We start from the raw sequence: 56397 nt of genomic DNA on the forward strand, positions 1-56397 counted from the left end.
TTGGTCGAATTGGATGAAATCACCTATGTGCGTTTTGCATCGGTTTATCGTTCTTTCAAAGATGTTGGAGAGCTAGAAAATTTGCTTAAGCAGATGATTTCCAAAGGAAGTAAGGTAAAACCGGGAAAAAAAGATGAAACCAAATGATTTATTTGCCTATATAAAAATCAGCCCGTTTACACCTGATATTGTCAGTCTTAGCCAATGCTACCAGCCGATTATCGGTTTTGATGCATTAGCGCTTTATTATTACTTTTATAGTTTTGCCGATCAAGGGCAAGGCCGTTACAAATGGACTGTCATTCTCAATCACATGGATTTTGGGATGAATCGTTTGGAGAAGGCTCTGGATATTCTGACTGCCATGGGGCTCCTAGAACTCTATCGTGCAGAAGAATTAACAGGTTTGGCGCTACAAGCCCCTCTGACCGTAAAAAGTTTTCTAGCGAAACCCTTGTATAAGAACTTGTTGGCAAGGAAGATTGGGGAGTCAAGCATGGAGAATCTGCTTGTTCACCTACCCAATCAGGAACAGAATATCTCAAAAACATTTTCTCAGGTCTTTACCATGGATGGGCAGGCTCCAGTTGTTTTTGAACCGAAACATGATTTTGACTGGTCTGCCTTCAAGGCATTAATGGCTAAAGATAAGCTTCTTTTTCAGGATGAAGCTGAGGATATTATTGCGCTTAGTTACATAGCAGAGCAGGCAGGCTGGACCTGGTTGGAAACCTATCGGCAGGCTAAAGCAACAGCTATTGGACAGACAATCTCGACCAAACGCTTGCAGCAGTCACGTCAGTCATTGCCAACAGAAAGCGCCAACCTCACTGCTCAGGAGCAAGCCATTGTTCGTGAAGCGAAATCAAAATCCAGCCTAACCTTCTTGTCCTTTATCAAGGAGCAACGGAAGGCAGCAGTGACCGCAACAGAACGAAAATGCTTGACGGATTTGGCAAATTTGGGTCTGCTTGATGAAGTTATCAATGTCTTGGTCCTCTATACCTTTAACAAGGTGGACTCAGCCAATCTGAATGAAAAATACGCTATGAAGCTGGGCAATGATTTTTCCTACAAGGGAATTGGCAGTGCAGAGGCAGCTGTTCTTTACCTAAGAGAGTTGAAGACAGGTCAAGCTGTCACCAAGCCGAGCCAGCCACAGAAAAGCAATGTGCCTGACTGGAGTAAGGAAGAGGTTCAACAAGGACAAACGGCGGAAGGTCAAGCTAGATTAGCTGCCCTTTATCGCGAATTAGAAGAAATGGAAAACAAAGGAGGTAGCTGATGAAATCAGTTCAAGACAGGTTGTCGCAGACAACCAATCCAAGTCCAAAATCTTATCAGCAACTCTATCAGGAGATAGTGAGTGATCCTGAAGTCGCTGCTTTTATCAAAAAAGAAGGTTTGACCCAGCAGGAAATCACCCTCTCCATTTCTAAGTTTTTGGAATATATCAGTCAGCGGGACCTCTTTGTCAAACAGGATGAATCCTATATTGCTAAGGGGTATCAACCAGTTTTGGTTATGAATGAGGGCTACGCGGATGTTTCCTATCTTGAGACAGAAGAATTGGTCGAATACCGTCGTTTGGAAGCCATCAAGAACCGTATCCAACTCATTAATATGCCGGCAAGTTTGAAAAATGTAACCGTGGCGGATATTGATAAGAGCGATGAAAATCGTGTGGAAGTCATGTTAGCCATTGCGGATTTTGTTAAACGCTTTGAAGAAAAACCAAAAGGTCTCTATATCTATGGTAACTTCGGTATTGGAAAAAGTTATTTGATGGCTTATTTAGCCAATTTGTTATCCAAAACTCATCTTCAATCAACCACCATGCTCCACTATCCGACCTTTGTTGTCGATATAAAAAATGCTATCAAAGATGGTTCGGTCAAGGAGCGGATTGATGAAATCAAAATGGCTCAGGTCTTGGTGCTAGATGACATTGGAGCGGAGCAACATAGTCCGTGGGTACGTGATGATGTTCTACAGGTCATTCTTCAATACCGTATGCAGGAAAATCTGCCGACCTTCTTTACGTCCAATTTCTCCTTTGATGATTTGGAACGGCATTTTGCATCTGGCAAGTCTGGTGATGAGACCTGGCAGGCCAAACGGGTTATGGAGCGGATTCGCTATCTGGCTCGCGATTTGCATTTGAAAGGAAATAACCGCCGATGAATGAAACCATTGATTTGATGCTGAACCATACTTCCGTCCGTCGTTTTACGGAGGAGCCTATTGAGGCGGAACATCTGCAAGCTATTATTTCAGCTGGGCGAGCTGCGTCTAGCTGGAAGAATTTCCAGTCTTATTCCATCATTGTGGTGCAGTCAGAGGAGAAAAAACAGGCTCTCTATGATTTGGTGCCCCAGCCAGCTATTTTACAAGCTCAGGCCATTCTGGTTTTTGTGGGCGACCATAATCGTGCCAGCAAGGCGGCTCAACTCCATGGTTCAGACTTTGAGGCCAAAGGAACAGAGAATCTCCTGATTTCTTCTGTTGACGCGAGCCTGGCAGGGCAAAATGCCCTTTTAGCAGCTGAAAGCCTGGGTTATGGTGGTGTCTTCATCGGTATGATTCGCCATAAGGCCTTGGCAATAGCAGAGCTGTTCAACTTGCCGGGTTATACCTATCCGATTTTCTGTATTGCACTAGGTCGACCAGCCCAAAACCATCCTGTCAAACCACGTTTGGCAAGTGAAGCTATTGTCTTCCAGGAAGAATATGTGGAGCAAGGCGTGGAAGTCATCCAATCCTACGACCAAGTTCAGACAGACTATGCAGGTGCCCGTCAGACAGAAACCTGGTCGGAGCGTATGGTTGCCCAGTTTGGTCAGCCAGAGCAGCCTGAAACGAGAGCAATTTTAGAAAAAAATAAACTATTGTAAGTTATAGTCTTTTTGTTTGCTTTTAGTACTAGGCAACGAGCTGCAGACAGTACTGGAGTACGGCAAAGCGAGTTAACGACGTAATAAAAGACAAACGAAAACGACTATATTAGAAGAGGAGGAGCCATGGCTCAACCAACTATCGCCATCGTTGGCCGTCCCAACGTTGGAAAATCAACCTTATTTAACCGTATTGCGGGGGAACGTATTTCTATCGTAGAAGACGTTGAAGGTGTGACCCGCGACCGTATTTATGCTACTGGTGAGTGGCTCAATCGTAAGTTTTCCTTGATTGATACAGGCGGTATTGATGATGTGGATGCACCTTTCATGGAGCAAATCAAGCATCAGGCTGAGATTGCTATGGATGAAGCGGACGTTATCGTCTTTGTCGTATCAGGCAAGGAAGGTGTGACCGATGCGGATGAGTATGTATCACGCATTCTTTACAAGACAAACAAACCAGTTATTTTGGTTGTCAATAAAGTCGATAACCCTGAAATGCGTAATGACATCTACGATTTCTATTCACTCGGTCTTGGCGATCCTTATCCAGTATCTTCTGTACATGGTATCGGAACAGGGGATGTCCTGGACGCTATCATTGAAAACCTACCAGCTCAGGAAGTAGAAGAAAATCCAGATATTATCAAGTTCAGCTTGATTGGTCGTCCAAACGTTGGTAAATCAAGTTTGATTAACGCTATTTTGGGTGAAGAGCGCGTGATTGCGTCGCCTGTTGCTGGAACGACTCGTGATGCTATTGATACGCACTTTACAGACCCAGAAGGTCAAGAGTTTACCATGATTGATACCGCAGGGATGCGCAAGTCTGGTAAGGTCTATGAAAATACCGAGAAATACTCTGTTATGCGTGCCATGCGTGCCATTGAACGCTCGGATGTCATATTGATGGTTATCAATGCCGAAGAAGGTATCCGTGAGTATGACAAACGCATCGCTGGTTTTGCCCATGAAGCTGGTAAGGGAATGATTATCGTGGTCAACAAGTGGGACACGCTTGAAAAAGACAACCACACCATGAAGCAGTGGGAAGATGATATTCGTGACCAGTTCCAGTATTTATCATACGCACCGATTATTTTTGTATCGGCTTTGACCAAGCAACGTTTGCACAAGTTGCCTGAGATGATCAAGGCTATTAGTGAAAGCCAGAATACCCGCATTCCGTCGGCTGTGCTCAACGATGTCATCATGGACGCCATTGCCATTAACCCGACACCGACTGATAAAGGGAAACGCCTCAAGATTTTCTACGCGACACAAGTTGCGACCAAGCCACCGACCTTTGTGGTCTTTGTCAACGAAGAAGAGCTCATGCACTTCTCCTATATGCGTTTCTTGGAAAATCAAATCCGCAAGGCCTTTGTATTTGAAGGGACACCAATTCATCTGATTGCACGGAAACGGAAGTGAGAACCTGCATTCACAGTTCAGCACTTCCATCTAAGGCTAGTTTTTCAGCTACTCATCGTTAGTTTTTTTTCAAAATACAGTCAGTATTCCCTCAAAAAACTGCCTTGATTAGCGAAAAACTATCTCTTATATACAAGCACTTCACTTGTGAATACAGGTTCTAAAGAGGGAAACCTCTTTTTTCTTTGCACCTATTCGTAAATATGCTAGAATGGACTTGGAGGTGTTGGTATGGTGGCGTTTCCGATTTGGCGATTATTCTTTCTATTGCTTTCGATTTCGGCCTTCTATTTTATTTTCTATGAAGATAGTCAGTATAAACCTTTCGGCTTTCGGTATTGGCTGGGGGTTGGGGCTTGTATATGGCTCAATTTTGTGACTTTGGCATCCTATTTTATTGCCTTTACAGGTGGTTCGATTATGGTCTATAATCAGTATAAACAGCCATTGGTCGTGATATTTCTTTTTTGTCTATTCGTGGCTAGTATGCTTTCCATACTTTCCTTTAAGGCTATCAAGATGATGATTCGACGAACCAAGTATTATCGACAGGCCAGAAAGGTAGGCTAGTATGGAATTTTTGGGTGAGTTGCTGGTTGAGTTTTTGGCTGGTCTAGCAGACTTCGACGAAAAGAAACACCCTCCCTTTGGAATTCGCTATTGGCTAGGTTGGTTGGGAGTTCTGATTCATGTCTTACTCCTTGCCTTGCTTACTTGTGTGACTGTCTTCTTTTTCAAGTTTTTCTTGGATGGAAAAGGCTTGATTAACGTAGTAGTGGCAGTTGTTTTCCTGCTATTTGCTCTATTTTGGTTTTGGAAAAGCGGAAAAACAATCTTGAAAATGTGGCAAGCAACGATTTATTATTTAGCTATTCATTAGAGACACCAGTTTACCAACTGGTGTTTTTTGATACCTATTTAAACAATTCAAATTGAAAATATGCTATAATGAAAAGATAATATTTTAGATACATTTTACAGAAGAGCTGATGATTGGTTGAAGGATAAAGGAGTTAGAATGGGTCGCATGATGCCAGGGCGGATTCGCCAAGAAGGAATTGATTTGTACGAGGCTGGAAAACTGACTGTTCTTCATAGTGAGAATGGAAAGATGGTGCTGGATATTGCTGGTGAGCGCTTTACTTATGGCGATGCAGATAGCGATTTACAGTGTAGTTGCCAGTTATTTCAAAGTAAGGGCTACTGTCAACACCTAGCTGCCACGGAGTATTTTTTAAAAAATGATGCCTCAGGCAAGGATATGAAGCAGTCTTTGAAAGAAGATGGTGAACAACATAAGGAAACCGTCCGTCGGACTTATTTTGGCGGTCTCTTTTTAGATGAAATTTTGCGGCCAGAACCAGAACTGGGGCTTAAGTATCAGTTATCAGTTGAAGGGAGCTTATTGCCCTATGATCGTCAGATAGATTGGACCTTGAAAATTACCCGCTTGCCAGATACACGTTCGTACATTGTGCGGGACATCGGAGCTTTTTTGCGCATTGTGAAAGCCAACGGTCACTATCAGATAGGTAAAAATTATTATGAGCAAGTTACTTATGAAAATTTTGATGAACCAAGTCAGGCTCTACTGGATTTTCTCTGGGCCTTGGTACCAGAGAAAGTTGGTATAGATTCGGATATTCTTACTCATTTTGGACGACATTTTCGTCTGCCACAAGCCTATTTTGAGGAGGGGTTGGAGCTGTTAAATCAGCTAGAACATTTTAACTTTTCCTATCAACAGCAGTCCTATTCCTCCTTGATGGTTCTTCCGTTGACAGAGGAGGAAGGGCTCTATCATTTTGAGGTGACCGTTCACACGCAGATGATTGAAATGGTTATTCACGAAAAACCAGTCCGACCACTTTTTCATGGGCGCTATCTCTTAGTAAATGGCACGGTTTATAGTGTCAATCGCTATCAAGAACATCTGATTTACCAAATTTCCGAACTTGTTCCAACCGAATCAGGTTTGAGAAAGGTGCAGGTGGATTTCCCTGACCAAAATCGTCTGGCTTTAAGCTTGCTGGATTTGCAGACAATTGGAACTGTTAAGGCACCTAAACGCTTCATCATTCATGATTTCAAGCCAGAATTTCATATTCAGATGGAGACAAATGAAAGTTTATCACTCCAATTGATTTTGGATTTTGATGGACGTAAGGTAAGGAGTGAGGAGGATTTGGCTCTCCTGCCTTTTGCCAGCCATTTCCAACATTTAGAGAGGGTCTATCAGGCTATTCGTTTAGCTGGCTTTAGGGGGACATATCATGCCCAGAGAGCAGCTCTTAGTCAGCAGGAGCTCTATCCATTTTTCCAACAACAATTGCCTATATTACAAAAAATGGGGCAGGTTCATCTAGAAGAAAGGCTCCAGGCTCTATATATTGAAGCCAAACCTCAATTAGAAATTGTGCGTAACGGTTCACTTTTGGATATTTCGTTTGACTTATCAGGTATTGAACAATCTGAAATCGATCAGGCGATTACAGCCTTGCTGAATCAAGAGGACCACTATACTAGCCCGAGTGGTAAGGTATTTGTTTTTGATGAGGAAACCAAGAAAATCAGTCAAACCCTAGTCTATCTGCGGGCCCGTCATGGTAAGGAAGGGCAGCTACAAGTCCATGCTCTTGCCGGTTACCAATTGGCTCAATCCTTGTCACAATTCAACCAAGTCAGTTTCTCCAAGGAATTTGAGGAAATGGCAAGCTATCTAGCTCAGCCAGATTTGTACCCGCTTCCTGATGTGGAAGTAACAACGTCGCTTAGGGATTATCAGCAGACAGGGCTTAAGTGGTTGACTATGCTGGATACGTATGGTTTTGGTGGAATTTTAGCTGACGACATGGGGCTTGGAAAGACCTTGCAAACTATCGCCTTTCTATCCAGTCGGATGACAAAAGATTCCAAAGTTTTAATATTGGCACCGTCCAGCTTGATTTATAACTGGTTAGATGAGTGCAAGCGGTTTGCTCCAAGTTTAGATGTGGCAGTTGTCCATGGAAACAAGGAACAGCGTGAGGAGATCATTGCCAATGGTCACCAAGTCTTAGTTACCTCCTATCCATCCTTCAGACAGGATGTTGCACTCTATAGACAGGAACGCTTTGACTACCTCATTTTGGATGAGGCGCAGGTTATGAAAAATGCCCAATCTAAGATTGCACAGCTACTGCGTGAGTTTGAGGTTGGGAATTGCTTTGCCCTCTCAGGTACGCCGATTGAAAACCATTTGACGGAACTCTGGTCCATTTTCCAAATTGTCTTACCAGGTTTATTGCCAGGCAAACAAGACTTCGGTAAATTAGCAGCCAAGGACATTGCGCGGACCATTCAACCCTTCATTCTCAGACGTCATAAGGAAGACGTTCTTCAGGAATTGCCTGATTTGATAGAAGTCAATGTACTTAATGAACTGACAGATGAACAAAAAGCCATCTACCTAGCCCAGCTTCAACAAATGCGGACTCAAATAGCTGGCGCAGATGATGCTCAAATCAATCGTAGCAAGATAGAAATTCTATCAGGAATTACTCGCTTACGTCAAATCTGCGATACCCCCAGCCTTTTCATGGAAGAGTTTAGTGGTGAAAGTGGCAAACTTAATAGTTTGAAAGAATTACTCTTGCAGTTAAAAGAAGGTGAACACAGGGTCTTGATATTCTCCCAATTCAGAAATATGCTGGAAAAAATAGAAGAACAGCTGAAAGAAATTGGGATGACATCCTATACTCTGACTGGTTCAACCCCTGCTAACCAACGCCAAGACATGACACAGGCCTTCAATGCAGGAAGTCGAGATGCCTTTCTCATTTCCTTGAAAGCAGGTGGCGTTGGCTTGAATTTGACAGGTGCAGACACAGTCATCCTAGTCGATCTTTGGTGGAATCCTGCCGTGGAAGCTCAGGCTATCAGTCGGGCTCATCGCATGGGGCAGACTGAAAAGGTTGAATGCTATCGCCTGATTACTAGAGGGACAATCGAAGAGAAGATTCAAGAATTGCAAGAAAATAAAAAGAACCTTGTCAAAACGGTCCTTGATGGCAATGAAAGCCGAGCGAATTTGACGGTTGAGGACATTCGCGAGATTTTAGGGATTGAGTGATACGGAATCAGTTGACTCAGCGTAGAATTAGGAAATAAGGCCTAAGTATGGTATAATAAGGGTTCGAAAGGATGACTTATGATTAGACATGAAAAAAGATTTCCACTAGTCGCAGATGATGAGGTACTAGTTGGAGAAAATCCAATTATGAGTTTATATGATGAGAGCGACCTGATTAGCAATATCAGGGGACCTTATCAAGAAAAGGAATTTAGCTGGTCTACCGATTCACAGCGAGTTGCGTCGGCAAAACCAGTAGCACAAACGGAAGATGAGCTCCTGCCTCCTCTGTTTGAAGCTAAGCCAAGCCATTATTCTCGCAAGGAACGCCTTCAGCAACTGACTAAAACGAAGCCTTCTCCAGTGAAAACACAGGGGCAGTTGGCTCGTGAACAGGCTAGAGAAGACTTGAAGAAAAAACGATCAGCAACCTATTTAAGAGATGAGAAACCAGCACCAGCTAAAGTTGTGGTGAAACCTCCTGTCGTTGTAACAACTGAATCTAAGGCAGGTCGGTTGACACGTTTGGCGGACAACTTACGTCAGACAGACTATATTCTCGCTGATATGCCCGCTGTCTATTCTTTGAAGAAAGAAGATAGAGAACAGGAGCAGGTTATAAAGAAAAATTCGTATGACTTTTTAAGAAAGAGTCAGGTTTACAATTATCCTGAGCGCAGACAACAACGAGATCGCCAAGTGGCACAAGAATTGAATTTGACACATATAGAAGAGGAATAACATGACAAAAACCTATCATTTTATCGGAATTAAGGGATCAGGTATGAGCGCACTTGCTCTTATGTTGCATCAAATGGGGCATAAGGTTCAAGGTAGTGATGTAGAGAAATACTACTTTACACAACGCGGGCTTGAACAAGCTGGGATTCAGATTTTACCATTTGATGAGAAAAATATTACAGCAGATGTTGAATTGATTGCTGGTAATGCTTTTCGTCCAGATAACAATGTGGAAATCGCTTATGCTGATGCCCAGGGCTATACCTACAAACGTTACCATGAATTTCTAGGTGAGTTTATGAAAGGTTTTACGAGCCTCGGTGTTGCTGGTGCCCATGGTAAGACCTCTACAACGGGATTATTGGCACATGTTATGCGCAATATCACAGATACTTCCTTCCTGATTGGTGATGGTACTGGTCGCGGTTCGGCAAATGCTCAGTATTTTGTGTTCGAATCCGATGAATACGAACGTCACTTTGCCCCATACCATCCTGAGTACAGCATCATTACCAATATTGATTTTGACCATCCAGATTATTTCACTAGTCTAGAGGATGTTTTCAATGCTTTCAATGATTATGCGAAGCAAGTAAAAAAAGCTCTCTTCGTTTTTGGTGAAGATGAGCAACTTCGTCGTATCACGGCAAATGCTCCAATCTACTATTATGGCTTGGAAGACAATAATGATTTTGTTGCCTATGACTTGAAGCCTTCTACTAATGGTTCACAATTCAAAGTTCGCCATGGTGAAGAAGAGTTGGGAGAATTCCAAATTCCAACCTTTGGTAAGCATAATGTGATGAATGCAACAGCTGTTATTGCCAATCTTTATATTGCTGGATTTGATTTGCAACTGGTTGCAGAGCACATGAAGACGTTCGGAGGTGTCAAACGTCGCTTTACGGAGAAAATTGTCAATGATACTGTTATCATTGATGACTTTGCTCACCATCCAACGGAAATCATTGCAACCATTGATGCGGCACGTCAGAAGTATCCTAGCAAGGAGTTGGTAGCCATCTTCCAACCACATACATTCACTCGTACCATTGCGCTTCTTGATGAGTTCGCAGATGCTTTGAATGGAGCAGATGCAGTTTACCTTGCTCAAATTTATGGATCAGCGCGTGAAACAGACAATGGTCAGGTTAAGGTAGAAGATTTGGCGGCTAAAATCAACAAAAAAGGTGGACTTGTTACAGTTGAAAATACTTCACCGCTTTTAGACCATGACAATGCAGTATATGTATTTATGGGAGCTGGTGATATTCAGTCCTATGAATATTCCTTCGAAAGACTCTTGTCAAATCTCACAAATAACGTCCAATAAAAAGAAAGACGGAGGCCTATGGCCCCTGTTTTTCCGCTATATAAGGGAGAAAATTATGGAAATTCGTTTTGCTACTCCTTCGGATTTAGAACAAGTTGTTTTGATTGAAAATGCCAATTTTTCTAAAGAGGAACGGATAGCTGAGTCTGTTCTTGCCATTTATCTGAATGCTTTGAGTAAAACCTGTTTAATAATGGAACACGATGGGGAAATAGCAGGATATTTATTATCCTGTCCTTCTGTTTCGCAGACTGTTACAGACGATATTTTTTACTTGACAGAGAGTGACATGCCGACAGGCAGTCACCTAGCTATTGCCAGTCTATCCGTAGCGGATACCTATAAGGGACAGGGAGTGGGGACTCTTTTGTTGGCAGCCATAAAAGAAGTGGCTTTAGCAGGAGGATTTGAAGGAGTTTCCCTGACCTGTAAGGAGTATTTGATTGGCTACTATGAAATGAACCAGTTTGAAGACTTTGGCCCCTCCTTGTCGCAATTTGGAGGACAAATGTGGAGTGATATGTACTGGAAAGCCTTGTAGAAAGGGAAGTTCTTGCAATTCATAAGCCTTTAAGATATAATGTATAGTAACTGTGTGAAAGGAGTAACAGCGTGACAAAGGATACGAATGAAAAAAACACGCAGTCTTCAAGCTTCCGCGATCAAATTTTACGAGATTTGGAAGAATTGAAGGTGAAACGTTTGGCGGAACAATCAGCGGATGTTCTTGTTGATAAGCGTAATGAAGTTATCAACGAGCTCCAGCCTAGTCTTGCCGAAGAAAAAGCCCCCCATAGAGAGACTGAAATTGTAAAAGTAGAAGGGATTGCCTTTCCTGATTCATACTTGTCAGAAGAACAGCAAGAATCAGAAGTGATGACGGAAAGTATCGAAGAGCCAACATCAGAAACTTTGGCTACTCCAGAGACTTTTGTGATTGAAAAAGAAGTCGTTTCAAGTCCAGTTCCACAAGATACTGTTGAACGAAACTTGGAGAAATTAAGGAATCTTGTGGCTGCTAATACGGCAGGATTTGATGAAGTACCATCAAGCTCGTCAGTTTCTGAGCCAGTAGAGTCTGTCCTTCCGGGAAATTCTCCTTTAGAAGATACATTTTTGGAATTTCCAACGGAAGACGTGTCAGCTGTGACTGGTGATACAGAAATCATCTCACTAGAGGAAACTATTATTGCTCCAAAGACAACGGCTATTGTTCCAGAAGTAGACAAGCAGATGCAGGAAACACAACCCAGAAGAAGAACAACCCACAGAACAAGCAAGCAACGTCGTAAAAAACAAGATAACGCCGCTAAACACATTGTCTCTGTTATCATGTCAATTGTTGTAGTGGCAGTTCTAGTGACAGGTGTTACTGGTTATATGTGGGTAAAATCTAGTCTGGAACCAGTTAATGCAAAAGCTACAGAAACTATTCAGGTAGAGATTCCAGAAGGATCTTCAACTTTAGAAATTGGTAAAATTTTAGTTGACAACAAGTTGATTAAGAATGCTACTATTTTTAATTACTACTCTAAAATTAAGAGTTATAATAATTTCCAAAGTGGTTTTTATAATTTGAAACAAAATATGTCTGTGGATGACATCGCCAAAGCACTTCAAGAAAGCGGAACTCCGACAGCTCAAAAAGAAGCCGCAGGGAAGGTTTTGATTGTTGAAGGGTATACGTTAACACAAATTGCTCAGGCTATTACAGACAATACTAATACAAAAGATAAGAACGATAAAACACCATTTACTGCAGAACAGTTTATGGCTACTGTAACCAACCAAGATTTTATTAATCGAATGGTTGCTACCTATCCAAAATTGTTTGCCAGCCTACCAGCTGTTGATAGTGGAGTTATTTATCAGTTGGAAGGTTACCTATTCCCAGCGGTTTATGAATACAGTGATGAAACAACTATCGAAGAGCTCGTTGAGCAAATGATTGCCGCGATGGATAATCGTTTACAACCATATTATGAAACGATTGCTGCTAAGAATTTGACTGTAAATGAAGTTCTTACCTTGGCATCTTTGGTTGAAAAAGAGGGTTCTACTGATGAAGATCGTCGAAACATTGCAAGTGTCTTCTTTAACCGCCTGAATGCAACAATGCCTCTACAATCCAATATTGCCATCTTGTATGCGCAGGGTAAACTTGGTCAAGAAACAACTCTGGCAGAAGATGCAGCGATTGATACATCAATTGAGTCACCATACAACATTTATTGGACACCAGGATTGATGCCTGGACCAGTGGATAGTCCAAGCCTTTCGGCTATCGAGGCAGTGATTAATGCCAACACGACAGACTATCTTTACTTTGTAGCAGATGTTACAACTGGAAATGTTTACTTTACAAATAATATTGATGAACATAACCAAAACGTTGCTAAGTATGTAAATGCACATCTTAATAATGAGTAAATTTTTACAACAAAATTATGTGGTTTTCCACATAATTTTGTTTTCATGAAAAATAAAAGAAAAGGAAAGACAAATGGCAGAAAAAACATATCCAATGACCTTGGAAGAAAAGGAAAAACTAGAAAAAGAACTAGAGGAACTAAAGCTAGTTCGTCGACCAGAAATTGTTGAACGTATTAAAATTGCTCGTTCTTACGGAGACCTTTCAGAAAACTCTGAGTACGAAGCAGCTAAAGATGAACAGGCATTTGTTGAAGGTCAAATCTCAACCATCGAAACAAAAATTCGCTATGCTGAAATCGTAAACAGTGATGCAGTTGCGGCGGATGAAGTGGCAATTGGTAAGACTGTGACTGTTCAAGAAGTTGGTGAGACCGAAGAAGAAGTCTATCATATCGTTGGTGCTGCAGGTGCAGATGCCTTTGCAAACAAGATTTCAAATGAAAGCCCAATTGGTCATGCTTTGATTGGTAAAAAAACAGGAGATGTTGCAACAATTGAAACACCTGCTGGTAGCTATGATGTAAAAATCTTGAAGGTTGAAAAAACGAAATAAGGTGTGGAGAGAGTCGAAAGATTCTCTCTTTTTGTATAGTCGTTTAGTAGGCTCTTTGATTCCTTCGACGAGCACTGAGGCGAACTCTGTTCGTATCAGTCGTAGAGGTCATATTTGGAGTGTGAAACACGAATTGCTGAGATTGGCTTCGCAAATCTTATCTCCAACCTCCAACTATTTCCCAGATAGTTGGAGCAAGTACAAAAAGTAAACTAAACATACTATATAAGAAAACAACCATCTGAAACAGATGGTTGCGATTTTTTATCTAGAACGTTGTTTACCGGCGTTACGGTTTGATTTCTTAGACGTTTTTTCTTCGATGATAGCGGATGCTTTAGGAGTTACATCCTTGATAGTTGATTTATATGGTTTTGGAGGATTATTTTTAAATTCTTCTTCAACCTTAGCACGGATACGTGGTTTCAAGATGAAGTTTGTAAGAGCTTGTTGAATAAGACCGATAAATCCACCGACTACCCAGTAGAGGGTAACACCAGCAGGTGAGGACCAAGAGAACATAACAATCATCAATGGGTTCATGATTGCCACAGCTCTCATTTGTTTCTTCTGTTCTTCGTCCATACCGACTTGCATCAGAAGTGATTGAGCGTAGTAGAGGATACCGGCAATAGCTGTTAGAATGAGACTTGCAGAACCGAGATCAATGCCAAGGAAGGTTGCTTCTGAGATTCCTTCCGTGTAACGAGCTGCATAGAAGAGTGCCGTAAAGAATGGCATTTGAATCAAGATAGGAAGGCAACCCATTCCACCAAATACGCTGACACCATATTGTTTTTGAGCAGCAAAGTATTCCTGTTGGGCAGCTAATTGCTCTTCTTGGGAACTTGCATTTTTCATGCGTTCTTGGATTGGACCTAAAATTGGTTTGAGGTAATTCATTTTCTCAGACTGATAGGTTGATTTCCAAGATTGGTAAATACCTAGTGGCATGATGAAGAGACGAACAATCAATGTCACGATAATTATAGCAACACCGAAACCGAGTCCTTGGTTTTCCGCGAAGAATTTAATCAGGTTTCCCATTGGGGCAACAAGGAAGTTGTAGACCCAACCTTCACCAGTAGGAACACCGTTCTTTGTCTGCACACATCCTGATAGAAATACTAGCGTAGACAGGGCTAGACCTGTTAATAAAATTCGTTTATTCTTTTTCAAAATGATACATTCCTTTTTTTTTACAAGATACATTCTATTTTACTTTTTTTGTTCAAAATATACAAGTTTTATCTATAAGCCACCTGAAAATCCTTATAGTCTTCGAAGTTGGCTAGGGTGACATCGAGATAGGTGACTTTGGCCATACGAGAAGGCCCTTTCCGAATTTCATGGATAAAATGGCTGAGCTTCTCAGCATTATCTGACTGAGCTAAAATGGTAACAGTTCCATCATCATTATTCCAAACTCTGCCGTAGATGTCGCCTATTTCCACAGCTAAAAATTGAACAGACCAACGAAAGCCGACTCCTTGCACACGACCAGATGCAATCATTTTTACCTTTCGCATAAGTTTCTCCTTTTGACAAGACATTTACTTTATTATATCATGGTTGGGTAAGACTGTTCAAAAATCAAGATAATTGATTTAGCCGTTGGGAAATTGAAGTTGCTGAGCAGTAAAAGAAAAAGGGGCATTCATGGAGATCATTCGCTCAAAGGCCAATCATTTGGTCAAGCAGGTTAAAAAATTACAACAGAAAAAATACCGTACTTCTTCTTATTTGATTGAAGGTTGGCATTTGTTGGAGGAAGCTTTGGCAGCCAAAGTACCTATTGAACATATCTTGGTATCAGAAGAACATGTTCATCGGGTTGCTGGCTTATCCAATGTAACAGTTGTTAGTTCAGATATTATGCAGGATTTAGCAGACTCACGGACACCACAAGGGGTAGTAGCTCAACTGTCCTTACCAAATCAGACCTTACCCGATGTCTTAACAGGAAAATTTTTGGTTCTGGAAGATGTACAAGATCCTGGAAATGTTGGTACCATGATTCGTACAGCTGATGCAGCTGGTTTTGATGGAGTATTTCTATCGGATAAGTCGGCAGATATTTACAATATGAAAGTTCTGCGTTCCATGCAAGGGAGTCATTTCCACTTGCCAGTTTATCGGATGCCGATGACTGCTATTTTTTCTGCTTTAAAAAGCAATCAGATACAAATCTTGGCAACAACCCTCTCTAGTCAGTCGGTTGACTATAAGGAAGTTACGCCAAATCCAAGTTTTGCCTTGGTCATGGGAAATGAAGGTCAAGGAATTTCAACTTTTGTAGCCGATGAGGCGGATCAACTTGTCCATATTACCATGCCAGGGCAGGCGGAAAGCCTCAATGTAGCCATTGCGGCGGGCATTCTATTGTTTAGCTTTATTTAAGCCAAATGTACTATAGTGTGGTATAATATTCCAACGAGGTTAACGAATGGTTGCATATAAACAAGATAAAGAATACATGCATTACGTGGGGCACTTGATTGCCACACCCAAGGTGCAAAAATTGGGGACAATTCCTCATCATTATTACTCCACGCGCTTGGAACATTCCATCAATGTCTCTTATACAAGCTATAAGATTGCGAAAAAATTTGGTTGGGATGCCAAGTCAACAGCCCGTGGTGGTCTATTGCATGATTTATTCTTCTATGATTGGAGAGATACCAAATTCAACAAGAGCCATGCTTGGGTTCATCCACGAATTGCTAAACGCAATGCTCAGAAACTCATTCAACTCAATAAACTAGAAGAAGACATCATTGTGAAGCATATGTTTGGTGCGACAATCGCTCCTCCTCGCTACAAGGAATCCTGGATTGTGACATGTGTGGATAAGTATTGGGCTGTGAGAGAGTGGAGTCTGCCCTTACAACACAAGTGGAAAAATCGTAAGGTCTTTCGGTTTCAATAAAATGATTTAAAGGAGAATAGTATGAATAACGATTCATTTATTATTAATCAGGTGGATAATACCGCCCTCAACCGTTTCTTCGGTAAAATTTATGGTGTGGTTGCCATGGGAATTGGTCTGTCAGCTCTAGTTTCTTTCTTGGCTGTGACCGTCTTTCAATCTTTATTGCTTAGTCTGCTGAGTGCAGGTTCCATCATCATGATGCTGATTATGATTGGTCAGATTGCCTTGGTTGTTTCGGCTTCAACGATGGCAGCTAAAAATAGTCCAATGGCTCTACCAATGTTTCTTGCCTACTCAGTAACAAATGGTATTACCATCAGCATGATTTTGATGTTCTATACTAGCGAAACAGTTGTACTCGCCTTCGTGTCAGCGGCTCTCATGTTTGCTATCATGGCTGTAATTGGGATGACAACGAAGAAGGATCTTTCTGGTATGGCCCAGGCATTGCGTGCAGCTCTATGGGGAATTATTATTGCAAGTGTTATTAATATCTTCCTTCGTAGCTCAGGTCTAAGCTTTATGATGTCTATCATTTCTGTTTTGGTATTCTCAGGTTTGATTGCTTATGACAACCAACGTATCCGCAATGTTTTCGAACAAACTGGTGGTAATGTTGGCCAAGGTTGGGTCGTATCCATGGCGCTTCAGCTCTATCTTGACTTCATCAACCTCTTCCTCAACTTACTCCGTATCTTTGGTGGTTTGAGTAGAGACTAATTATGACATATAAAAAAGAGGGTTGCCCTCTTTTTTATATGTCGTTTGTTATGCTAGAGCTCCCATTGGATCCCATGGGGCAAGGACTTGTGGTTGAGCTTGATAAGCTGCTAGTTCTTCTGGTGTGAGGAATTCTTTTCGGACAACAATCTGATAAGTATACTCGTCCATCCAGCTATCTGATGCGACGAAGTATCCCTTGTCACCAACCTTGTCACCCCAAGAGTTTTCTACTTTCCATTTGAGAGGTTGCTCATTGTCGTCTAAATCAACACCAGTTAAGACCATAGCGTGGGTCATCAAACTTTCGGAGTAGTCTAATCTTCCGGCCTTGTCTTGATGGAAATGGATACCCAGACCTGAAGAGAAGTCGTAGGTGTTGGTTGCCATAATACCAGTTTGACGGTTGCTACTTTGACCGACATCGGAGCCGAACCAAACGGACTCACCAGCTTTGAGTTGGGCAATAGCCAGTTCTTTAAACCGGTTCATTTCTACATTGAGGTAGCGGACAGCAGGGGCGCCAGCAACGTTCCCCAACAATTCGACTGTATAAGATTTATTGTAAGGTTTGTCGGTTGTAGGAGCGTTGATAATGGAGACATAGTCAGATAGTTTCAAACCAACATATTTCTCGTAGAATACCTGAGGTGTTACATTTGTATCACGGTGATAGACATTGTCTTTATCTCTATATGCAAAATCAAAGCTGCGTGGAGGGAGTCCAAGGTTGACGGCTAGGAAGTTAAAGATTTCTTGAAGCAAGTTTTCTTTTTGTACTTGAACTTCTTCCGAGGAAGCTCCTTTGGCAAGGAGGTCTCGCAAGATTTGTGCATCTTGACGGAGCAATTTGTTAAGGTACTGATTGAGCTCACGGCTGGCACTGGATGAGATTGATTCTGGATAGACGGATTTCGGTACCACACCATATTTTTCAAATAAGGCAACAACCATATCCCATTGACCGCCATCTTGTTGAGGGGTATCCAATAAGAATTTTACCTTACGGCTACCAATTTCTTGGTCAGCTGTAGCAATGATTTGTTCGAGGAACCAGTTGGACTTTTCATATTTATCCCAAAAGAAGGTATGGGCCTGTGATAGCTCAAAATTCTCTAGCTTGAAGTCTGAGATGAGCTTGTGGCGGAAGGTATTCAATGCAGCAAACATCCAGCAACGTCCAGAAGCCTTTTGGTTTGAAACAGAGTCCTTGGTCAAGTCGATTGAAAAGACATAGTCATTGTCGATGGCGCTTTGGCGTGTTTCTAAGGATTTCAAAAGTCCGTTGTGGCTCACGGCATTTTCGGTTGCCTGTAGGCTTGGGTTAGCTAGATAGTTGGCATACAAGCGTTCTGTAAAATCAAAATCTAATGTTGACATATATTACTCCTTTTTTAATGATATTCACATTATAGCGCTCATAATTTATTTTGCAAGTATTTGGTGGAGTTGAAAGCTACAGTTCCTCACATATTTGTGATATAATAGGAAAAATATTTGATGAGGTAGCGACATGACCAAGACACCATTTGTTAGTAAAGAAATTTTGGAAACTATTACGGAGCAATTTCCGACTCCTTTTCATTTGTATGATGAAAAAGGCATTCGTGAGAAGGCACGTGCCCTCAATGCAGCTTTTTCATGGAACAAGGGCTTTAAGGAATATTTTGCGGTCAAGGCTACTCCAACTCCAGCTATTTTAAAAATTCTTCAAGAAGAAGGCTGTGGAGTGGACTGTGCAACAGATGTAGAAGTGCTGATGAGTGAAAAATTGGGCTTTAAAGACATCATGTTTACATCCAATGATACCCAAGCGCAAGAATTTGTCTATGCTCGAAAAGTTGGGGCGACCATTAACCTTGATGCCTATGAGCATATTGAGTTTTTGAAAAATGTTGCTGGTATTCCAGAAACGGTCTGCCTCCGTTACAATCCTGGAGGAGTCTTCTCGCTGGGAACGGATATTATGGACCACCCAGAAGAGTCTAAGTTTGGGATGACCAAAGACCAGCTCATGAAGGGCTATAAGGAATTGAAAGAGCTTGGGGTCAAGGAGTTTGGTATTCATGCCTTTCTGGCTTCGAATACAGTAACAAATGACTACTATCCTGTCTTAGCTCGTCAACTCTTTGAATTGGCCTTGGAAATTCGTGAGGAAACAGGTGTGACCTTGGACTTCATCAACCTATCAGGTGGGATTGGAGTCAACTATCGTCCTGAGCAAGAACCGAACGACATTGCTGTCATTGGTGAGGGTGTCCGTAAGGTTTATGAGGAAATTCTCACGCCAGCTGGTATGGGACATGTCAAAATTTTTACGGAATTGGGACGCTTTATGTTGGCGCCGCACGGTCACTTGATTACAAAGGTGCTCCATCGTAAGGAAACCTATCGGACTTATATTGGTGTCGATGCATCGGCAGCCAACCTCATGCGTCCTGCTTTCTATGGCGCCTACCACCATATCACCAATATCACGCGCCCAGATGCCCCAATCGAAGTGGTGGATGTGGCAGGTTCCCTCTGTGAAAACAACGACAAGTTTGCAGTTAATCGTGAATTGCCACGAGCCGAAGTAGGAGACACCTTGGTCATTCATGACAGTGGTGCCCACGGCTTCTCCATGGGCTACAACTACAACGGTCGTCTGCGTTCTTCTGAAATCCTTTTGCAGGAAGATGGCACAGCGCGTATGATTCGTCGTGCTGAAACACCAGAGGATTATTTCGCAACCATTTACGGTTTTGAATTTGACAGGTAAGTCTTGGAAAAGCCTGCTAAATTTGGTATAATAGACTCATTAAGAGATTGTCGCAGGGCAATTCCGAATGAATTATTTTTAGAAGAATCAGGAGATTGACAAATGAACTTAGGTTTAGCAATTTTACTTATTGTATTGGCATTTGCAGGTGGTGTAGCCTTGGGTATTTACTTGTCACGCAAACAAGTTGAAAACTACATTGCTGACAAGCCAGTGTTGGATGAAAATGCTTTGCGTTTGATGATGAGCCAAATGGGGCAAAAACCAAGCGAGGCAAAAGTACAACAAGTACTTCGCCAAATCAAGAGCCAACAAAAAGTGGCAAGCAAGAAAAAATAATCAAACTGGGACTGGGATATTCATTCCCAGATCCCATTTTTTGAGTAGAAAAGAAAGGTTAGTCAGATTTTCTGGCTATTCTCAGTATTATGGATAATCGACCAATAGGTTTTTTAGATTCAGGTGTGGGGGGATTAACGGTTGCGCGTGAGTTAATGCGCCAACTTCCCCATGAAGAAATTGTTTATATAGGGGACTCGGCACGGGCACCTTATGGACCCCGTCCAGCGGAACAAATCAGAGAATATACTTGGCAATTGGTCAATTTCCTTTTGACAAAAAATGTAAAAATGATTGTCTTTGCCTGCAATACGGCAACAGCGGTAGCCTGGGAAGAAGTCAAGGAAAAGTTGGATATTCCTGTTTTGGGTGTTATTTTACCAGGTGCTTCGGCAGCTATTAAGGCAACGCAAACTGGGAAGGTTGGTGTCTTAGGAACGGCTATGACCATTCAATCAGATATTTATCGACAAAAGATTCAGGCCCTTTCTCCAGAAACGCAGGTAGACAGTCTGGCCTGTCCAAAATTTGCCCCTTTGGTTGAGTCCAATAGCCACCAGTCCAGTCTTGCCAAAAAGGTTGTTTATGAGACACTTCGACCACTCGTTGGGAAAGTGGACACTTTGGTCTTGGGATGTACCCATTATCCCCTACTTCGCCCCATCATCCAGAATGCCATGGGCAAGGATGTCAAGTTGATTGACAGTGGGGCAGAGTGCGCGCGAGATATTTCTGTTTTATTAAATTATTTTCAAATCAACCGCAGCCGTACCGAAAAGGATATTCAGCACAGATTTTACACAACAGCTAGTCCGGCAGCTTTTAAAGAAATAGCTGAAAGCTGGATGGGCATTGATATTCATGTGGAGCATGTAGAACTATGACAGACAAGATTTACGAATACAGAGATGAACACAATTGGTTTATCGGAAAAGCCAGTTTTGCCAATCTATTTGGTTCATTTGGTGAAAATGGGAGAGCGCAGGAAATTTACCAAATTGGTCAATTGTTTGACAAACTAATTGCTGTCAATTATGAAGATGAGAACTTCAATCAGTGTGTCAAAATTGAAGTGATCAAACTTCAGTCGGACTTTGCCCTCTTCCAATTTGCCTGTGGTATTTTGAATGAGTTAAACAATCGCCAGTTCAAAGTTCTCCAACATCAAGGGGCTATTCTGGTAACAGAGAATGACAAACTTCTCTTAGTCCATCTGCCCCAAGCAGGAGTTAGCATGGCAGATTTCTTCGGTCAAGACAAGGGATTGGCAAGCGTAGGAGATACCATCTTGATCGCTACAAAAAATGAAGGTAAGACCAAGGAATTCCGTAAGTTTTTTGAGCGTTTTGGCTACCAGGTCGAGAACCTCAACAACTACCCTGACCTGCCAGATGTAGCAGAAACAGGGATGACTTTTGAGGAAAACGCACGGCTTAAGGCTGAAACCATAGCAGAGCTGACAGGCAAGATGGTCTTGGCAGATGATTCTGGTTTGAAGGTTGATGCTTTAGGTGGTTTGCCAGGAGTTTGGTCTGCCCGTTTTTCAGGCCCAGATGCCACAGATGAGCTCAATAATGCCAAGCTCTTGCACGAATTGGCCATGGTATTTGAACTGAAAGACCGTTCGGCACAATTCCATTGTACTCTGGTCATGGCTGCTCCAAATCGTGATAGTTTGGTTGTCGAAGCGGACTGGGAAGGCTTTATCGGTATGGACCTCCGTGGGGAAGATGGGTTTGGATATGATCCACTTTTCCTCGTAGGTGAAACAGGTAAGACCTCGGCAGAATTAACCCTAGAAGAAAAAAATAAGATTTCCCACCGTGCACAAGCACTAGAAAAATTAGTGGAGGCATTTCCAGTATGGCAGGAGCAAGCAAAACAATCCTAGTCATGAGCGACTCTCATGGGGATAGACAGATTGTAGAGGATATTAAACATCATTATATTGGCAAGGTCGATGCCATCTTTCACAATGGTGATTCGGAGCTGGATAGTCAAGATAGTTTGTGGGACGGCATTCAAGTGGTCAATGGGAACTGCGACTATTTTGGTGGTTACCCTGACCAGCTCATTACTCAATTGGATGGTGTGACTATCGCTCAGACTCATGGTCATCTTTATGGCATTAATTACGGCTGGCAGCGGTTGGATTATTGGGCACAGGAAGTTGATGCGGATATTTGTTTGTATGGGCATCTGCATGTGCCTGATGCCGAAGTGCGTGGCAAGACCCTCTTCCTCAATCCTGGCTCCGTTAGTCAACCTCGTGGTTTGGTCAGAGAATGTCTCTATGCTCTTGTGACCATCTATGATGATCACTTCCATGTGGATTACTACAATCGACAGCACCAACTTTACCCAGCATTGACAAAGGATATTTCAAGATGATTGCAAGAGAATTTGAAGCCTTTTTATTGGACCAGGAAGAAACTTTCTTGACACCAGCGGATAAATTGGCAGTAATTATTGATACGCATAATATTGACCATGCAAAACTGTTACTCAGTCACATGACCTATTCACGCGTACCTGTGGTAACAGAAGATGGCCGCTTTTTTGGAACCATCGGCTTGACGGAAATCATTAAATATCAAGCTGAAAATGAACTATCGGATGATGAGTTAAACAGAGATATTTCTGTGATTGTAAAGACAGATGAAGAGACGGTTGGTCTGGATTATGATTTGACAGAAGTGATGCGCAAGCTAGTAGATCAATCTTTCTTACCCGTCCTTGGGGAAAATAGAGAATTTATGGGAATCATTACACGAAAATCCATCTTAAAGGCAATCAATGCTCTCTTGCATAATTTCCCCCTAGCGTCAAAAGAAGGCAAGAAATGAAGCAGGCGATTGAATCTTTTATCCAGAGCAAAAAGGTCAGTGTCAACAGCCAAAAGTCCTATACCTATGACCTGCAGCAGTTTGTGACAGTAACAAGGGGGGAGATTTGCCAACAGTCTCTTTTGGTCTATCAGCAGTCTCTTCTCGACTTGAAACCTGCTGCTCAGAAAAGAAAAATGTCAGCGGTCAATCAATTTCTCTACTTTCTTTATGAAAATAATCTCCTGGATCGTTTTTATAAATTGCAAACGATGTCAGGTCCAGCAAGCGTCAAAAAGAAACTGGAGCGTGAGGATTTAACTCTCCTCTTTCAAGAAAGTCCTTGGCTAGAAGGTCAGCTCATCGCACTTTTGATAGCATATTTAGGTTTGACGCCAAGTGAAATAGCAGAGCTGACTAGTCAGCAGGTCAATCTGGATTTTCAAGTCCTGACAGTTGAGAAGGGAGGAGCCAAGCGGGTGCTCACTCTGCCCAAGGAATTGATACCCTATATGGAGTCTCATCTGTTTGGACGCTATGTCTTCGATAAGAAGGGACAGACCTATTCTCGTCAATGGTTTTTTAATCGTCTGACAGAATTTGTCCAGTCCATCGGCAAGCCTGATTGGACAGCCCAAAAATTGCGAGAGCAGTATATTCTAAAACAGATAGACGAAGGAAAATCCTTGGACCAAATCGCCAAGCAGTTGGGACTGAAAACAAGCATGAGTTTGGAAAAATTTAGATAATGGATATAAAATTAAAAGATTTTGAAGGGCCACTTGATCTCCTGCTACACCTGGTGTCCAAGTATCAAGTAGATATTTACGAGGTTCCGATTACAGAGGTTATCGAGCAATATTTGGCCTACATTGCTACCTTGCAAGCCATGCGTTTAGAGGTAGCGGGAGAATATATGCTCATGGCTAGTCAATTGATGGTCATCAAAAGTCGTCGGTTATTGCCGAAGGTTGTTGAGCAAATTGCTCCCGAAGATGATCCTGAAATGGACCTCTTGGACCAGTTGGAAGAATACCGCAAGTTCAAACTTCTCAGTGAGAAATTAGGAGAGCAACATGATGAACGGGCGAACTATTTTTCAAAACCCAAATTAGATTTGATTTATGATGATGTACAATTAGCCAAGGATAAGACCGTCATTGACATTTTCCTAGCTTTTTCTAAAGTAATGGCTGAAAAACAGGCAAGCCTCCGTCAGTCTCATGCGACCATTGCCCGTGATGAATATAAAATCGAAGACATGATGGACTTTGTTCGCAGTCGTTTCGAGACTGGTCCACGCCTTGAACTCCGTCAGCTTTTTCAAGAAAGTCAAGATGTCAATGAAATGATTACGATCTTCCTTGCGACTTTGGAATTGGTCAAGGTTCATGAAATCGTCTTGGAACAGACAGAGACTTTTGGAGATATTTATCTAGTAAGGAGTGAAGATGAATCGCTTAGCTGAAATCGAAGTCCTGCTCTTTGTGGCAGGTGAGGATGGCTTGACGTTACGAAATTTGGCAGAGATGTTGGAAATGCAGCCGACAGCTGTCAGCCAGCAGTTAGAGAAACTTAGTGAGAAATATATGGCAGACAAAGCCTCAGGCTTAGCCATCTTAGAGTCTTCCAATCGCTACAAATTGGTTACTAAAAAAGAATATGCAAACCTTTTGCGAATCTATGCCAAAACACCAATCAATCAGACTATGTCACGGGCTCTTTTGGAAACCTTATCAATCGTAGCCTATAAGCAACCCGTTACTCGGATTGAAGTTGATGATATTCGCGGAGTCAATTCCAGTGGTGCAATCAGTAAATTACAGGCCTTTGACCTCATTCGTGAGAACGGTAAGAAAGAGGTTCTTGGTAGACCAAATCTCTATGTGACAACGGATTATTTCCTGGATTACATGGGAATTAATAGTCTAGAAGAATTGCCTGATGTGTCTGAAATAGATTTGATTCAAGAAGAAACAGAGCTATTCGTAGAAAGAAATGAGTTAGAAAATGAGAATTAATAAATACATTGCCCATGCTGGAGTTGCCAGTCGTCGTAAGGCAGAAGAACTAATCAAACAAGGACTAGTTACTGTAAATGGTCAGGTTGTTCATGAGCTAGGGACAGTTATCAAATCGGGTGATAAGGTAGAGGTTGAGGGACAACCAATTTATAACGAAGAGAAGGTCTACTATCTCCTCAATAAACCACGAGGTGTTATTTCTAGTGTGTCAGACGACAAGGGAAGAAAGACGGTTGTGGACTTGTTGCCAACAGTTAAGGAGCGGATTTATCCTGTTGGTCGTTTGGACTGGGATACATCTGGGGTCTTGATTTTGACCAATGACGGTGATTTTACAGACGAAATGATTCACCCTCGAAATGAGATTGACAAGGTTTATTTGGCGCGTGTCAAAGGGGTTGCCAACAAGGAAGTCTTGCGTCCCTTGACCCGTGGTGTTGTCATTGATGGTAAAAAGACCAAGCCTGCGGTGTACGAGATTATCAAGGTGGATCCTGTTAAGAACCGCTCAGTTGTAGAATTAACAATCCATGAAGGTCGAAACCACCAGGTTAAGAAGATGTTTGAGGCTGTCGGCTTGCAGGTAGATAAGCTGTCTCGTACTCGCTTTGGTAATCTTGACTTGACCGGCCTACGTCCAGGAGAATACCGCAAGCTCAACAAGAAAGACATCAGTAAACTACATACCCTGGCTGTTACTAAGCCAGTAAAAAAATAATGATTAGACTTTTGATCGGCTTGGTCCGATTCTATCAGAAATTTATTTCCCCCCTTTTTCCGCCCTCTTGTCGCTACCGTCCAACTTGTTCGGCTTATATGATCGAGGCCTTACAAAAACATGGACTCAAGGGCTTTTTGATGGGGTTGGCTCGAATTGGTCGCTGTCATCCCTTTGTGGAAGGTGGGGAAGATCCTGTGCCGGACAGGTTTAGTCTGAAAAGAAATAGGCAGAAGTAGGGCAACCTACTTTTTTGTTATTTATAGTTGTTTATACTCTTCGAAAATCAAAATTATCCGTTGTCAAGAGCCTTGATGAGTGAAAAGCTCCAGTGGAAGTTTTCAGCCTGTTACCTTGAAATAAGAAAGTAACAGAGTTCTATCTTCGACTTCGTTTTCTAGGCTACTTTTGATTTTCATTGAGTATTAGTTTGTTTTTAGTACTCGCTTCAAAGGTTCGGGAACTTTTGAAGGCTGGAGATAGGCCGAAACAAGTTCACCTCAATATTAAGAGTCCACTGGACTGTTAAAGCCAATCAACCACTGCGCTGAGATGTTGACACGAACTCTGAGAAGCAAGGTTGGTCTTTTTGCCCAGCCTCTATGATTTTCTATGAAAATTTGAAAAAAATGGGGCAAAACTCTTGATTTTCAGCCTTCTTTAAGCTACAATAGTATCACGATTTCATTGATTTAACTCAAACCTGTTGTGAGTTAAGTGAATGAATCATCATTCACCATGCTGTTTGCTGAGCTTGACTCCGGGCAGTGTGGCTATTTTTTTGTCTTTCTTACCATGGGAGACAGTCGAGTCTTTTTACTCAATGAAAATCAAAAAAAGAAACTAGAAAACAAGCATGGTATACGGCAAAATGAAGCTGACATGGTTTGGATTTGATTTTCGAAGGGTATTCGTATTTAGTGAAATGTCACCAGAGAGGTCCTTATGAATATTGAAACATTAGAGTATATAGAAGAAACAGCCAAAAACCACATTGTCTTATTTGAACCACAGATTCCACAGAATACAGGTAATATTGCTCGAACTTGTGCTGCAACCAATAGTCCTCTCCATATCATTAAGCCTATGGGATTTCCAATTGATGATCGTAAGATGAAACGTGCAGGACTAGATTATTGGGATAAGTTAGATGTTCGCTTCTATGACAATTTAGCAGAATTTATGGATTATGCCAGCAAACAAGGACGTGTTCACTTAGTATCTAAATTTGCTGATAAAACCTATTCGGATGAAGACTATAATGATGGGAACATTCATTATTTCTTATTTGGCCGTGAAGATAAGGGCTTGCCAGAAGATTTTATGCGTGAACATCCAGAGAAAGCTATCCGTATTCCAATGAATGATGAACATGTGCGTAGTCTTAATGTCTCTAATACAGCATGTATGATTGTATATGAGGCTCTTCGGCAGCAACAGTTCGCTGGTCTAGATTTGGTTCACACCTATGATGGGGACAAGTTAAAATAGTGAAAACTTACCAAGCTCTTGCAAATGCAAGGCTTTTTTGGTATGATGAAATAGTCTTCAGGGCAGGGTGAAATTCCCGACCGGCAGTGTAAAACGTGGCTATCTTGTTTTAAGACTAGGCAGCGAATCGAAGACCATACTGAATGTATGTCGAGATGAGCTAACGCAGTATTAGAACAAAATAGTCCGTTGGTAGTCTGCGAGCGAAAGCTGATGTGGTGCAATTCCACAACCGACAGTAAAGTCTGGATGGGAGAAGACGAAGTGGAGGCTTTTTGCCTGCTCTTCCACGCTTCTTCAATTTTCAAAAATTGGAGGAACCTTATGACAAACACACGCAAAATGACGATTATCGCCATTCTCTCAGCAGTATCCTTTCTGCTCATGTACTTGAAATTTCCGCTGATTCTAACAGCCAGTTTCCTGGAAGTGGATTTTTCTCTCGTACCGATTTTATTTGGTCTGCTTATTCTAGATATGAAGTCTAGTTTTGCTATCCTTTTGGTACGAACTTTTCTCAAACTGATTTTAAATAATCAGGGACCATCGACAATTATTGGCTTACCGATGAATATTGCAGCTATGTCAGTTTTCATTTTAGCAGTAGCTTATTTCTGGAAAAATGACCAAGCGATAAAAAATTATTTAAAAGCAGCCTCTGTTGCGACAATTGGTTCGACAGCAGTGATGCTGGTATTAAATTACGTTTATGCGGTGCCTGTCTATGCAGCCTTTGCAAATTTTGATATTAAAGAAATCTTGGGTCTGACTAACTATCTTTTGATGATGGTACTTCCTTTTAATCTTTTACAAGGGATTGTGCTTTCAGCAATATTTTATATCTGTTACAAAGCAGCCCAACCTATTTTAAAGAAAGTTTAACCTTTATAAGGTAAACTATATTGTATGAAGAATAGACAAATCCATTTACGAAACGCATCTTTTTTTGCTCTGGCCTTTGTGATATTGGGCTATGTAGTAAAATTTTATCCTACTACCCTAGCAGGTTTTGACTCGACTGTCCAGTCTGCCATTCGTGGAAATTTACCAAGTGGAGCCAGTCAATTTTGGACCTCTATTACTGTTTTAGGAAATACGGTTATTATTTTAGCTATTACCTTGATTCTAGCTGCTATCTTTTACTACTATAAAAAATGGAAGATAGAAGCTTATTTCCTACTTGCTAGTTTTGCGGCGATGGGTGTGGCATCCACAGCCCTGAAATATGTCTACCAACGTCCGCGTCCAAGTATTGAATGGTTGATTGATACCATCGGTTATTCATTTCCTAGCTGGCATACTGCATCAACTATGATGATTGCAGGAGCAGTTGTTATTATTGTTCACCAGAGGATGAAGAAAGGCATAGCTAGACTTGTGCTACAAGCCGTGTTGATTCTACTTGCTGTCCTGGTAGCTGTATCCCGTATCTATATTGGGGTTCACTATCCGACAGATATTATCGGCGGTTGGCTACTTGCCGTCACTCTTTTACAAATGATGTATCCATTTTATGATCAGAAACGCTTTGAATGGCGTTTCCAAAGTAAGCAAAAATAGTCAATTTGACACCAACTCCTACTGTAAAAGGTAGGAGTTTTAATTTGTCATCCTTTGTAGAAGTGGCTTATTTCACAAGATTTATTGAGACTGAGCTTAGGCACAGCGCCATTTCTTAGAGTTCGCACTGGACTTATCGGAAAATAGTGCAAAAATCCTCCGAGAAATTCTCAGAGGATGATGATGTATAAATCTAGTTTTTGATTGGGCCATCAGCAACGGCTTCGATAGCATTTTTTATCGTTTGGGCGAAGACTTCGCCTCCATTACTTTCAAGATTGAAATGAACAAGGTCGGTATTGTACCAAATTGGTGGATTATCCTTTGCAACTTGATACCAGTCTGCAATGGAAATGTAATCATATTTTTCAGCCAATTCTTTTTCGTATTGACCGGTTTGATAGGAAATGGATTCGCTCGGAGTGAAGTTTCCATCGTAAGGAGTGACAAAAATAAGGCGCCGTCCTTTAGGAAAATCTTTGACTAGTTGGTCTAGTAGTTCCTGATAATTATCCGTAGTATTTGTACCTAGGGCTACAACTACAGTCTCTTTCAAACTATTATTTTGCTGATAAAGACTTATCAATTTAGCAATTTCAGAGAGATTTCGACTGACAGTTCCATCGATCTGTGCATCCGGTAGCGCGGTCTGTATGGCAGCACTTGCGCGAACAGTAACAGAATCGCCAAAGATGATAACTCCTTTTTGAATTTCAAAACTAGTAGCTTTAGCATTTTCAGCAGCAGATCGTGTTGTATTTAGTTGGGTCTGAGCTTGATAAAGATTGCTAACCATGCTCTCTTGTTCAAAACTTCCTAATTTTGGTCCAAATAGACAGATACCTAAGCCAACTATGGTCAAGCAAGCAAAGCTGCTAAGAAGCCATTTTTTATAGGGTTTTAAGTCTATTGCTAATCCAAACAAGCTTCCTACTTTTCCAGCAATATATGGTTCTAGAATATAGAAGGAAATAGTTGATAGGATAGTAGAAAAAACAAAGGATAAACCCGCAGCGATAGTGGCATTTGTCAGTTGTGTAAAGATAATGAGCAAGGGCCAATGGAAGAGGTAGATACCATAAGAAATACTTGCAAAGAAGAGGATAATTGCAGGTTCTTTGACATCTTCGGTTTTCTCATGAAGTACCCGAGCAGCAAAAATCATAGTTGCTGTAGCTAAACTGGATAGAAGAAAACCAATTAGATAGGTCCAGATGGAACTGAATTGAAGAGTAAAGAGAAGAAGAAGTTCTACTCCTAGTCCTCCAAGAAACAGACCTATAGCTTGTTTGATAGTCAATGTATTCACTTGTTGCTGGAAGGCAGTTGTTGTATTTCCGATACCAGCGATGGTTGCGAGAATGCTACCGAGGAAGAATGGGAAGGTATGTGTGAAGCTCGAGTAGTAAATGGTTGAGAAATTATCCACAAAGAAACTTGAGATAGACATTGCTAAAAAACTTAGCGAGAAGAGGCTCATAGATGTTAGAAAAATTGATCCACGTAGTTGCCCCACACTTTTTGAGATGCGAGTCAGATACCAAACTAAACCAGCCCAGACAAGGTAATACTGAACTTCTATGGCTAGTGTCCAAGTATGCACAAATAGATGAGGTGAAAATTGATTCTCGTAACTACCACCTGATAGAATTTCAAAGAAGTTTGTCATGAATCCGAGCGCAGCGGCTATCTGATTGCCGATATTGGCAATGAAATCATTGCGGACAAGCAGAGCAAGTGGAAGAACCAAAAGAATCGTTAAAACCAGAGGGGGGAGAATCCGATAGAACCTTCTTCTGAAAAAGCTGACAATATCTATTTTTTTATGTTTTGCAAACTCATCAATCAAAAGGGCGGTTGTCAAATATCCAGACAGGGTAAAGAAGAGGTCAACCCCCACAAAGCCACCTGGGAAATATTTGATAAAGAAATGATAGAGTAGGACAAAGACTAATCCAATCACACGTATAACGGATAACCATTTAATTTTCATATTGATAAATCCCCTGTTTAAAAGTTCCTTCGTAGGTAGCTTGTCCTTCGGTGGTCAATTTTCCTTTTCCATCGGCGTAGCCGTTTTTAAATTGCCCGGTATAAACCCACCCACTTGCAGATGTGTAGGTTCCTTGACCGTGGAAAATTCCATTTTTAAATTGCCCCTCGTAGACATCTCCATTATCAAAGGTCAATTTTCCTTGACCATTCATTTTATTTGCGACCACATAACCGTTGTACTGCAGGGCGCCATTATTGAAAGTCATGGCTTGCTTGCTGGCAATTCGCCCTGTAAATACAGAGAGGGCACAGATGAGGATGATAATAAGGGAGAGGATTTCAAGTTTTGGACGGGTGAAATAACTTGTGATATCATGCCATTTTATACTAGGTAATTTGAACTCTTTCATCGTTTTACTCTTTCATAGGATTTGACCGACGCTAATCAGTTCTTTCTGGGATACAGTAAGAAATTATCAGTTCAGTCAGAAATAGTTTACCATTTTTTTACAAATATTACAAAAATATTACATAGAAAATCTTATTCTTGATCAAATGACTGTAACCTGTCCAACCAGTCTTGGCAACCTTTCTTTACCATTTCGTAGGTTTCGTCAAAATCTCCAGTATACCAAGGGTCTGGTACGGATTTTTCTGCGAATTGAAAAATCTTATTTTGGGCATGTGCTGGTGCCATTTTCTGTAAATCTCGGACATTATTGCTGTCCATACCGATGATAACATCAAATTCCTCAAAGTCTGCTTGAGAGATTTGTTGAGAGGTTTTGGTCTTGTCATAGGGAATCTTGTGCTTTTGGAAAATTTTCTGTGTTCCAGGGTAGATAGGATTACCATATTCCCAGTTTGAAGTAGCACGGCTTTCAATATGAAATTGACTTGTCATGTCTTTCATGACAAATTCAGCCATAGGGCTACGACAAATATTTCCAAGACAGACAAAAACGATTTTTTTCATAGATTCTCCTTTCGTGGCATAAGAAAAGAGAAGGCAGACTCGACAGGTAAATGTCTGAGTTCCCCTCTCTTGCATATTTTTGTTCGGGCTATAGGTAAAAGACCAAATTAAGCGTAATGTTCATTATCAAACAGTGCGCGACCAATCCTACCTATATTGAACTCTTTGTTTATTTCTCTTCTTTGTCGAAAGCATTTTTGATGCCGTTAATGGCACCTTCAAGCCCGTCTTTTGCATCTTCGACTAGCTCTTTTGCTTTGCCAATTCCTTTCTCAACAAGTCCTTCAACTTCGATTTCCTTGTCGCCGGTCAGCTTACCAATTACCTCTTTTGCAGAGCCAGATAGCTGTTCTAGTTTTGCGTCAAATTTTTCTTCTGACATAAAATCCCTCCTTGATATACACATATAGGGGCGATGAGGCTGGGAAACAAGCCCAGGACTACTTCTCAGAGTTCGTGTCAACATCTCAGCGCAGTGGTTGATTGGCAGATTTGTTCGTGTTTTACACTCCAAATCTAGCCTAATCAACTGTGCGGGGGGTGGGAAGACGAACTCTTTTTGAACTAGTCGAGTTCTTTCCCACTCCCACATACTATTCTTACTTACTAGTCTAACGTATATAAGTTAATATAGCAAGGAATTTGTCTGTCAATAAGCCGGAGGAGGATGAGGGATAATTCTTGCAATTTTTTCTTCTTTTATTTATAATTATTATAAATAAAAGAAAGGGTGATATATGATGAAACAAAAATATTATCAATCTCCAGCAGAAATTGCATCTTTCAGCCCGCGTCCATCACTGGCTGATTCTAAGGCTGTTTTGAATCAAGCGGTGGCCGATTTATCAGTAGCCCATTCAATCCTCCATCAAGTTCACTGGTATATGCGTGGTCGTGGCTTTATGATTTGGCATCCAAAGATGGATGAATATATGGAAGAAATTGATGGCTATTTGGATGAGATGAGTGAGCGTTTAATCACCTTAGGTGGGGCACCATTTTCTACCCTTAAAGAGTTTAGTGAAAATAGTCAGCTCAAGGAAGTTCCAGGTGATTACACTGTGACGATGGAAGAGCAATTGGTACGTGTGGTCGAGGTGTTCCGCTATCTGGCTGCTCTTTTCCAAAAGGGGTTTGATGTCAGTGATGAAGAAGGTGACAGCGTAACCAACGACATTTTCAATGTGGCTAAGGCTAGTATTGAAAAACATATTTGGATGTTGCAGGCAGAACTAGGACAAGCTCCGAAATTGTAAATAGATGAAGGGTCCAGTAGGACTCTTTTTTGCTGCATTATTTAATACTCTTCGAAAATCAACATTATCCGTTGTCAAGAGCCTTGATGAGTGAAAAGCTCCGGTGGAGCTTTTCAGCCTGTTACCTTGAAACAAGATAGTAACAGAGTTCTATCTTCGACTTCGTTTCCTAGGCTACTTTTGATTTTCATTGAGTATAATATGACATTTGTCACATAAGTCCATGACAAAGGCTTCTAGTAGGGGTGTGGGTGATAAGTTATACTGAGTGTGTAAAAGAAATTCAGTCAGTAATTAGTAAGGAGAATGGTATGAAATCATTTGTTCAAACAGGTATATCTTATTTCACTATAGCCTTTGTGTTTCTCTATGCTTCCTGCATTTTGTTTGGTCAAGGATTAGAAGTAATGACCTACTTGGCTTTGTCCTTGCCAGCAAGTATAATTATCGGGATTGTTGGAGCGGTGATATGTCAGAAAGGAGAGCAAGGATGATTCAAGTCAATCAGTTAGAAAAAATCATCAAAGGACGGACCATTTTATCGGATATTTCCTTTGAGATACAGTCTGGGGAATGTGTGGCCTTGATTGGTCCCAACGGGGCTGGGAAAACAACGATCATGTCCTGTTTGTTGGGCGATAGAAAGGCGACGAAAGGGCAGGTCTTGTTGGACGGTAAGGCTCCACAGGCTCGGTCCAATAAAGAAACAGTAGCAGTCTTGCCTCAAGAAAATGCTATTCCAACGGACTTGAAGGTTAAGGAATTGCTCCGCTTTTTCCAAGCTATCTACAAGGACAGTCTGACAGATGTAGAAATCGACAGCCTGCTCCGCTTTTCCCCAGAGCAAAAAAATCAACTGGCAGGTAAGCTATCAGGTGGTCAGAAGCGGCTCTTGGCCTTCGTCATCTGCCTGATTGGTAAGCCCAAGTTGCTCTTTTTGGACGAGCCAACGGGAGGAATGGATACGTCGACCCGTCAGCGTTTTTGGGAGATTGTCCATGACTTGAAGGAAAAGGGCGTGACCATTTTTTATACTAGCCACTACATCGAGGAAGTGGAGCATACGGCGGAGCGGATTTTGGTCTTGCACCAGGGGAGGCTCTTGCGGGATACGACGCCGTTTGCTATGCGGAGTGAGGAGCAGGAAAAAGAAGTAGCACTGCCAATCCGCTTTGCGACGGTGGTGGAGGGCTTGGACGCAATTGATAATATCAGCTATAAACAGGATACGGTCAGCTTCAAGACCCGAGCTATTGAGCAGGTTTGGGCGAATTTGCAGGAAGCAGGCTGTCGGATTTCAGACTTAGAGGTGCAGAACAAAACCCTGCTCAACAGCCTATTTGACAAGACAAGGGAGGGAGAATAATGAAAGCATTGGTGCAAGTAGAAGCGGTCAAATTATCTAGAAGTTTGGGAGTTTTTCTTCTGTCAATCGGGATGCCTGTCATCTTTTTCCTGATTTTCTCATCGACGGTCCAGTTTGATGATGCGACCATGCAAAAGGCCTTTATCCAGTCTTATATGCTGACCATGACAGGTTTTTCCATGTCGGGCTTTGCCCTCTTTACCTTTCCCATGATGTTGGCGGAGGACCGAAAAAACAGCTGGTTGACCTTTATCCAGCATTCTCCCCTTCCAATCTGGCAATATTATCTGTCCAAACTGGTGCGGGTCTTGCTCTGCTTTATGTCTTCCATTGCCATTGTCTTTGCGGTGGGTGGCTTAGTCAAGGGAGTTGAGATGACAGCTCAAGAATGGGGAATTTCGGCTCTCTTACTTTTAGTAACTTCTATCGTATTTCTAGCCATTGGCTTGCTTTTGGTGCAAATCCAGTCGGAACAAACCATGTCGGTGGTGGCCAACTTGCTCTACTTTGTTCTGGCTATCATGGGTGGCTCTTGGATGCCTGTCTCCCTCTTTCCTGACTGGGTACAGCGAATTTGCAAACTTATGCCCAGCTACCATGTCAATCAGCTGGTGACCACCTATGCCCAAGAGGGAGTTTTTCTCTGGAAATCCTTGCTAATTGTCCTAGGATATGCCATAATTTTCTTAGCAATTGCTCTGGCTATTCATAGAAAATCTGAGCAATAGTGAGGTGACCCATGATTTTTGAAAAAAGAAAGATACCACTCATGTTCTTCGTGGGCATGGTCTTTCTCTATTTTCCACTTTATTACGCCCAGTATAGTCCAAATCCGACGGCGGTTGTTCTAGCAACCATTCTCTTTGCCCTGGTCTATTGTTCTCTCTTTTACACCGACCACAAGCTCTATTCCATGCTGGGCTGGTTTTACCTGATTGGCTACATCGCCGTCATGAGTTTTTGGGGCAATCTGCAGTTTTCCCTCTTTATCTTCAACCTGTCCAATATGCTAGGCTGGTACTACAAGGAAACTCGGCCGACCTATCGGACGGTGTCCTATGGGATTTTGTTGCTGGCCATTATCCTCTGGGCTCTTTTTGGACCTGTTCCCTTTGAGATGCGGGCCTTTGCACTCATCATTCACTTTTTCGGCCTGGCCTTGCTGATTTTTAGCTGGATTGAAACCAAGCGGGCAGCTCTTCAACAACGGATTCAGGAGCAGAATGCTTCCATCAATCTCCTGCTGGCTGAGAATGAACGCAACCGTATCGGTCAGGATTTGCACGACACCCTGGGGCATGTCTTTGCCATGCTGTCTGTCAAGGCCGAGCTGGTCCAGACTTTGTTAGATCACGACCAGATTGACCAGGCCAAGAAGGAGGTGGCAGAACTTCAGACCTTAGCCAAGGACTCCATGCAGGACGTCCGCCAGATTGTCCAGTCCCTCAAGCAGCATACCGTGGCAGAGGAACTCCAGATTTTGCAGCAGATGTTGGATTTAGCAGGAGTGGATTTGGTCGTTTTGGGTGGGGAAATAGCAGAGCAGCTCAGCTTACCTGTCCAGAACAAGCTAGCCATGGTGCTGAGAGAGTTGGCCAATAACCTGCTCAAACATAGCCAGGCTAGCAAGTGCCGTTTGATATTTGAAGAAGACCAGCAAGAATTGGTCTTGTACTACGAAGACAACGGTGTGGGCTTTGCCCAGTTAACCGGTCAAGAATTGCATACCATAAAGGATAGACTGGTAACGGTGCAGGGTAGTTTGGAATTTCTTTCTCTGGCACAACCTACCCGCCTGTTCATACGAATTCCGCTTGAGGAGGTGGTAGAATGAGAATCTTAGTCGCAGAAGACCAGGCTATGCTGCGGGACGCCCTCTGTCAGCTCTTGGCCTTTCAAGATGCGGTTGAGGCTGTTTTACAGGCAGAAAACGGCAGTCAGGCCATTGTTCTTTTGGAAAAAGAGCAAGTAGATGTGTTACTCTTAGATATTGAAATGCCTGAGAAGACGGGGCTGGATGTCCTGGAATGGGTGCGTGAGAAATCCCTGCCCGTCAAGGTTGTCATCATGACTACCTTCAAGCGACCAGGCTATTTTGAGCGAGCGGTCAAGGCTGATGTAGATGCCTATGTGCTCAAAGAGCGCTCCATTTCGGACCTTATGCGGACCATTGAAACGGTCTTGGCGGGGCGAAAGGAGTACTCGCCAGAGTTAATGGACATTCTCCTGACCCAACGCAGTCCCTTGACGGAACAAGAATGTCACCTACTTAAATTGGTGGCGAATGGATTGTCCAATAAGGAAATCGCCAGCCAGCTCTATCTGTCTGACGGGACGGTCCGCAACTACATGACCTCTATCTTGGCCAAGCTGGGAGCTGAAAACCGCACGGCTGCTGTTAAGATTGCACAGGAAAAGGGTTGGTTATGAAATTGTAAAGGATTGGTGATTTATCCAATCCTTTTTAAGCATTTCATAAATTCCAACTGATTTTTTATATTGAAAAACACCTAAAATTCTGCTACAATTTTTTTATGAAAAGACTTTATGATGTGCAACAATTACTCAAACGGTTTGGTATAATTGTCTATATGGGCAACCGTCTCTACGATATTGAAATGATGCAGATAGAATTAAATAGAATCTATCAGGCAGGTGTCTTAGATCGGTTGGAATATATGGAAGCAGAGCTTGTTTTGAGGCGTGAACATCGTTTGGAATTAGAGTATCAGAAATCAAGGGAGAATGAGTGATGGAAACATTTTGGGTATTTTTAGTATTTTTGGCAGTATTGGGAGCCTGGATGGGTTTTAATTACTGGAGATTGCGCCGTGCGGCGACGGTGATTGATAATGCAGAATTTGCAGAAAAGATACACGGAGGTCAGTTGATTGACCTGCGAGACCCGAGTGAATTTAGTCGGAAGCATATTTTAGGTGCCAGAAATATTCCTTACCAGCAATTACGCCAGTCTACAGCTGCTTTGCGTAAGGACAGACCTGTCTTAATCTATGAGAATGATCGTGGTCAGTTGGTAACGCCTGCAGCCCTTCATCTGAAGAAACAGGGCTTTAACGAAATCTATATTTTAAGCTATGGTCTAAATGGATGGAATGGTAAGGTAAAAACGACTAGGTAACATTGTCAGTAGGCTAGAGTATTTTCTTATGCAATAAGACGGATAAGGGCAAAAATATGGAAAAGAAATTTGAAAAGTTGTCATTGGCAGAAATTGGCATTATTTCTTTTATGGGACTTATTTTATTGATTAGCTTAGGCGCTAGTTGGTATAAAAATGCTCAAAGCGAAACAAGTGATACAAAGACAGTACAGCAAGTGCCCAATCAGAAAAAAACGGTTGATACAGTATTTCAGGATGCTGAGAATGCTGTCATTGTATTAGAAGGAACACATACTGAAGAGAAACTTGCAGAGGCACAATCTGCAGTAAACAAGGTTACGGATGCGACTAAAAAAGCAGCATTACAGAAACGGATTGACCAAGTAAAAGAGCTAGTGGGACAGCAGACAGATGCTCAAACACAGGCTAAGCTAAAAGCGGAGTTGGTCAGGGCGGAAGCAGCCCAAAAAGTAGCTGATGAGAAAAAAATATCTGAAACAGGGACCAGTCAGTCAACGGACCTTGCTGAAGCTAGTGAGACCTCACAAGAATCTTATGTAGTACCTAATCAAAATATATATGGAAACCAAAGTGTGAGTTCAACAAGCCAGTATACAAGCAGCGTGGCGTCAACTAGTACAAGTACTTCAGTCCCTCCGACTAGTGAAGGAGCACCTGTGGTAGAAACTCCAACAGTTTCTGAAACACCGGCGGAAACGACAGATTCAACAACTAGCCTGGTTGAGTCAGTGGAAACAGTTCCAACAGCTGACGAGAGTTCACCAGATAATCCGTAGACTTTTTAGCTACTGGTTCTTTATGGCGTATTAGCATACTGGGAAAAATAGCTATTTGTATTTCAACACTAATTTTTTCTTGTAACGATCTAGTTTAAATACATACGATAAGAGTGAGGAATTTCGCGTAAAACAGAATTTCCTTGCTTTTTATTTTTATCATTTTGTTGCATAGCGCGAGAATGATTTCCTGCTATAGCGGTTGAGAGCGTATTTGGCAGAAGATTGAAAAAGTTGGTGCAAAAAGGAAAGCAGGAAGTGCACTTGGTTTCAGCAACGAGCTTCATTTTTTGCTATAATATACCTTATGAGAATTGTATCGGGAAGCTATGGTGGAAGACCACTGAAAACGTTAGATGGAAAAACAACCAGACCGACATCGGATAAGGTCCGTGGAGCCATGTTCAATATGATTGGTCCCTATTTTGAGGGTGGTAGAGTTCTTGACTTGTACGCCGGCAGTGGTGGTTTATCTATCGAGGCTATATCTCGTGGCATGGAGTCAGCAGTTCTGGTTGAGCGAGATCGACGAGCACAAGCCATTATCCGTGAAAATATTGCAATGACTAAGGAAGCAGATAAATTTCAGCTTCTAGCAATGGAAGCTAGACAGGCTTTGAACAGTGTGGAAGGTCCTTTCGACCTGGTATTCTTGGACCCTCCTTATGCAGAGCAGGAAATTGAAGATGTGATAACAGAACTCTGTCGCCGTGACTTACTAGCAGATGATGTTATGGTAGTCTGCGAAACGGATAAGGCGGTCTCTCTTCCGGAAGAAATAGCAGAGCTGGGGATATGGAAAGAGAAACTCTACGGAATTAGTAAGGTAACAGTATATGTCAGATAAGATTGGATTATTTACGGGCTCATTTGACCCCATTACCAATGGACACTTGGACTTAATTGAACGAGCGAGTGGACTATTTGATAAATTATATGTGGGAGTTTTTACCAATCCTAAAAAGGCAGGACTCTTGACGGGTTTGGAGAGAAAAGCCATTTTGGAGAAGCTTTTTGTAGGAATGGAGAATATCGAGGTCGTTCTGTCTGAAAATGAATTGGTAGTCGATGTAGCTAAGCGCTATGGAGTAACACATTTGGTCCGAGGATTGCGTAATGCGACCGATTTGGAATACGAGTCAAGTTTTGATTTTTACAATCGTCAGTTGGCACCAGATTTGGAAACTATTTATTTAATCGCCAAGCCAGAGCTTAAGTTCGTATCATCCAGCCAGGTTCGAGAATTGCTGTATTTCAAACAGGACATAGGTCCTTATGTTCCAGAAATTGTTAGTGAGGAGATTAGAAAGAATGAAGAAAAATAGGAAGTTAACCTTAATTGCATCTATTGTTTTAGGAACTCTTTTGATTTGGTTTGCCGTTTTTGTTCGTCTGCCTTATTATCTGGAAAGTCCAGGTGGAGCTGCTGATATTCGTCAGGTACTAACGGTGAACAATCAAATAGACCAAGAGGGTGGCTCTTACAATTTCACCTATGTATCAGTCCAACAAGCTACAGCTTTACAACTATTCGCTGCTCAGTTTGATCCTTATACGACAGTTCGTTCCTCTGAAGAGATGACAGGAGAGGCCGACAATGAGGAGTATTTCCGTATAGCACGGTTTTACATGGAGACTTCGCAAAATATGGCGAAGTATCAAGGATTGACCTTGGCAGGAAAAGAAGTCAATCTTGATTTCTTTGGTGTCTATGTGCTTGCCTTGACGGATGATTCAACCTTTAAAAAAGTCCTTAATATTGCAGATACCGTTGTGAGTGTTAATGGAAAAACATTTGAGTCTTCTCCTGATTTGATTAAATATGTGAGTGGCTTGGAGGTTGGAAGTGATGTAACAGTTGGTTATATTAGCGCTGGTCAGGAGAAATCTGCGGACGGTAAGATTATCAAATTGTCTAATGGCAAAAACGGAATAGGCATCACTCTCGTAGACCATACAGAGGTTCAAAGTTCGGTTCCGATTGATTTCCAAACGGGAGATATTGGTGGTCCAAGTGCTGGTCTGATGTTTACACTTGCCATCTATACTCAACTCGCAGAGCCTGACTTACGTGGTGGTCGGATTATTGCTGGTACGGGGACTATCGAGCAGGATGGAAAAGTAGGTGACATTGGTGGTGCTGATAAGAAGGTTATTTCGGCAGCTAAGTCAGGTGCAAGTATCTTTTTTGTACCAAACAATCCAGTTGATGTAGAAGTTTTGAAGAAAAACCCAAAGGCTAAAACGAACTATGAAGAAGCTAAGGAAGCCGCGGAGAAAGCAGGATTAGATATTGAGGTAGTTCCTGTGAAAACTGTTCAAGAGGCTATTGATTATTTGAAGAAAACAAAGGGCGAGTAAATCGTCCTTTTTGTTCGAGAATAACATTATAATTGTCAGAAATTTCTCCTAAATGGTAAAGTAGAAGAATTTCCAGATAAATCGTGTTATAATGATAAGGTTAAGTGTGAGAATTTAGATTCTGACCAGATAGATTATTAATCAAATGATTTTTACGTATGAAGATTTTATAAGATAGGAGGACAAATGAAAAAAGAAATTTCACCTGAAATGTATAACTATAATAAATACCCTGGTCCGAGTTTTGCTCGTGTCGGAGATAAGGTTGTATCTGAAAATATTGAATTGGACCTTTTGGAAGATTACAAGAATGCTTTTGACCAGACGATTTTTGGTCAACGTTTTTCACAACTCATGCTCAAGTTTGATTATATCGTGGGAGATTGGGGCAATGAGCAGCTGAGATTAAGGGGATTCTATACAGACGATAAAAATGTTAAATCAGACTTAAAAATCAGCCGCTTGGACGACTATTTGACGGAGTATTGTAATTTTGGTTGTGCTTATTTCGTCTTAGCCAATCCGAATCTACAAGACTTGCCTGCTGAGGAGGAGGACAGACCGCGTCGCAAGCGGAGTCGTTCTCGCAATCGCAACAGAAATCAACAGCGGACGGAGCCTATTGCGCCAAAAGAAAACAAAAATAATCGCAATGACCGTCAGAAAAAGGGGAAGCAGCAGAACAAACAGTCGGAACAGCGTCATTTTACTGTGAAGAATGCTGGTGTTAAGGCGAGTCAAACGGAGCGTTCTCAAAAACGTGAGCGTAAGCAGAGCAAGCGTGAGATGAATGAAGTGAAGCGTAACTTTGTTATCCGCCAGAAATAGGGAGAAATATGAAACCATCAATTTATGCATTTAGTCAAGCCAATCTGGTTGATTGGATTTTAGAAAACGGAGAGAAGAAGTTCCGTGCCACTCAAATTTGGGAATGGCTTTACCGTTCTCGTGTCCAATCCTTTGCGGAAATGACCAACTTGCCAAAATCTTTGATTGAAAAGTTGGAAGAACATTTTGTAGTTAACCCGCTCAAACAACGGATTGTACAGGAGTCTAAGGACGGTACTATCAAATACCTCTTTGAACTGCCAGATGGCATGTTGATTGAGACAGTTCTCATGCACCAGCACTATGGTCTTTCTGTCTGTGTAACGACACAAGTTGGCTGTAATATCGGCTGTACATTCTGTGCATCTGGATTGATTCCTAAGCAACGTGACTTGACTAGCGGTGAGATTGTGGCTCAGATTATGTTGGTACAAAAGTACTTGGATGAGCGCAATCAGAATGAGCGTGTTAGCCATATCGTTGTAATGGGGATTGGTGAGCCGCTTGATAACTACGATAATGTTATGACCTTCTTGCGAGTGGTTAATGACGACAAGGGCTTGGCAATTGGTGCCCGTCACATCACTGTTTCGACGTCAGGTTTAGCACCAAAAATTCGTGAGTTTGCACGTGAAGGTGTCCAAGTTAATTTGGCAGTATCTCTACATGCGCCAAATAATGACCTTCGTTCGAGCATTATGCGGATTAACCGCAAATTCCCTATAGAAGTTCTTTTTGAAGCAATCGAAGACTATATCAAAGTGACCAACCGCCGTGTGACTTTTGAGTATATTATGCTCAATGAGGTCAACGATGGAGTGGAACAGGCACAGGAATTGGCTGACTTGACCAAGAACATCCGTAAATTGTCCTATATCAACCTGATTCCTTATAACCCAGTTAGTGAACATGATCAGTACAGTCGTTCAACCAAGGAACGTACTCTTGCTTTCTTTGATGTTTTGAAGAAAAATGGTGTTAACTGTGTCGTTCGTCAGGAACATGGTACAGATATTGATGCTGCCTGTGGTCAATTGCGCTCCAATACGCTCAAGAAAGACCGTGAAAAAGCACGTGCTCGTATTGCAGCCGCAAAAGCAAAGGCAGGTATTCGAGCATGAGAAAATTCTTCCAAGCAGATGGAAACTTGACCAAGCTAGGAAGACAGATTTGTAAGACCTTAGCTGGAGCCTATGCTCTGGCTATTGTTTTACTTTGTTTTCTACCTCAGACTTGGTACCCACAGTATAAGGATTTCTCGACCCCAGGAATTATTCAAATCGGCCGTCTCTATCTTTTACCAACGCCTTTCAACAGCATCGTCAACGGGGACAAGGTAGATAGTTTGGCGGACCTAGGATGGATTTTCTTGCAAAACATCACTAATATTTTTCTACTTTTCCCTCTGATTTTTCTTCTTTTGTTTCTTAGGGAAGAATGGCGGAGCCTTCGAGCGGTGATTCGTTATAGTTTTTGTATCAGTCTTTTTATTGAATGCACACAATTGCTACTGGATTTGCTGATTGATGCCCAACGCGTCTTTGAAATCGATGATTTATGGACCAATACAATGGGGGGAATACTAGCCTATTTTACCTATTCATTGATAAAGAGAGGGATAATCCTTTCCAAACAGGAGTCTTAGAACCTATCGTCACAGGTTCAGAATGTCCATCTAAGGCTATTGTTTAAGTTACACATCGTTATTTTTTTGAAATACAGTCAGTATTCCCTTAAAAATGACCTTGACTAGCTAAAGCTGTCTTTGATATAAGCGCTTCGCTTGTGAGTACAGTTTTATAGAAAGTCACTTAAGCAGAGTGGCTTTTTGTTAGTTTTTAATGGATTCAGGCAATTGAAACTGAATTTTCAAATTGTTTAGAAAATTTCTAAAAATTACTTGACCATTTTGATTTTGTAACGTATAATTACAAGTAATCAGAAAATGTAATAAATACTTTGTCTTTAGAGAGTCTATGGTTGGTGTGAATAGATGATAGAGGTTTATGAAATGGGCTGATGCCAAACAAGCATTCGTATCCATTTTATGGATTGTCTGGTTTAGTAAAGTGAGTTTGGTTCGATGAATTCGAAACAATGAGAATTCGGTCCGCACCCCTTATCGTGCGCCTCCTTGTTAGAGGAGAAAAAGTTATGGACTTTTCTAGTCGAGTCTATAGTGAGGTGGCACCGTGTCCATTGACGCCCATGCAGGATGTTTTTTCCTGCGTGGGCTTTTTTCATTATGGTTTGAAGTTATAATAAAAAACAAAACCCCTGACGATTCAACTGTCAGGGCTCCATTTTTTATTATGCGATGAAAATCAAAAGTAGCCTAGCTTCAACTATCTGGGAGATAGTTGAAGGTTGGAAATATAGCGAACATGTTTCGCGTCAAAACTATCTGGGAGATAGTTGAAGGTTGGAAATATAGCGAACATTGTTTGCGCCTTCAAGCTGATGTTAGAACTCTGTTCCTTTTATATTTCAAGGTAACCGGCTGAAAAGCTCCGCTGGAGTTTTTCACTCATCAAGGCTCTTGATAATGGATAATTTTGATTTTCGAAGAGTATTATTTCCAAAAGTCATCAAAAATAGTAATTGGCAGGTGGCGTTTGTGGGCTGTTTTGTTCCACCATCCTTCGATAATGCTTTGGGCTTGAGGGTCGATGGTTTTGCCTTCAAGATAGTCGTCGATTTGGTTATAGGTAACACCGAGAGCGACTTCGTCAGCAAGGCCTGGTTTGTCTTCTTCCAAGTCTGCAGTAGGAACTTTGAGGTAGAGTTTTTCATCTGCCCCCAGTTCAGCTAGAAGCTGTTTTCCTTGGCGTTTATTGAGGCGGAAAAGGGGGAGGATGTCTGCACCGCCGTCGCCGTGCTTGGTAAAGAAACCAGTGATATTTTCAGCGGCATGGTCGGTTCCAATAACAGCCCCCTTGCGTTCCCCAGCAACTGCGTATTGGGCAATCATGCGCATGCGGGCTTTAGCATTTCCCTTATTAAAATCAGACATAGCAAGCCCATTTGCATTGACTGCAGCCACCATGGCATCTGTTGATTCCTTGATGTTGATGGTTAAGCTGACATCTGGTTGAATAAAGGCTAGGGCTGCTTGGGCGTCAGACTCGTCAGCTTGCACACCGTAAGGTAGGCGGATAGCGATAAATTGATAAGAATCGTCACCTGTTTCCGCCCGCATTTCTTCCATAGTCAGCTGAGCCAAACGACCAGCCAAGGTCGAATCTTGTCCACCAGAAATCCCTAAGACATAGGTTTTCAAAAATGGGTGTTTTTTCAGGTAGTCTTTGAGAAAGTCGATGGAGCGACGGATTTCTTCTTTGGGGTCAATGCTTGGCTTGACACCTAATTCCTTGATGATTGTTTCCTGTAGGGTCATAACATACCTTTCTTAGATGGATTTGGTCTGAGTTTGTTTGCGAATACGATTGATGAGGTTCATCTTATTATCCCAAACATCTTGTGCCAAGTCGACTGGATAGAGCTGTGGGTTGAGCACGCGTTTGTATTCATCCCAGAGTTTATCAAATTCTTGATTGGCATAGGTTTGAATTTCCGCTAGGCTTGGAAGTTCATAGACCTGTTTTCCTTTTTCGAAAATAGGAACTAGGAGAGGACGGGCATCAAAGTTCTCGATGGTTTTATTGATATAGGTGTAAGTTGGATGGAACATATAGATATTATCCATCTGTGTGACGTCAGTGTCCGCAAAGGTGATGTAGTCCCCTTCTGATTTCCCTTTTTCTTTGGAGGTGATGCGCCAAACCTGTTTCTTACCAGGAGTGGAGACTTTTTCCGCATTAGAAGACAGCTTGATGGTGTCACGCATATTTCCATCTTCATCTTCGATGGATACAATCTTGTAGACAGCGCCCAGAGCTGGTTGGTCGTAGGCGGTGATGAGTTTGGTACCAACTCCCCAGACATCAATTTTTGCCTTTTGCATTTTGAGGTTGAGGATGGTATTTTCATCCAGGTCATTAGATGCGTAAATCTTCGCATCTGTAAAACCTGCATCATCTAATTGCTGACGAACTTTCTTGGAAATATAGGCCATATCGCCTGAATCAATCCGAACCCCTTTGAAGTTAATCTTATCTCCCATTTCTTTGGCAACCTTGATGGCTGCTGGAACACCAATACGAAGCGTATCATAGGTATCAACGAGGAAGACACAGTCATGATGGGTTTCAGCGTAGGCTTTGAAAGCCTTGTAATCATCTCCGTATGTTTGAACCAAGGCGTGGGCATGGGTACCAGCGACAGGGATGCCGAAGATTTTGCCAGCTCGAACATTGGAAGTCGCAGATGCTCCACCAATAAAGGCTGCCCGTGTACCCCAGATAGCAGCATCCATTTCTTGGGCACGGCGAGTGCCAAATTCCATCAAGGGCTCATCTTCAATGACAGCCTTGATACGGCGAGCTTTTGTGGCAATCAGGGTTTGGTAGTTGACGATGTTTAAGAGGGCAGTTTCGATTAGTTGGCATTGTGCCAATGGTCCTTCGATTTGAAGAATGGGTTCGTTAGCGTAGACTAGGTCGCCCTCCTTAGCCGAACGGACAGTGAGAGTCATTTCCAATTGGGACAAGTAATCAAGGAAATCCTGCGGATAACCTAGTTCTGTCAGATAGTCAATGTCTGTCTGGCTAAAGCTGAGATTGTTGAGGTAGTTTACAACGCGTTCCAAACCGGCAAATACAGCGTAGCCATTTTTAAAAGGTTGTGAACGGAAATAGACTTCGAATACAGCGTGTTTATTGTGGATGTTTTGGTCAAAATAGACCTGCATCATGTTGATTTGATAAAGGTCGGTATGCAGGGTTAAACTGTCATCCTTAAATAGTGTCATAACGTTTCTCCTTTTGCCTTCCGATCAAGAAGGCACTCCAATTATTTTGATGGAGTTGAACTCTAATATGCCTTCTATTATAACAAAAAAATCGAGAAAAACTCGATTTAGGTGCACAGAATGATAGGAATACTTGAAATGAAAAGGAGTGGTACGTAGGGAATAGACTTGGGTTTGAAAATAGTGAAGACAAGAAGCCCTAGGAGGGAACTAATCTGGATAATCCAGAGGAGTTCTGTAAATCCACATATTAAGGCCAAACTTGCCAGATAGAGAAAGTCACCAGAACCAATATTAATTTGCCATTTTTCGGTCAGATAGGCCAAGAGTAAAAAGCCACAGAAAAGCCAGTTGAGCTGGGAGAGTACCAGAGCTATAAAAGTAAAAACAAGCCAGACAGCAAAAGGATATTCCTGATGTTTGATGTCGTAAATGGTCAAAACTAGTCCTGCCAAGATGAGAATGGTTTCGGTCAGGTTTAGGATTTGAAAATGGCAGAGCAGGACAACTAGACCAGCTAAGAATTCTAGTCCCAGATACCAATAAGGTATCTTCGCCTTGCAGTAACGGCATTTGGATTTTGTTGAAAGCTGGGATAGGACTGGAATTAAGTCCCAGGCCTTGAGCCGTCGCTTGCAGGCATTGCAGTGACTAGAGGGGGCGATAATGGGCTGTTCAGGGAAACGGTCGATGACCAATCCCAGGAAGGAGCCGATAGAAGCTCCAAGGAAAAATAAGATAATTGTCTTCATACCTATTTATTCGTATTTGGGCAGGGAAAATGTGCGGTTTTTTAAAATTTTTTACAAAATTTCGATGGTGCTTTGGATAATACCGAAGGTGATAAGAGAATTCCGTATTTTTGCTTTGGTCTTGTCTGCTACAGCAGGATTTGTCAGTTTGACCGTCACAGTCGCACAATGTTCATATCCATCCATGGTCCAGACATTCAGTTGAGTGATTTCGTGGACATTTTCAAGAGCCAGGAGGACTCCTTTCACTTCTTCAAGGTTTACTCCTTGCGGACTTGTTTCAAGTAGAATCTTGACATTGTTCCAGGCTTTTGGCAGGGCTTTGGAGAGGATGAAGATAGCAATACAGAGCGAGAGAAGTGGGTCTAGAAAGTACCAATCAGTAAATTGAAGAATGATGGAAACAAGGATGACCGCCAGCCATCCCAAAATATCCTCTAAAAAGTGCAAGCTGAGAATGGATTCATTATGGCTATGGCCATTTTTTACAATACGGGAAGCAAGGAAATTGATGATGACAGCTATAATCCCAAGTGCCAGCATCCCAGCTTGATTGACATGCTGGGGATGGAAAAGATTGGGAATGTTTTCCACAAGGATTAAGCTGGAGCCGATAATCAGAATGCTAGAAGTCAAGAGAGCGGCCAAAATATTCCATCTCTTGTAGCCAAAGGGATAAACCCTATCAGCAGGCTTGTTGGCATAGGTTTGCATGATGGCAGAGCTTCCGATGGCGAGGGCGTCACCCAAATCATGAACAGCATCTGCTAAGATGGCGCTGGAACCAAAGAGCCAGCCAAAGATAAACTCGATGATAGAAAAGCTGATATTGAGGAGAAAAGCAATAAATATATTTTTAGAAGATGACATGAGATTCCCTTTCTGTGTTATACTGTTTATAGGTTTATTATGCACTGTAATGAGCTGAAAAACTAGAAACAAGAGAAACGGTTTGTCTTTTTCTGAACAAATTGTTTGAAATGTACGAAAAATGGATAGACGAATTGCAAAAACAAAAAGAGCTATTTTTCAGGCTTTTTTGACCTTATTAAATGATAAGGGCTATGACCATATGCGCGTGCAGGATGTCATTGACCTGGCAGATGTGGGGCGTTCCACTTTCTATGCCCACTATGCCAGCAAGGAAGCACTGTTGGAAGAACTTTGTCATGACCTCTTTCATCATTTATTTACAGATCGTGAAGATGCGGATGTGAAGACTTTGTTGGTTCATATTTTCAAACACTTTCGGACCAATCAAGATCGTGTTGCCAGCCTTTTGTTGTCCCGCAATGCCTATTTTCTAAGAGAACTGGAAGCGGAGTTGAAACACGATATTTTTCCCAAAGTGGCTGAAGATTACATGCAGGATAAGAGAAATCTTCCAGAGGATTTGCTGGTGCATTTTGTTGTGACGACTTTTGTGGAGACGGTCAGCTGGTGGTTGCAGCAACGCAAAAAGGTGGATGAAGCCACCTTGACCGATTATTATATAAGATTATTAACTTAAGGAGAGAAAATGCTTAGACCTTTACACATGGCTCATGCCTTTTTAGATGAGATATTAACAGACCAGGACCTAGCGGTCGATGCGACTATGGGAAATGGCCATGACACGCTATTTTTAGCCCAGAGAGCAGGAAAAGTTGTGGCCTTTGATATTCAGGAACAAGCCCTGACCACAACGGCTGAAAAACTAGAAAAAGCTGGCTTGACCAATGCCAAATTGGTTTTGACAGGGCACGAAAACCTAGACCAGTATGTGGATGAATGCAAGGCAGCGATTTTCAATCTGGGTTATCTACCTTCGGCGGACAAGTCAGTCATTACCCTGCCTGCAACCACCCTTCAAGCCATTGAGAAAGTCCTGAATAGATTGGTGGTTGGAGGTCGCTTGGCTATCATGATTTACTATGGTCACGAGGGTGGAGCTCTTGAGAAGGATGCAGTTTTAGACTTTATCAGCCAGCTAGACCAAACCGTCTTTACAACCATGCTTTACAAACCGCTTAACCAAGTCAATACCCCACCGTTTTTGGTGATGGTGGAACGATTAAAATCCAGCTCAAACTAGGGCTGGATTTGTTTTTTATAATATCGGCTTAATGAACAATCTTCCTTCACCTAAGTCAATCAATTCTACCTGATTTCCATAAAAATCGCTGAGGAGTTCAGGTGTCAGGATGTCTTCTTTGGGTCCCTGTGCCAAGACCATGCCATCTTTGAGCAGGAGGACATGGGTGAAATTATCAGTGATTTCTTCGGCGTGATGGGTGACGTAGATAATGGCAGGAGCCGTTGGGAGTTGGCAGATATAGTCGATGTGGTGGAGCAGGCGTTCGCGAGCCAAAAGGTCTAAGCCCACAGTAGCCTCGTCCAAAATCAAAATAGCTGGCTCTTCCATCAAACTGCGGGCAATGAGCAGGAGTTGGCGTTCGCCCTGTGACAAACTAGCATAGGTCCGACCAATCAAGTGTTCAGCCTTAATGGTTTTGAGCATGTCTATGGCTTCATCCAATTCAGTTTGACCGTATTCACGGTAGAGGATGGAGGATTTGTACTTTCCAGTCAGGACAATCTGCTCAGCTGTCAAATCAATAGGAAATCGTTCGGCTAGAAAGGAACCGACGACCCCAATCTTAGTGCGTAGGCTAGGAATATCCCCCCTGCCAAACTCCACTCCAAGAACAGTCAGGTCACCAGATGTCTTCCAAAACTCAGCCATTAAAATACGAAGGAGGGTTGACTTTCCAGCCCCATTTAGCCCTAAAATAGCCCAACGCTCGCCTTTTTCTAAATTCCCAGTTGATGTCTTCTAAAATAGTTTTACCTTGTCGTTTATAGTGGATATTCTTCATCGAAATAATCATAGTTGTTCTCCTATTCCTTTTGATTATTGTAACATAAACAGATATGAGGGACTATTTATAACAAGAAATATGTTAAATTTTAGAATTTGTGGTATAATGGAAATGTTATAAATTTTATTATAGGAGAACATCATGGAAGACCCTGGTAGTCAGACCATCTATTTACAACTGTTAATTTTATTCTTATTGACCCTATTCAATGCCTTCTTTTCAGCCTCTGAAATGGCGCTTGTTTCTCTAAATCGTTCAAGAGTAGAACAAAAGGCCGCAGACGGTGAGAAGAAATACATTCGCTTGCTTCAAGTTTTAGAGAATCCTAACAATTTTCTATCAACCATTCAGGTCGGTATTACCTTCATCTCCATCCTTTCAGGTGCCAGCTTGGCTAATGATTTAGGAGCTGTATTTGCCAAATGGATGGGGAATTCAACAACAGCGCAAACCGCAGGATACTGGCTTGCACTGGCTATGTTGACCTTCGTTTCAATCGTTCTTGGCGAATTGTACCCTAAGCGTATTGCCATGAATATGAAGGAAAATCTGGCAGTAGTTACTGCACCAGTGATTATTTTCCTTGGAAAAATTGTTAGTCCGTTCGTGTGGTTATTATCAGCTGCAACGAATCTTATCAGCCGTATTACTCCTATGAATTTTGATGATGCGGATGAGCAAATGACACGGGATGAAATTGAATATATTTTGACAAAGAGTGAGAAAACCTTAGATGCCGAAGAAATCGAAATGCTTCAAGGTGTGTTCTCTTTAGATGAGCTGATGGCACGTGAAGTAATGGTTCCCCGTACGGATGCTTTCATGGTGGATATTGAGGATGATACAGCAACCATCATGGCAGCTATCCTCAAGCAGAATTTTTCACGTATCCCTGTTTATGATGGCGATAAGGACAATATCATTGGTCTGATTCATACCAAGAAAATCTTGTCAGAAGCTTTCAGTAATGGCTTTGACAATCTCAATATCCGCCGCATTATGCAGGAGCCTCTCTTCGTTCCAGAAACGATTTTCGTGGATGATTTGTTGACATCGTTGAGAAATACCCAAAATCAAATGGCCATCTTGTTAGATGAGTATGGTGGAGTTGCAGGTCTCGTTACCTTGGAAGATTTGCTGGAAGAAATTGTCGGGGAAATCGATGATGAGACCGATAAGACAGAAATTTTTGTTCGAGAAATTGCTGACAACACCTATATCGTCCAAGGAAATATGACCTTGAATGACTTCAATGAGCATTTTGAGATGGAGTTGGAAAGTGATAACGTTGATACGATTGCTGGTTATTATCTGACAGGAGTCGGTACCATTCCGAGCCAAGACGAGAAAGTTTCCTTTGAAGTAGATAGTAAAGATCATCACCTGGTTCTTATTAACGATAAGGTAAAAAATGGTCGCGTAACAAAATTAAAACTCTTGATTACACCACTGGAGAAAGAAGAAACCGATAAGGACTAGGGCAACCTAGTCTTTTAGCTTTCTTCTTACGGAAGATGATAGTTATGAAAGAAAGAAAGTAAATGATAGAAGCGTTTTCATTTTTGTGATATACTAGTCTTATAAAATGATGAGGATGAGATGATGACAGAAATTGATTATCGTAAAGTGACAGGTTTGGTTCATTCAACAGAGAGTTTTGGTTCGGTTGATGGCCCAGGGGTACGTTTTGTAGTCTTTATGCAGGGCTGTCACATGCGTTGCCAGTATTGCCATAACCCAGATACTTGGGATCTGGTCAATCCAGCAGCGACTGAGAGAACGGCAGAAGATGTCTTGAATGAAGCCCTGCGTTTTCGTATGTTTTGGGGAAAAGAAGGGGGGATTACCGTTTCAGGTGGTGAAGCAACCATCCAGATTGATTTTTTAATTGCTCTGTTTACCCTTGCAAAAGAAAAAGGGATTCACACTACTTTGGATACCTGTGCGTTGACTTTCCGTAAGACAGAGCGTTACTTGGAAAAATATAGTCGGCTTATGGAAGTAACAGATTTGGTGCTCCTTGATATTAAGGAAATGAATCCTGAGCAACACCGCATTGTGACAGGTCATAGTAACAAGACTATTTTAGAATGTGCTCAATATCTATCAGACATTGGTAAGCCTGTTTGGATTCGTCATGTCCTGGTACCGAATTTGACTGACCGAGATGAGGACTTGATTGAACTTGGTAAGTTTGTTAAAACATTAAAAAATGTCGAACGTTTTGAGGTGCTACCTTATCACAATCTTGGTGAATTTAAGTGGCGTGAGTTGGGCAGACCCTATCCACTAGAGGGGACCAAGCCCCCAACGAAGGCTCGAGTGGAAAATGCAAAGGCCTTGATGGAGACAGAGACCTATCAGGAGTACTTGAATAGAATTAAGGGATAATAGTGAAGAGGTCGGAGATTGATGCGAAAAAGATTTAATGTGTTAGGGACAAGTATCATATAATCAAAAAATCTGAATGAGTCGTTTGATTCATTCAGATTTTTGTGTTTTATAAGTCGCTATCCTTAACTGTATTTAACCAATCAGCAGCAGCTTTAGCTGTGCTTTCAAGGGCACCTTCTTTGAACGGTGATTGGAGGTTTGCGGCTTCAACCACTTGCAAGAAGGACTTGGTGCCGCCCAAATCACAGATGCGGATATAGTCTTCCCAAGCATTTTCATCGTGATCTACCTGTGTACGTTTCCAGAATTGAAGGGCACAAACTTGGGCCAAGGTATAGTCGATGTAGTAGAATGGACTAGCAAAGATATGACCTTGACGATACCAGAAGATGCCGCGGTTGAGGGCTTCTGACTCAGAATAATCACGGTCTGGCAAGTAGAGGTCTTGGAGTTTTTTCCAAGTCGCCTTGCGTTCAGCTGGTGTCATCTCTGGATGTTCATAGACTTCGTGCTGGAAGTGATCCACCAAGACACCGTAAGGCAAGAAGAGAAGGGCACTTGCCAAGTGGGTAAACTTGTACTTATCCACCTGTTCCTTGAAGAAACGGTCCATCCATGGCCAGGTCATAAATTCCATAGACATAGAGTGGATTTCACAGGTTTCATAGGTTGGCCAGACAACTTCTGGACTTTGAATCCAACGCGAACGATAGACTTGGAAGGCGTGACCTGCTTCGTGGGTCAAAACATCAATATCTCCGCTGGTTCCGTTGAAGTTGGAGAAGATGAATGGGCTCTTGAAGTCAGGGATATAGGTACAGTAGCCACCGCTGTTTTTACCTGGTTTTGCGACCAAGTCCAAGAGTTCATGCTCAATCATGAAGTCGAAGAACTCGCCTGTTTCTGCGGACAATTCACGGTACATGTCTTGGGCCTGGCTGACGATAAAATCAGGGTCACCTTGTGGGACCGCATTGCCGTCTAAGAACTCAAGATTGAGGTCGTAGTGTTTCAGGCTTGGTACCTGCAAGCGTTTGGCTTGGCGTTCACGAAGATTTTGCACAATCGGTACGATATGCTTGAGGATTTCCTCACGGTACACCTTGACCATGTCACGATTGTAATCGAAACGGTTCATCTTGAGGTAGCCGTATTCCACATAGTCCTTGAAGCCAAGTTTGTGGGCGATTTCCGTGCGGACCTTGACTAATTCATCGTAAACACGATCAAAATCAGCTTCCTTGCTTTCAAAGAAGGCAGTTGTAGCAGCAGAAGCAGCCTTGCGGACCTCACGGTCGGTTGATTGACCGAATGGCCCCATTTGTGCCAGGTTGTAGGTCTGACCTTGGAAATCAATCTCTGCTCCAGCAATCAGTTTGCTGTACTCATCGGTCAATTCATTTTCCTTTTGGAACAAGGGGATAACATCAGATGAGAAGGTCTTGAGCTTGTTTTCTGCCTGCATGAAGAAGGTTTGAGGCAAGATGTCTGACAACTCTTCCTTGTAAGGCGTCTGGACAATGACACGGTAGTAGTTGGTTGTCAATTCTTCAAAAAGTGGCGAATATTCATTCCAAAACTTGGTTTCTTCATTGTAGAACTCATCGTTCATGTCAATAGTATGACGGATCATCCAGAGGTTGTACTGGGTATCGACCAAGTTGAGTAATTTTGTAACGGTTGCCACAAGTGTACGAGTTGTTTCCAAGTCACTTGCCTGAGCCAACTGGTCTGTCAAGTCAGTAAATTGAGCCTTGATAGCTTCATAATCGGGACGGACATAGGTATAGTCTGAAAATTTCATATGATTCTCCTTTTGTATTGCTACCTTCTATCTTACTCTTTTTGAAAACGTTTGGCAAATCCCGACCCGTCCATGTTCACAAGTCTTTCTATTTATGGTAAAATGTAGGAGATTATTAGAAAAAATGAGGTTGTAGACATGTCTAAATTTTTAGTTTTTGGTCACCAAAATCCTGATACAGATGCCATTGCATCATCATACGGCTGGGCTCACTTGGAGCGTGAAGTGTTTGGTCGTGATGCGGAAGCAGTAGTTCTAGGAACGCCAAATGAAGAAACTGCTTTTGCTCTTGACTATTTTGGTGTTACTGCACCGCGCGTGGTTGAGTCTGCAAAAGCAGAAGGTGTTAGCCAAGTCATCTTGACTGACCACAATGAATTCCAACAGTCTATCGCAGACATCAAGGAAGTGGAAGTGGCAGCTGTCATTGACCACCACCGTGTCGCAAACTTTGAAACGGCAAATCCATTGTACATGCGTTTGGAGCCAGTAGGTTCAGCATCATCAATCGTTTACCGTGCCTTTAAAGAAAACGGAGTAACACCTCCAAAAGAAGTAGCTGGACTTCTCCTATCAGGTTTGATTTCAGATACCCTCTTGCTTAAATCGCCAACTACTCATGTAACAGATTCACAGGTAGCAGCTGAATTGGCTGAAATTGCTGGTGTCAACTTAGAAGAATACGGTTTGGCACTCTTGAAAGCTGGTACCAACCTTGCCAGCAAGTCAGCAGAAGAATTGATTGACATCGATGCCAAAACATTTGGCTTGAATGGCAATGACGTGCGTGTAGCCCAAGTTAACACAGTGGACATTGCGGAAGTCTTGGAACGCCAAGCAGAAATCGAAGCAGCTATGACAGCAGCATCAGTAGCAAATGGCTACTCTGACTTTGTTTTGATGATTACAGACATCGTTAACTCAAACTCAGAAATCCTTGCGCTCGGTAGCAACATGGACAAGGTAGAAGCAGCCTTCAACTTCAAGTTGGAAAACAACCACGCCTTCCTTGCAGGTGCCGTTTCACGTAAGAAACAAGTGGTGCCACAGTTGACTGACGCTTTCAACGCCTAATGAATTTTTCTACCTACCTCAACGTGAAGTCGGTAGGATGGTCTTACCTAGCACCTTCGGGTGCTTTTTTTATTGTGAGGACAATCATGTTTTATGAAGTGATAGTTAACAAAATAAACAAGTGGCATCATGACAAATAAACCCACTCCTATTTAATACTCTTCGAAAATCAAAATCAGACATTGTTGACTTGATTTGATAAACTTCAGTTCTATCTGCATATGCATCGCCTAGTTTGATTTTCATTGAGTATAAGTTGACGAATTAAAGCGAGCACTCCGAGATAAAAACAATGATCTGCATCATAGAAAAATTCAGGCGCTTGTTCTTTACTTTGAATGTGCCATAACTTAGAAATTGTATTTACAAGTAATAAAAGAAAAACTAAATGACTATGAGAGCCAGCAAAGTTTTTGCGAAATGTAGCATGCTATTTATTACAGACAACTGTGAAACAGATAAAAAACTAATGAAAAACAATGTTCTATGAGATGTTTTTTTTATAATAAAACTAGGACAATATGTGTCGTTAATTGTTAATACAGATATAAGGAGAAAATATGAATAGCAAGATTTTTTCGTTGAGAAAAAGTAAGGTGGGTTTAGTTTCGGTGGCAATTGCTTTTCTATGGATTGGCACAGGGATGAATATGGAAACCGCAATGGCTGAGGAGACTGACGCTACAGCTCTTGAAACTCAATTAGAAAGCACGGAATTATCGCTTACCAATACAGTTTCGGAAAATGCTGAAGCTGAGGAAGTGACTGATGAGGTACCGAGTGAAGAAAAAAAATCGGAAGAGATGGAGGATACGGAGGAAGAACTTCCATTTATTGAAAACCATCTAGAGGTTGCTCCGATTCAAGCTGGAGATCAAACCATCTCAGGGAATACCACTCCTGGTGGATATGTAGCGATTACGATAGATGGGGAAGCAGTTACTTCTATTGAGAATATTTTGGAAGCAGATGATAAGGGAGATTTTTCTTATCGGTTGAGTAAACCACTTGCTCACAGCCAAACTGTGGAAATTAGTGCTTTGCCGAAACAGTTTTGGACTCTAGAGGCA

General features: G+C 42.0%; 63 protein-coding genes, 1 pseudogene and 1 riboswitch (2 of these 65 running past the window's edge). Of the genes and pseudogenes, 51 read left to right on the forward strand and 13 right to left on the reverse strand.

The window, feature by feature from the left end:
- The 13 genes from nrdR to greA form a co-directional block, all read left to right on the forward strand.
- Positions 1-147, forward strand: the end of a protein-coding gene (gene nrdR, locus ODU50_RS01945) for a transcriptional regulator NrdR (protein ID WP_002938341.1). The gene continues 345 nt to the left of window position 1, outside the view; 147 of the gene's 492 nt are visible here — the last part of the coding sequence; its start codon lies beyond the left edge, outside the window; the stop codon is at positions 145-147.
- Positions 134-1285 (forward strand): replication initiation/membrane attachment protein, encoded by a 1152-nt coding sequence (locus ODU50_RS01950; RefSeq protein WP_105153483.1) that lies wholly within the window; start codon positions 134-136, stop codon positions 1283-1285. The genes nrdR and ODU50_RS01950 overlap by 14 nt, the downstream gene beginning before the upstream one ends.
- Positions 1285-2184 (forward strand): primosomal protein DnaI, encoded by a 900-nt coding sequence (dnaI, locus tag ODU50_RS01955; protein WP_014636109.1) that lies wholly within the window; start codon positions 1285-1287, stop codon positions 2182-2184. The genes ODU50_RS01950 and dnaI overlap by 1 nt, the downstream gene beginning before the upstream one ends.
- Positions 2181-2894, forward strand: a complete 714-nt coding sequence (locus ODU50_RS01960; RefSeq protein ID WP_105153482.1) for an NADPH-dependent oxidoreductase — start codon at positions 2181-2183, stop codon at positions 2892-2894. Before dnaI ends, ODU50_RS01960 begins: the two co-directional genes overlap by 4 nt.
- Positions 2895-3020: 126 nt before the next feature.
- Positions 3021-4331, forward strand: a complete 1311-nt coding sequence (gene der / locus ODU50_RS01965) for a ribosome biogenesis GTPase Der (protein WP_024406639.1) — start codon at positions 3021-3023, stop codon at positions 4329-4331.
- A gap of 231 nt (positions 4332-4562) precedes the next feature.
- On the forward strand, positions 4563-4901 hold the full coding sequence (locus ODU50_RS01970) for an MFS transporter (protein ID WP_105153481.1): 339 nt from the start codon (positions 4563-4565) through the stop codon (positions 4899-4901).
- Position 4902: 1 nt separating this feature from the next.
- Positions 4903-5211, forward strand: coding sequence for a hypothetical protein (locus tag ODU50_RS01975; protein ID WP_105153480.1), 309 nt, complete (start codon positions 4903-4905; stop codon positions 5209-5211).
- Between the two features lie 138 nt (positions 5212-5349).
- Entirely contained in the window at positions 5350-8442 is a 3093-nt protein-coding gene (locus ODU50_RS01980; protein WP_105153479.1) for a DEAD/DEAH box helicase, read from the forward strand.
- 78 nt (positions 8443-8520) lie between these two features.
- Positions 8521-9183, forward strand: a complete 663-nt coding sequence (locus ODU50_RS01985; protein WP_024415265.1) for a hypothetical protein — start codon at positions 8521-8523, stop codon at positions 9181-9183.
- Position 9184: 1 nt separating this feature from the next.
- Positions 9185-10516 (forward strand): UDP-N-acetylmuramate--L-alanine ligase, encoded by a 1332-nt coding sequence (gene murC / locus ODU50_RS01990; protein WP_024388499.1) that lies wholly within the window; start codon positions 9185-9187, stop codon positions 10514-10516.
- Between the two features lie 55 nt (positions 10517-10571).
- Positions 10572-11057 carry a GNAT family N-acetyltransferase gene (locus tag ODU50_RS01995; RefSeq protein WP_105153478.1) on the forward strand — a complete coding sequence of 162 codons (486 nt, stop codon included), beginning with the start codon at positions 10572-10574 and terminating at the stop codon, positions 11055-11057.
- Positions 11058-11128: 71 nt separating this feature from the next.
- Entirely contained in the window at positions 11129-12946 is a 1818-nt protein-coding gene (gene mltG, locus ODU50_RS02000; RefSeq protein ID WP_105153477.1) for an endolytic transglycosylase MltG, read from the forward strand.
- Positions 12947-13019: 73 nt separating this feature from the next.
- On the forward strand, positions 13020-13502 hold the full coding sequence (greA, locus tag ODU50_RS02005) for a transcription elongation factor GreA (RefSeq protein WP_002938298.1): 483 nt from the start codon (positions 13020-13022) through the stop codon (positions 13500-13502).
- A 264-nt stretch (positions 13503-13766) separates the two neighbouring features.
- Here greA and yidC read toward each other — a convergent pair whose 3' ends face one another.
- Both yidC and ODU50_RS02015 read right to left on the reverse strand, forming a co-directional pair.
- Positions 13767-14681, reverse strand: coding sequence for a membrane protein insertase YidC (gene yidC / locus ODU50_RS02010; RefSeq protein WP_024399634.1), 915 nt, complete (start codon positions 14679-14681; stop codon positions 13767-13769).
- 68 nt (positions 14682-14749) lie between these two features.
- A complete protein-coding gene (locus ODU50_RS02015; protein ID WP_002942735.1) occupies positions 14750-15031 on the reverse strand; it encodes an acylphosphatase in 282 nt (93 codons plus the stop codon).
- A 130-nt stretch (positions 15032-15161) separates the two neighbouring features.
- Between ODU50_RS02015 and ODU50_RS02020 the strand changes: the two genes are divergently transcribed.
- The 3 genes from ODU50_RS02020 to ODU50_RS02030 are packed head-to-tail and all read left to right on the forward strand — an operon-like array spanning position 15162 to position 17154.
- Positions 15162-15902: an RNA methyltransferase gene (locus ODU50_RS02020; RefSeq protein ID WP_024380299.1), complete on the forward strand. Its 741-nt coding sequence runs from the start codon at positions 15162-15164 to the stop codon at positions 15900-15902.
- A gap of 46 nt (positions 15903-15948) precedes the next feature.
- Entirely contained in the window at positions 15949-16431 is a 483-nt protein-coding gene (locus tag ODU50_RS02025; protein WP_024399636.1) for an HD domain-containing protein, read from the forward strand.
- Between the two features lie 21 nt (positions 16432-16452).
- The gene (locus ODU50_RS02030) at positions 16453-17154 is read left to right on the forward strand and encodes a Bax inhibitor-1/YccA family protein (RefSeq protein WP_105153475.1); all 702 of its coding nucleotides are present in this window, start codon (positions 16453-16455) and stop codon (positions 17152-17154) included.
- Between the two features lie 48 nt (positions 17155-17202).
- Here the strand turns inward: ODU50_RS02030 and pepC are convergent, their stop codons facing one another.
- Complete coding sequence (pepC, locus tag ODU50_RS02035; protein ID WP_105153474.1) at positions 17203-18534, reverse strand: aminopeptidase C; 1332 nt, start codon at positions 18532-18534, stop codon at positions 17203-17205.
- 133 nt (positions 18535-18667) lie between these two features.
- On the opposite strand from pepC, the gene ODU50_RS02040 reads away from it, so the two are divergent.
- The 14 genes from ODU50_RS02040 to ODU50_RS02105 all read left to right on the forward strand — a co-directional run bounded on the left by ODU50_RS02040 (position 18668) and on the right by ODU50_RS02105 (position 28872).
- Positions 18668-19915 (forward strand): diaminopimelate decarboxylase, encoded by a 1248-nt coding sequence (locus ODU50_RS02040; RefSeq protein ID WP_105153473.1) that lies wholly within the window; start codon positions 18668-18670, stop codon positions 19913-19915.
- A gap of 102 nt (positions 19916-20017) precedes the next feature.
- Positions 20018-20254 (forward strand): YneF family protein, encoded by a 237-nt coding sequence (locus tag ODU50_RS02045; protein WP_002939206.1) that lies wholly within the window; start codon positions 20018-20020, stop codon positions 20252-20254.
- Positions 20255-20343: 89 nt separating this feature from the next.
- Positions 20344-21138, forward strand: coding sequence for a glutamate racemase (gene racE / locus ODU50_RS02050; RefSeq protein ID WP_009910584.1), 795 nt, complete (start codon positions 20344-20346; stop codon positions 21136-21138).
- Positions 21135-22145 (forward strand): nucleoside-triphosphate diphosphatase, encoded by a 1011-nt coding sequence (locus ODU50_RS02055; protein ID WP_024415257.1) that lies wholly within the window; start codon positions 21135-21137, stop codon positions 22143-22145. Before racE ends, ODU50_RS02055 begins: the two co-directional genes overlap by 4 nt.
- Positions 22118-22645, forward strand: a complete 528-nt coding sequence (locus tag ODU50_RS02060; RefSeq protein ID WP_024405578.1) for a metallophosphoesterase — start codon at positions 22118-22120, stop codon at positions 22643-22645. The genes ODU50_RS02055 and ODU50_RS02060 overlap by 28 nt, the downstream gene beginning before the upstream one ends.
- Positions 22642-23100, forward strand: coding sequence for a cyclic-di-AMP-binding protein CbpB (gene cbpB, locus ODU50_RS02065; protein ID WP_012027618.1), 459 nt, complete (start codon positions 22642-22644; stop codon positions 23098-23100). The genes ODU50_RS02060 and cbpB overlap by 4 nt, the downstream gene beginning before the upstream one ends.
- On the forward strand, positions 23097-23828 hold the full coding sequence (gene xerD, locus ODU50_RS02070; RefSeq protein ID WP_024381676.1) for a site-specific tyrosine recombinase XerD: 732 nt from the start codon (positions 23097-23099) through the stop codon (positions 23826-23828). The genes cbpB and xerD overlap by 4 nt, the downstream gene beginning before the upstream one ends.
- The gene (locus ODU50_RS02075; RefSeq protein WP_024381675.1) at positions 23828-24547 is read left to right on the forward strand and encodes a segregation/condensation protein A; all 720 of its coding nucleotides are present in this window, start codon (positions 23828-23830) and stop codon (positions 24545-24547) included. Before xerD ends, ODU50_RS02075 begins: the two co-directional genes overlap by 1 nt.
- Entirely contained in the window at positions 24531-25100 is a 570-nt protein-coding gene (gene scpB / locus ODU50_RS02080; protein ID WP_105153472.1) for an SMC-Scp complex subunit ScpB, read from the forward strand. The genes ODU50_RS02075 and scpB overlap by 17 nt, the downstream gene beginning before the upstream one ends.
- Positions 25090-25821: a pseudouridine synthase gene (locus tag ODU50_RS02085; RefSeq protein WP_029751712.1), complete on the forward strand. Its 732-nt coding sequence runs from the start codon at positions 25090-25092 to the stop codon at positions 25819-25821. The genes scpB and ODU50_RS02085 overlap by 11 nt, the downstream gene beginning before the upstream one ends.
- Positions 25821-26060: a membrane protein insertion efficiency factor YidD gene (gene yidD, locus ODU50_RS02090; protein WP_105105486.1), complete on the forward strand. Its 240-nt coding sequence runs from the start codon at positions 25821-25823 to the stop codon at positions 26058-26060. The genes ODU50_RS02085 and yidD overlap by 1 nt, the downstream gene beginning before the upstream one ends.
- Positions 26061-26766: 706 nt before the next feature.
- Complete coding sequence (locus tag ODU50_RS02095; RefSeq protein ID WP_002939238.1) at positions 26767-27312, forward strand: tRNA (cytidine(34)-2'-O)-methyltransferase; 546 nt, start codon at positions 26767-26769, stop codon at positions 27310-27312.
- A gap of 49 nt (positions 27313-27361) precedes the next feature.
- Positions 27362-27577: riboswitch (FMN riboswitch) on the forward strand.
- Between the two features lie 59 nt (positions 27578-27636).
- Positions 27637-28194 carry an ECF transporter S component gene (locus ODU50_RS02100; protein ID WP_105153471.1) on the forward strand — a complete coding sequence of 186 codons (558 nt, stop codon included), beginning with the start codon at positions 27637-27639 and terminating at the stop codon, positions 28192-28194.
- 24 nt (positions 28195-28218) lie between these two features.
- On the forward strand, positions 28219-28872 hold the full coding sequence (locus tag ODU50_RS02105) for a phosphatase PAP2 family protein (protein WP_105153470.1): 654 nt from the start codon (positions 28219-28221) through the stop codon (positions 28870-28872).
- A 193-nt stretch (positions 28873-29065) separates the two neighbouring features.
- Here the strand turns inward: ODU50_RS02105 and ODU50_RS02110 are convergent, their stop codons facing one another.
- The 4 genes from ODU50_RS02110 to ODU50_RS02125 form a co-directional block, all read right to left on the reverse strand.
- Positions 29066-30865 (reverse strand): acyltransferase family protein, encoded by a 1800-nt coding sequence (locus tag ODU50_RS02110; protein WP_105153469.1) that lies wholly within the window; start codon positions 30863-30865, stop codon positions 29066-29068.
- On the reverse strand, positions 30855-31277 hold the full coding sequence (locus ODU50_RS02115) for a membrane protein (protein ID WP_024396114.1): 423 nt from the start codon (positions 31275-31277) through the stop codon (positions 30855-30857). Before ODU50_RS02115 ends, ODU50_RS02110 begins: the two co-directional genes overlap by 11 nt.
- Before the next feature lie 131 nt (positions 31278-31408).
- Positions 31409-31843, reverse strand: a complete 435-nt coding sequence (locus ODU50_RS02120) for a low molecular weight protein-tyrosine-phosphatase (RefSeq protein ID WP_029751709.1) — start codon at positions 31841-31843, stop codon at positions 31409-31411.
- A gap of 169 nt (positions 31844-32012) precedes the next feature.
- Entirely contained in the window at positions 32013-32225 is a 213-nt protein-coding gene (locus ODU50_RS02125; protein WP_002942806.1) for a CsbD family protein, read from the reverse strand.
- Between the two features lie 355 nt (positions 32226-32580).
- Here ODU50_RS02125 and ODU50_RS02130 point away from each other — a divergent pair, with 355 nt between their 5' ends.
- From ODU50_RS02130 to ODU50_RS02200, 15 genes are all read left to right on the forward strand, one after another.
- A complete protein-coding gene (locus tag ODU50_RS02130) occupies positions 32581-33099 on the forward strand; it encodes a DNA starvation/stationary phase protection protein (RefSeq protein ID WP_029751708.1) in 519 nt (172 codons plus the stop codon).
- Positions 33100-33410: 311 nt separating this feature from the next.
- The gene (locus ODU50_RS02135) at positions 33411-33593 is read left to right on the forward strand and encodes a hypothetical protein (protein WP_105105994.1); all 183 of its coding nucleotides are present in this window, start codon (positions 33411-33413) and stop codon (positions 33591-33593) included.
- On the forward strand, positions 33590-34465 hold the full coding sequence (locus ODU50_RS02140; protein WP_105153467.1) for an ABC transporter ATP-binding protein: 876 nt from the start codon (positions 33590-33592) through the stop codon (positions 34463-34465). The genes ODU50_RS02135 and ODU50_RS02140 overlap by 4 nt, the downstream gene beginning before the upstream one ends.
- On the forward strand, positions 34465-35193 hold the full coding sequence (locus ODU50_RS02145; RefSeq protein WP_105153466.1) for an ABC transporter permease: 729 nt from the start codon (positions 34465-34467) through the stop codon (positions 35191-35193). The genes ODU50_RS02140 and ODU50_RS02145 overlap by 1 nt, the downstream gene beginning before the upstream one ends.
- An 11-nt stretch (positions 35194-35204) precedes the next feature.
- The gene (locus ODU50_RS02150) at positions 35205-36299 is read left to right on the forward strand and encodes a sensor histidine kinase (protein ID WP_161947057.1); all 1095 of its coding nucleotides are present in this window, start codon (positions 35205-35207) and stop codon (positions 36297-36299) included.
- Complete coding sequence (locus tag ODU50_RS02155; RefSeq protein ID WP_105153465.1) at positions 36296-36895, forward strand: response regulator transcription factor; 600 nt, start codon at positions 36296-36298, stop codon at positions 36893-36895. Before ODU50_RS02150 ends, ODU50_RS02155 begins: the two co-directional genes overlap by 4 nt.
- A gap of 104 nt (positions 36896-36999) precedes the next feature.
- Positions 37000-37218 (forward strand): YqgQ family protein, encoded by a 219-nt coding sequence (locus ODU50_RS02160; RefSeq protein ID WP_004194736.1) that lies wholly within the window; start codon positions 37000-37002, stop codon positions 37216-37218.
- Positions 37218-37604: a rhodanese-like domain-containing protein gene (locus ODU50_RS02165; RefSeq protein ID WP_105153464.1), complete on the forward strand. Its 387-nt coding sequence runs from the start codon at positions 37218-37220 to the stop codon at positions 37602-37604. Before ODU50_RS02160 ends, ODU50_RS02165 begins: the two co-directional genes overlap by 1 nt.
- Before the next feature lie 56 nt (positions 37605-37660).
- Complete coding sequence (locus ODU50_RS02170) at positions 37661-38383, forward strand: serine protease (protein ID WP_105153463.1); 723 nt, start codon at positions 37661-37663, stop codon at positions 38381-38383.
- A 307-nt stretch (positions 38384-38690) separates the two neighbouring features.
- Positions 38691-39230, forward strand: coding sequence for a 16S rRNA (guanine(966)-N(2))-methyltransferase RsmD (gene rsmD / locus ODU50_RS02175; protein WP_014638485.1), 540 nt, complete (start codon positions 38691-38693; stop codon positions 39228-39230).
- Positions 39220-39708 (forward strand): pantetheine-phosphate adenylyltransferase, encoded by a 489-nt coding sequence (coaD, locus tag ODU50_RS02180; protein WP_002939048.1) that lies wholly within the window; start codon positions 39220-39222, stop codon positions 39706-39708. The genes rsmD and coaD overlap by 11 nt, the downstream gene beginning before the upstream one ends.
- On the forward strand, positions 39695-40744 hold the full coding sequence (locus ODU50_RS02185) for a SepM family pheromone-processing serine protease (protein ID WP_398581293.1): 1050 nt from the start codon (positions 39695-39697) through the stop codon (positions 40742-40744). Before coaD ends, ODU50_RS02185 begins: the two co-directional genes overlap by 14 nt.
- A 186-nt stretch (positions 40745-40930) precedes the next feature.
- A complete protein-coding gene (locus tag ODU50_RS02190) occupies positions 40931-41572 on the forward strand; it encodes a YutD-like domain-containing protein (RefSeq protein WP_105153462.1) in 642 nt (213 codons plus the stop codon).
- 8 nt (positions 41573-41580) lie between these two features.
- The gene (gene rlmN / locus ODU50_RS02195) at positions 41581-42693 is read left to right on the forward strand and encodes a 23S rRNA (adenine(2503)-C(2))-methyltransferase RlmN (protein WP_012028433.1); all 1113 of its coding nucleotides are present in this window, start codon (positions 41581-41583) and stop codon (positions 42691-42693) included.
- Complete coding sequence (locus tag ODU50_RS02200) at positions 42690-43217, forward strand: VanZ family protein (RefSeq protein WP_002942846.1); 528 nt, start codon at positions 42690-42692, stop codon at positions 43215-43217. The genes rlmN and ODU50_RS02200 overlap by 4 nt, the downstream gene beginning before the upstream one ends.
- 927 nt (positions 43218-44144) lie before the next feature.
- Here ODU50_RS02200 and nadE read toward each other — a convergent pair.
- The 4 genes from nadE to ODU50_RS02220 form a co-directional block, all read right to left on the reverse strand.
- The gene (nadE, locus tag ODU50_RS02205) at positions 44145-44969 is read right to left on the reverse strand and encodes an ammonia-dependent NAD(+) synthetase (protein WP_105153461.1); all 825 of its coding nucleotides are present in this window, start codon (positions 44967-44969) and stop codon (positions 44145-44147) included.
- Between the two features lie 12 nt (positions 44970-44981).
- Entirely contained in the window at positions 44982-46442 is a 1461-nt protein-coding gene (locus ODU50_RS02210; RefSeq protein ID WP_014638479.1) for a nicotinate phosphoribosyltransferase, read from the reverse strand.
- Positions 46443-46549: 107 nt separating this feature from the next.
- Complete coding sequence (locus tag ODU50_RS02215) at positions 46550-47194, reverse strand: A24 family peptidase (protein ID WP_029751696.1); 645 nt, start codon at positions 47192-47194, stop codon at positions 46550-46552.
- Positions 47195-47245: 51 nt separating this feature from the next.
- Positions 47246-48064 (reverse strand): cation diffusion facilitator family transporter, encoded by an 819-nt coding sequence (locus ODU50_RS02220; RefSeq protein ID WP_105153460.1) that lies wholly within the window; start codon positions 48062-48064, stop codon positions 47246-47248.
- Between the two features lie 121 nt (positions 48065-48185).
- On the opposite strand from ODU50_RS02220, the gene ODU50_RS02225 reads away from it, so the two are divergent.
- Together ODU50_RS02225 and ODU50_RS02230 are read left to right on the forward strand one after the other, a co-directional pair.
- A complete protein-coding gene (locus ODU50_RS02225; protein WP_105153459.1) occupies positions 48186-48704 on the forward strand; it encodes a TetR/AcrR family transcriptional regulator in 519 nt (172 codons plus the stop codon).
- 9 nt (positions 48705-48713) lie between these two features.
- Positions 48714-49268: a class I SAM-dependent methyltransferase gene (locus tag ODU50_RS02230; protein ID WP_100881631.1), complete on the forward strand. Its 555-nt coding sequence runs from the start codon at positions 48714-48716 to the stop codon at positions 49266-49268.
- Positions 49269-49283: 15 nt separating this feature from the next.
- Here the strand turns inward: ODU50_RS02230 and ODU50_RS02235 are convergent.
- Positions 49284-50064: pseudogene (locus tag ODU50_RS02235) on the reverse strand (ABC transporter ATP-binding protein).
- A gap of 132 nt (positions 50065-50196) precedes the next feature.
- Between ODU50_RS02235 and ODU50_RS02240 the strand changes: the two are divergent.
- Positions 50197-51534: a hemolysin family protein gene (locus ODU50_RS02240; RefSeq protein WP_002942867.1), complete on the forward strand. Its 1338-nt coding sequence runs from the start codon at positions 50197-50199 to the stop codon at positions 51532-51534.
- 120 nt (positions 51535-51654) lie between these two features.
- Positions 51655-52446, forward strand: a complete 792-nt coding sequence (gene pflA, locus ODU50_RS02245) for a pyruvate formate-lyase-activating protein (protein ID WP_012027587.1) — start codon at positions 51655-51657, stop codon at positions 52444-52446.
- A gap of 109 nt (positions 52447-52555) precedes the next feature.
- Here the strand turns inward: pflA and ODU50_RS02250 are convergent, their stop codons facing one another.
- On the reverse strand, positions 52556-54253 hold the full coding sequence (locus ODU50_RS02250; RefSeq protein ID WP_029751690.1) for a M3 family oligoendopeptidase: 1698 nt from the start codon (positions 54251-54253) through the stop codon (positions 52556-52558).
- A 138-nt stretch (positions 54254-54391) separates the two neighbouring features.
- Between ODU50_RS02250 and ODU50_RS02255 the strand changes: the two genes are divergently transcribed.
- Both ODU50_RS02255 and ODU50_RS02260 read left to right on the forward strand, forming a co-directional pair.
- Positions 54392-55327, forward strand: a complete 936-nt coding sequence (locus ODU50_RS02255; protein ID WP_203181308.1) for a manganese-dependent inorganic pyrophosphatase — start codon at positions 54392-54394, stop codon at positions 55325-55327.
- Between the two features lie 560 nt (positions 55328-55887).
- A protein-coding gene (locus ODU50_RS02260; RefSeq protein ID WP_105153458.1) for a YSIRK-type signal peptide-containing protein crosses the window boundary here: on the forward strand, positions 55888-56397 show its 5' end (the start). Its footprint extends 1680 nt past the window's final position; the window shows 510 of its 2190 coding nt (coding positions 1-510); it begins with the start codon at positions 55888-55890; its stop codon lies beyond the right edge, outside the window.

The organism is Streptococcus sp. 2020WUSS084 (assembly GCF_044427445.1).
Classification (GTDB): Bacteria; Bacillota; Bacilli; order Lactobacillales; family Streptococcaceae; genus Streptococcus; species Streptococcus suis.

Excerpts from the sequence above, each read along its gene's own strand:
- ODU50_RS01950 (WP_105153483.1), top strand. The coding sequence starts at position 134 with ATGAAACCAAATGATTTATTTGCCTATATAAAAATCAGCCCGTTTACA.
- dnaI (WP_014636109.1), top strand. The coding sequence starts at position 1,285 with ATGAAATCAGTTCAAGACAGGTTGTCGCAGACAACCAATCCAAGTCCA.
- ODU50_RS01960 (WP_105153482.1), top strand. The coding sequence starts at position 2,181 with ATGAATGAAACCATTGATTTGATGCTGAACCATACTTCCGTCCGTCGT.
- der (WP_024406639.1), top strand. The coding sequence starts at position 3,021 with ATGGCTCAACCAACTATCGCCATCGTTGGCCGTCCCAACGTTGGAAAA.
- ODU50_RS01970 (WP_105153481.1), top strand. The coding sequence starts at position 4,563 with ATGGTGGCGTTTCCGATTTGGCGATTATTCTTTCTATTGCTTTCGATT.
- ODU50_RS01975 (WP_105153480.1), top strand. The coding sequence starts at position 4,903 with ATGGAATTTTTGGGTGAGTTGCTGGTTGAGTTTTTGGCTGGTCTAGCA.
- ODU50_RS01980 (WP_105153479.1), top strand. The coding sequence starts at position 5,350 with ATGGGTCGCATGATGCCAGGGCGGATTCGCCAAGAAGGAATTGATTTG.
- ODU50_RS01985 (WP_024415265.1), top strand. The coding sequence starts at position 8,521 with ATGATTAGACATGAAAAAAGATTTCCACTAGTCGCAGATGATGAGGTA.
- murC (WP_024388499.1), top strand. The coding sequence starts at position 9,185 with ATGACAAAAACCTATCATTTTATCGGAATTAAGGGATCAGGTATGAGC.
- ODU50_RS01995 (WP_105153478.1), top strand. The coding sequence starts at position 10,572 with ATGGAAATTCGTTTTGCTACTCCTTCGGATTTAGAACAAGTTGTTTTG.
- greA (WP_002938298.1), top strand. The coding sequence starts at position 13,020 with ATGGCAGAAAAAACATATCCAATGACCTTGGAAGAAAAGGAAAAACTA.
- ODU50_RS02015 (WP_002942735.1), bottom strand. The coding sequence starts at position 15,031 with ATGCGAAAGGTAAAAATGATTGCATCTGGTCGTGTGCAAGGAGTCGGC.
- ODU50_RS02020 (WP_024380299.1), top strand. The coding sequence starts at position 15,162 with ATGGAGATCATTCGCTCAAAGGCCAATCATTTGGTCAAGCAGGTTAAA.
- ODU50_RS02025 (WP_024399636.1), top strand. The coding sequence starts at position 15,949 with ATGGTTGCATATAAACAAGATAAAGAATACATGCATTACGTGGGGCAC.
- ODU50_RS02030 (WP_105153475.1), top strand. The coding sequence starts at position 16,453 with ATGAATAACGATTCATTTATTATTAATCAGGTGGATAATACCGCCCTC.
- pepC (WP_105153474.1), bottom strand. The coding sequence starts at position 18,534 with ATGTCAACATTAGATTTTGATTTTACAGAACGCTTGTATGCCAACTAT.
- ODU50_RS02040 (WP_105153473.1), top strand. The coding sequence starts at position 18,668 with ATGACCAAGACACCATTTGTTAGTAAAGAAATTTTGGAAACTATTACG.
- ODU50_RS02045 (WP_002939206.1), top strand. The coding sequence starts at position 20,018 with ATGAACTTAGGTTTAGCAATTTTACTTATTGTATTGGCATTTGCAGGT.
- racE (WP_009910584.1), top strand. The coding sequence starts at position 20,344 with ATGGATAATCGACCAATAGGTTTTTTAGATTCAGGTGTGGGGGGATTA.
- ODU50_RS02055 (WP_024415257.1), top strand. The coding sequence starts at position 21,135 with ATGACAGACAAGATTTACGAATACAGAGATGAACACAATTGGTTTATC.
- ODU50_RS02060 (WP_024405578.1), top strand. The coding sequence starts at position 22,118 with ATGGCAGGAGCAAGCAAAACAATCCTAGTCATGAGCGACTCTCATGGG.
- cbpB (WP_012027618.1), top strand. The coding sequence starts at position 22,642 with ATGATTGCAAGAGAATTTGAAGCCTTTTTATTGGACCAGGAAGAAACT.
- xerD (WP_024381676.1), top strand. The coding sequence starts at position 23,097 with ATGAAGCAGGCGATTGAATCTTTTATCCAGAGCAAAAAGGTCAGTGTC.
- ODU50_RS02075 (WP_024381675.1), top strand. The coding sequence starts at position 23,828 with ATGGATATAAAATTAAAAGATTTTGAAGGGCCACTTGATCTCCTGCTA.
- scpB (WP_105153472.1), top strand. The coding sequence starts at position 24,531 with ATGAATCGCTTAGCTGAAATCGAAGTCCTGCTCTTTGTGGCAGGTGAG.
- ODU50_RS02085 (WP_029751712.1), top strand. The coding sequence starts at position 25,090 with ATGAGAATTAATAAATACATTGCCCATGCTGGAGTTGCCAGTCGTCGT.
- yidD (WP_105105486.1), top strand. The coding sequence starts at position 25,821 with ATGATTAGACTTTTGATCGGCTTGGTCCGATTCTATCAGAAATTTATT.
- ODU50_RS02095 (WP_002939238.1), top strand. The coding sequence starts at position 26,767 with ATGAATATTGAAACATTAGAGTATATAGAAGAAACAGCCAAAAACCAC.
- ODU50_RS02100 (WP_105153471.1), top strand. The coding sequence starts at position 27,637 with ATGACAAACACACGCAAAATGACGATTATCGCCATTCTCTCAGCAGTA.
- ODU50_RS02105 (WP_105153470.1), top strand. The coding sequence starts at position 28,219 with ATGAAGAATAGACAAATCCATTTACGAAACGCATCTTTTTTTGCTCTG.
- ODU50_RS02110 (WP_105153469.1), bottom strand. The coding sequence starts at position 30,865 with ATGAAAATTAAATGGTTATCCGTTATACGTGTGATTGGATTAGTCTTT.
- ODU50_RS02115 (WP_024396114.1), bottom strand. The coding sequence starts at position 31,277 with ATGAAAGAGTTCAAATTACCTAGTATAAAATGGCATGATATCACAAGT.
- ODU50_RS02120 (WP_029751709.1), bottom strand. The coding sequence starts at position 31,843 with ATGAAAAAAATCGTTTTTGTCTGTCTTGGAAATATTTGTCGTAGCCCT.
- ODU50_RS02125 (WP_002942806.1), bottom strand. The coding sequence starts at position 32,225 with ATGTCAGAAGAAAAATTTGACGCAAAACTAGAACAGCTATCTGGCTCT.
- ODU50_RS02130 (WP_029751708.1), top strand. The coding sequence starts at position 32,581 with ATGATGAAACAAAAATATTATCAATCTCCAGCAGAAATTGCATCTTTC.
- ODU50_RS02135 (WP_105105994.1), top strand. The coding sequence starts at position 33,411 with ATGAAATCATTTGTTCAAACAGGTATATCTTATTTCACTATAGCCTTT.
- ODU50_RS02140 (WP_105153467.1), top strand. The coding sequence starts at position 33,590 with ATGATTCAAGTCAATCAGTTAGAAAAAATCATCAAAGGACGGACCATT.
- ODU50_RS02145 (WP_105153466.1), top strand. The coding sequence starts at position 34,465 with ATGAAAGCATTGGTGCAAGTAGAAGCGGTCAAATTATCTAGAAGTTTG.
- ODU50_RS02150 (WP_161947057.1), top strand. The coding sequence starts at position 35,205 with ATGATTTTTGAAAAAAGAAAGATACCACTCATGTTCTTCGTGGGCATG.
- ODU50_RS02155 (WP_105153465.1), top strand. The coding sequence starts at position 36,296 with ATGAGAATCTTAGTCGCAGAAGACCAGGCTATGCTGCGGGACGCCCTC.
- ODU50_RS02160 (WP_004194736.1), top strand. The coding sequence starts at position 37,000 with ATGAAAAGACTTTATGATGTGCAACAATTACTCAAACGGTTTGGTATA.
- ODU50_RS02165 (WP_105153464.1), top strand. The coding sequence starts at position 37,218 with ATGGAAACATTTTGGGTATTTTTAGTATTTTTGGCAGTATTGGGAGCC.
- ODU50_RS02170 (WP_105153463.1), top strand. The coding sequence starts at position 37,661 with ATGGAAAAGAAATTTGAAAAGTTGTCATTGGCAGAAATTGGCATTATT.
- rsmD (WP_014638485.1), top strand. The coding sequence starts at position 38,691 with ATGAGAATTGTATCGGGAAGCTATGGTGGAAGACCACTGAAAACGTTA.
- coaD (WP_002939048.1), top strand. The coding sequence starts at position 39,220 with ATGTCAGATAAGATTGGATTATTTACGGGCTCATTTGACCCCATTACC.
- ODU50_RS02185 (WP_398581293.1), top strand. The coding sequence starts at position 39,695 with ATGAAGAAAAATAGGAAGTTAACCTTAATTGCATCTATTGTTTTAGGA.
- ODU50_RS02190 (WP_105153462.1), top strand. The coding sequence starts at position 40,931 with ATGAAAAAAGAAATTTCACCTGAAATGTATAACTATAATAAATACCCT.
- rlmN (WP_012028433.1), top strand. The coding sequence starts at position 41,581 with ATGAAACCATCAATTTATGCATTTAGTCAAGCCAATCTGGTTGATTGG.
- ODU50_RS02200 (WP_002942846.1), top strand. The coding sequence starts at position 42,690 with ATGAGAAAATTCTTCCAAGCAGATGGAAACTTGACCAAGCTAGGAAGA.
- nadE (WP_105153461.1), bottom strand. The coding sequence starts at position 44,969 with ATGACCCTACAGGAAACAATCATCAAGGAATTAGGTGTCAAGCCAAGC.
- ODU50_RS02210 (WP_014638479.1), bottom strand. The coding sequence starts at position 46,442 with ATGACACTATTTAAGGATGACAGTTTAACCCTGCATACCGACCTTTAT.
- ODU50_RS02215 (WP_029751696.1), bottom strand. The coding sequence starts at position 47,194 with ATGAAGACAATTATCTTATTTTTCCTTGGAGCTTCTATCGGCTCCTTC.
- ODU50_RS02220 (WP_105153460.1), bottom strand. The coding sequence starts at position 48,064 with ATGTCATCTTCTAAAAATATATTTATTGCTTTTCTCCTCAATATCAGC.
- ODU50_RS02225 (WP_105153459.1), top strand. The coding sequence starts at position 48,186 with ATGGATAGACGAATTGCAAAAACAAAAAGAGCTATTTTTCAGGCTTTT.
- ODU50_RS02230 (WP_100881631.1), top strand. The coding sequence starts at position 48,714 with ATGCTTAGACCTTTACACATGGCTCATGCCTTTTTAGATGAGATATTA.
- ODU50_RS02240 (WP_002942867.1), top strand. The coding sequence starts at position 50,197 with ATGGAAGACCCTGGTAGTCAGACCATCTATTTACAACTGTTAATTTTA.
- pflA (WP_012027587.1), top strand. The coding sequence starts at position 51,655 with ATGATGACAGAAATTGATTATCGTAAAGTGACAGGTTTGGTTCATTCA.
- ODU50_RS02250 (WP_029751690.1), bottom strand. The coding sequence starts at position 54,253 with ATGAAATTTTCAGACTATACCTATGTCCGTCCCGATTATGAAGCTATC.
- ODU50_RS02255 (WP_203181308.1), top strand. The coding sequence starts at position 54,392 with ATGTCTAAATTTTTAGTTTTTGGTCACCAAAATCCTGATACAGATGCC.